Origin of the sequence: Nocardia sp. NBC_01499 (assembly GCF_045040275.1) — a bacterium.
Lineage (GTDB): Bacteria > Actinomycetota > Actinomycetes > Mycobacteriales > Mycobacteriaceae > Nocardia.
In genome coordinates this window covers 5,455,907-5,513,577 of sequence record NZ_CP109426.1, presented here as the reverse complement: position 1 = coordinate 5,513,577, position 57,671 = coordinate 5,455,907, and the positions used below count along the sequence as shown (strand labels likewise).

40 protein-coding genes and 1 tRNA gene (1 of these 41 cut by a window edge) are annotated in these 57,671 nt (G+C 67.4%); 19 read left to right on the top strand and 22 right to left on the bottom strand.

Annotation, left to right across the window (positions count from 1 at the left end):
- Nucleotides 1-238: 238 nt before the first annotated feature.
- Nucleotides 239-1,369 carry a dihydrofolate reductase family protein gene (locus OG203_RS25105; RefSeq protein ID WP_405159725.1) on the top strand — a complete coding sequence of 377 codons (1,131 nt, stop codon included), beginning with the start codon at nucleotides 239-241 and terminating at the stop codon, nucleotides 1,367-1,369.
- A 6-nt stretch (nucleotides 1,370-1,375) separates the two neighbouring features.
- Here OG203_RS25105 and OG203_RS25100 read toward each other — a convergent pair whose 3' ends face one another.
- The 8 genes from OG203_RS25100 to OG203_RS25065 form a co-directional block, all read right to left on the bottom strand.
- Nucleotides 1,376-1,795, bottom strand: coding sequence for a CBS domain-containing protein (locus OG203_RS25100; protein ID WP_405159724.1), 420 nt, complete (start codon nucleotides 1,793-1,795; stop codon nucleotides 1,376-1,378).
- 132 nt (nucleotides 1,796-1,927) lie between these two features.
- On the bottom strand, nucleotides 1,928-3,832 hold the full coding sequence (pknB, locus tag OG203_RS25095) for a Stk1 family PASTA domain-containing Ser/Thr kinase (RefSeq protein WP_405159723.1): 1,905 nt from the start codon (nucleotides 3,830-3,832) through the stop codon (nucleotides 1,928-1,930).
- A complete protein-coding gene (locus OG203_RS25090; protein ID WP_405159722.1) occupies nucleotides 3,829-5,406 on the bottom strand; it encodes a serine/threonine-protein kinase in 1,578 nt (525 codons plus the stop codon). Before OG203_RS25090 ends, pknB begins: the two co-directional genes overlap by 4 nt.
- A 31-nt stretch (nucleotides 5,407-5,437) precedes the next feature.
- A complete protein-coding gene (locus tag OG203_RS25085; RefSeq protein WP_405159721.1) occupies nucleotides 5,438-6,904 on the bottom strand; it encodes a peptidoglycan D,D-transpeptidase FtsI family protein in 1,467 nt (488 codons plus the stop codon).
- Nucleotides 6,901-8,391, bottom strand: a complete 1,491-nt coding sequence (locus OG203_RS25080; protein ID WP_405159720.1) for an FtsW/RodA/SpoVE family cell cycle protein — start codon at nucleotides 8,389-8,391, stop codon at nucleotides 6,901-6,903. The genes OG203_RS25085 and OG203_RS25080 overlap by 4 nt, the downstream gene beginning before the upstream one ends.
- Nucleotides 8,391-9,896 carry a PP2C family protein-serine/threonine phosphatase gene (locus tag OG203_RS25075; RefSeq protein ID WP_405159719.1) on the bottom strand — a complete coding sequence of 502 codons (1,506 nt, stop codon included), beginning with the start codon at nucleotides 9,894-9,896 and terminating at the stop codon, nucleotides 8,391-8,393. Before OG203_RS25075 ends, OG203_RS25080 begins: the two co-directional genes overlap by 1 nt.
- Nucleotides 9,893-10,360 (bottom strand): FHA domain-containing protein, encoded by a 468-nt coding sequence (locus tag OG203_RS25070; protein ID WP_014980860.1) that lies wholly within the window; start codon nucleotides 10,358-10,360, stop codon nucleotides 9,893-9,895. The genes OG203_RS25075 and OG203_RS25070 overlap by 4 nt, the downstream gene beginning before the upstream one ends.
- Before the next feature lie 204 nt (nucleotides 10,361-10,564).
- Nucleotides 10,565-11,974, bottom strand: a complete 1,410-nt coding sequence (locus OG203_RS25065; protein WP_405159718.1) for an FhaA domain-containing protein — start codon at nucleotides 11,972-11,974, stop codon at nucleotides 10,565-10,567.
- Between the two features lie 227 nt (nucleotides 11,975-12,201).
- Here OG203_RS25065 and OG203_RS25060 point away from each other — a divergent pair.
- The 3 genes from OG203_RS25060 to OG203_RS25050 all read left to right on the top strand — a co-directional run bounded on the left by OG203_RS25060 (nucleotide 12,202) and on the right by OG203_RS25050 (nucleotide 13,484).
- A tRNA-Leu gene (locus tag OG203_RS25060) sits at nucleotides 12,202-12,287 on the top strand.
- Nucleotides 12,288-12,398: 111 nt separating this feature from the next.
- Nucleotides 12,399-12,686, top strand: coding sequence for a hypothetical protein (locus OG203_RS25055; RefSeq protein WP_405159717.1), 288 nt, complete (start codon nucleotides 12,399-12,401; stop codon nucleotides 12,684-12,686).
- Nucleotides 12,687-13,076: 390 nt separating this feature from the next.
- Nucleotides 13,077-13,484 carry a hypothetical protein gene (locus OG203_RS25050; protein ID WP_405159716.1) on the top strand — a complete coding sequence of 136 codons (408 nt, stop codon included), beginning with the start codon at nucleotides 13,077-13,079 and terminating at the stop codon, nucleotides 13,482-13,484.
- 380 nt (nucleotides 13,485-13,864) lie between these two features.
- Here OG203_RS25050 and OG203_RS25045 read toward each other — a convergent pair whose 3' ends face one another.
- A complete protein-coding gene (locus tag OG203_RS25045) occupies nucleotides 13,865-14,743 on the bottom strand; it encodes an NAD(P)-dependent oxidoreductase (RefSeq protein ID WP_405159715.1) in 879 nt (292 codons plus the stop codon).
- A gap of 32 nt (nucleotides 14,744-14,775) precedes the next feature.
- A complete protein-coding gene (locus tag OG203_RS25040; RefSeq protein WP_405159714.1) occupies nucleotides 14,776-15,345 on the bottom strand; it encodes an NADPH-dependent FMN reductase in 570 nt (189 codons plus the stop codon).
- A 159-nt stretch (nucleotides 15,346-15,504) separates the two neighbouring features.
- Between OG203_RS25040 and OG203_RS25035 the strand changes: the two genes are divergently transcribed.
- On the top strand, nucleotides 15,505-15,957 hold the full coding sequence (locus OG203_RS25035; RefSeq protein ID WP_405159713.1) for a MarR family winged helix-turn-helix transcriptional regulator: 453 nt from the start codon (nucleotides 15,505-15,507) through the stop codon (nucleotides 15,955-15,957).
- Nucleotides 15,958-16,250: 293 nt separating this feature from the next.
- A complete protein-coding gene (locus OG203_RS25030) occupies nucleotides 16,251-17,261 on the top strand; it encodes an NAD(P)/FAD-dependent oxidoreductase (protein WP_405159712.1) in 1,011 nt (336 codons plus the stop codon).
- 412 nt (nucleotides 17,262-17,673) lie between these two features.
- On the opposite strand, the gene OG203_RS25025 is transcribed toward OG203_RS25030, so the two are convergent.
- A complete protein-coding gene (locus OG203_RS25025; protein WP_405159711.1) occupies nucleotides 17,674-17,892 on the bottom strand; it encodes a hypothetical protein in 219 nt (72 codons plus the stop codon).
- A 101-nt stretch (nucleotides 17,893-17,993) separates the two neighbouring features.
- Here OG203_RS25025 and OG203_RS25020 point away from each other — a divergent pair, with 101 nt between their 5' ends.
- From OG203_RS25020 to OG203_RS24980, 9 genes are all read left to right on the top strand, one after another.
- On the top strand, nucleotides 17,994-18,404 hold the full coding sequence (locus tag OG203_RS25020; protein ID WP_405159710.1) for a hypothetical protein: 411 nt from the start codon (nucleotides 17,994-17,996) through the stop codon (nucleotides 18,402-18,404).
- 688 nt (nucleotides 18,405-19,092) lie between these two features.
- Nucleotides 19,093-20,499 (top strand): PfaD family polyunsaturated fatty acid/polyketide biosynthesis protein, encoded by a 1,407-nt coding sequence (locus OG203_RS25015; protein ID WP_405159709.1) that lies wholly within the window; start codon nucleotides 19,093-19,095, stop codon nucleotides 20,497-20,499.
- Between the two features lie 10 nt (nucleotides 20,500-20,509).
- Nucleotides 20,510-26,404: an SDR family oxidoreductase gene (locus tag OG203_RS25010; RefSeq protein ID WP_405159708.1), complete on the top strand. Its 5,895-nt coding sequence runs from the start codon at nucleotides 20,510-20,512 to the stop codon at nucleotides 26,402-26,404.
- A 14-nt stretch (nucleotides 26,405-26,418) separates the two neighbouring features.
- The gene (locus OG203_RS25005; protein WP_405159707.1) at nucleotides 26,419-33,888 is read left to right on the top strand and encodes a beta-ketoacyl synthase N-terminal-like domain-containing protein; all 7,470 of its coding nucleotides are present in this window, start codon (nucleotides 26,419-26,421) and stop codon (nucleotides 33,886-33,888) included.
- A gap of 18 nt (nucleotides 33,889-33,906) precedes the next feature.
- The gene (locus OG203_RS25000; protein ID WP_405159706.1) at nucleotides 33,907-34,956 is read left to right on the top strand and encodes a 3-oxoacyl-ACP synthase III family protein; all 1,050 of its coding nucleotides are present in this window, start codon (nucleotides 33,907-33,909) and stop codon (nucleotides 34,954-34,956) included.
- A 3-nt stretch (nucleotides 34,957-34,959) separates the two neighbouring features.
- On the top strand, nucleotides 34,960-35,889 hold the full coding sequence (locus OG203_RS24995; protein WP_405159705.1) for a hypothetical protein: 930 nt from the start codon (nucleotides 34,960-34,962) through the stop codon (nucleotides 35,887-35,889).
- A gap of 145 nt (nucleotides 35,890-36,034) precedes the next feature.
- Nucleotides 36,035-36,616 (top strand): hypothetical protein, encoded by a 582-nt coding sequence (locus OG203_RS24990; RefSeq protein WP_405159704.1) that lies wholly within the window; start codon nucleotides 36,035-36,037, stop codon nucleotides 36,614-36,616.
- Between the two features lie 12 nt (nucleotides 36,617-36,628).
- Nucleotides 36,629-38,821, top strand: coding sequence for an MMPL family transporter (locus tag OG203_RS24985; protein ID WP_405159703.1), 2,193 nt, complete (start codon nucleotides 36,629-36,631; stop codon nucleotides 38,819-38,821).
- A 557-nt stretch (nucleotides 38,822-39,378) separates the two neighbouring features.
- Nucleotides 39,379-40,788, top strand: coding sequence for a lipase family protein (locus tag OG203_RS24980; protein WP_405159702.1), 1,410 nt, complete (start codon nucleotides 39,379-39,381; stop codon nucleotides 40,786-40,788).
- Nucleotides 40,789-40,913: 125 nt separating this feature from the next.
- On the opposite strand, the gene OG203_RS24975 is transcribed toward OG203_RS24980, so the two are convergent.
- Nucleotides 40,914-42,083, bottom strand: a complete 1,170-nt coding sequence (locus tag OG203_RS24975; protein ID WP_405159701.1) for an NADH:flavin oxidoreductase — start codon at nucleotides 42,081-42,083, stop codon at nucleotides 40,914-40,916.
- A gap of 94 nt (nucleotides 42,084-42,177) precedes the next feature.
- On the opposite strand from OG203_RS24975, the gene OG203_RS24970 reads away from it, so the two are divergent.
- Complete coding sequence (locus tag OG203_RS24970) at nucleotides 42,178-42,945, top strand: SDR family NAD(P)-dependent oxidoreductase (protein WP_405159700.1); 768 nt, start codon at nucleotides 42,178-42,180, stop codon at nucleotides 42,943-42,945.
- Nucleotides 42,946-42,949: 4 nt separating this feature from the next.
- On the opposite strand, the gene OG203_RS24965 is transcribed toward OG203_RS24970, so the two are convergent.
- A complete protein-coding gene (locus OG203_RS24965) occupies nucleotides 42,950-43,588 on the bottom strand; it encodes a class I SAM-dependent methyltransferase (protein WP_405159699.1) in 639 nt (212 codons plus the stop codon).
- A gap of 155 nt (nucleotides 43,589-43,743) precedes the next feature.
- Between OG203_RS24965 and OG203_RS24960 the strand changes: the two genes are divergently transcribed.
- A complete protein-coding gene (locus tag OG203_RS24960) occupies nucleotides 43,744-45,159 on the top strand; it encodes a hypothetical protein (RefSeq protein WP_405167995.1) in 1,416 nt (471 codons plus the stop codon).
- A 1,356-nt stretch (nucleotides 45,160-46,515) separates the two neighbouring features.
- Here the strand turns inward: OG203_RS24960 and OG203_RS24955 are convergent.
- A complete protein-coding gene (locus tag OG203_RS24955; protein ID WP_405159698.1) occupies nucleotides 46,516-47,520 on the bottom strand; it encodes a stage II sporulation protein M in 1,005 nt (334 codons plus the stop codon).
- Between the two features lie 43 nt (nucleotides 47,521-47,563).
- On the opposite strand from OG203_RS24955, the gene OG203_RS24950 reads away from it, so the two are divergent.
- The gene (locus OG203_RS24950) at nucleotides 47,564-48,364 is read left to right on the top strand and encodes an RDD family protein (protein WP_405159697.1); all 801 of its coding nucleotides are present in this window, start codon (nucleotides 47,564-47,566) and stop codon (nucleotides 48,362-48,364) included.
- Here OG203_RS24950 and add read toward each other — a convergent pair whose 3' ends face one another.
- From add to OG203_RS24920, 6 genes are all read right to left on the bottom strand, one after another.
- Nucleotides 48,365-49,381 carry an adenosine deaminase gene (add, locus tag OG203_RS24945; RefSeq protein WP_405159696.1) on the bottom strand — a complete coding sequence of 339 codons (1,017 nt, stop codon included), beginning with the start codon at nucleotides 49,379-49,381 and terminating at the stop codon, nucleotides 48,365-48,367.
- A 34-nt stretch (nucleotides 49,382-49,415) separates the two neighbouring features.
- Nucleotides 49,416-50,711 carry a DUF58 domain-containing protein gene (locus OG203_RS24940; RefSeq protein ID WP_405159695.1) on the bottom strand — a complete coding sequence of 432 codons (1,296 nt, stop codon included), beginning with the start codon at nucleotides 50,709-50,711 and terminating at the stop codon, nucleotides 49,416-49,418.
- Nucleotides 50,712-50,714: 3 nt separating this feature from the next.
- On the bottom strand, nucleotides 50,715-51,704 hold the full coding sequence (locus OG203_RS24935; protein WP_405159694.1) for an AAA family ATPase: 990 nt from the start codon (nucleotides 51,702-51,704) through the stop codon (nucleotides 50,715-50,717).
- 121 nt (nucleotides 51,705-51,825) lie between these two features.
- Entirely contained in the window at nucleotides 51,826-52,857 is a 1,032-nt protein-coding gene (locus tag OG203_RS24930) for a DUF4129 domain-containing protein (RefSeq protein ID WP_405159693.1), read from the bottom strand.
- Nucleotides 52,854-53,726: a hypothetical protein gene (locus OG203_RS24925; protein WP_405159692.1), complete on the bottom strand. Its 873-nt coding sequence runs from the start codon at nucleotides 53,724-53,726 to the stop codon at nucleotides 52,854-52,856. Before OG203_RS24925 ends, OG203_RS24930 begins: the two co-directional genes overlap by 4 nt.
- Before the next feature lie 271 nt (nucleotides 53,727-53,997).
- Nucleotides 53,998-54,573: a TetR/AcrR family transcriptional regulator gene (locus tag OG203_RS24920; RefSeq protein WP_405159691.1), complete on the bottom strand. Its 576-nt coding sequence runs from the start codon at nucleotides 54,571-54,573 to the stop codon at nucleotides 53,998-54,000.
- Between the two features lie 114 nt (nucleotides 54,574-54,687).
- Between OG203_RS24920 and OG203_RS24915 the strand changes: the two genes are divergently transcribed.
- On the top strand, nucleotides 54,688-56,205 hold the full coding sequence (locus tag OG203_RS24915; RefSeq protein ID WP_405167994.1) for an MFS transporter: 1,518 nt from the start codon (nucleotides 54,688-54,690) through the stop codon (nucleotides 56,203-56,205).
- Nucleotides 56,206-56,273: 68 nt separating this feature from the next.
- On the opposite strand, the gene OG203_RS24910 is transcribed toward OG203_RS24915, so the two are convergent.
- Nucleotides 56,274-56,984 carry an SDR family oxidoreductase gene (locus OG203_RS24910; protein WP_405159690.1) on the bottom strand — a complete coding sequence of 237 codons (711 nt, stop codon included), beginning with the start codon at nucleotides 56,982-56,984 and terminating at the stop codon, nucleotides 56,274-56,276.
- Between the two features lie 111 nt (nucleotides 56,985-57,095).
- Nucleotides 57,096-57,671, bottom strand: the 3' end of a protein-coding gene (locus OG203_RS24905) for an adenylate/guanylate cyclase domain-containing protein (RefSeq protein WP_405159689.1). 1,050 nt of this gene lie beyond the right edge of the window; the window shows 576 of its 1,626 coding nt (coding positions 1,051-1,626); its start codon lies off the right edge, out of view; its stop codon occupies nucleotides 57,096-57,098.

Sequence of the window (57,671 nt, the reverse complement as noted above, 5' to 3'; positions counted from 1 at the left end):
GTAGGCGAGCCGTAGGCAACAAAGATGTTCGCGGCGAAGCGATGCTGAGCACCGCTGCGGCCAAGCCGTGTGTGAGTACAAGGAGTCAGCCATCAACGCATAGCTCCCGATGAAGGACGCGGCGGTGTAGAACCGTAGCGGGCGAGGCACAGCGGCAGGCTCTGTGGGACATAGTGAAGTCGAGCCTGTGGGTGAGCGCAGCGAGCGGGATGCAGCGAAGTGGGCGACAGGAGGTGTGGTGGTGACTCGTCCGTATGTGTTGTTGTCCGTCGCGGTCAGTATCGATGGCTATATCGATGACGCGAGCCCCGAGCGACTGCGGTTGTCAGGCGCGGCGGATTTCGATCGGGTCGATCAGGTGCGCGCGGACTCCGATGCGATCCTGATCGGTGCCGAGACGCTGCGCCGCGACAATCCTCGGCTGCTTGTCGACAGTGCCGATCGCCGGGCGGCGCGGATCGCGGCGGGCAAACCGGAGTTCCCGCTGAAGATCACCGTCACGGCCAGCGGTGACCTTGATCCGGAGCTGCGGTTCTGGCACCACGGCGGCGCCAAGCTCGTCTACACCACCGACGCAGGCGCGAAGCGGATCGCCGACAGCCTGTCCGGTCTCGCCGAAGTCGCCTCGCTCGGCACCGAACTCGACTTCGGCGCCCTGCTGGACGACCTCGGCCGCCGCGGCATCGCCCGGCTCATGGTCGAGGGTGGCACCCGTATCCACACCACATTCCTGGCCGCCGACCTCGCCGACGAACTGCACATGGCCGTCGCGCCGCTCTTGGTCGGCGATGCCGCGGCTCCCCGATTCCTCGACGCCGCAAGCTATCCCGACGCACCGCACCGCCGAATGCACCTTGCCGACGTCGCGCAGGTCGGTGACGTGGCGGTCCTGCGCTACCTTCCGAAGCCAAAGGGTAAGGCGGACAAGGACATTCGGTTCATGCGACGGGCCATCGAACTCGCGCGATTGTGCCCGCCGAGCGAGACGGCGTTCTCCGTCGGCGCGGTGATCGTCGTCGACGGGGTGGAGATCGCCACCGGATACTCGCGGGAGACCGACGCGAAGGTGCATGCCGAGGAGTCCGCGCTGAACAAGCTCGACGCGGACGATCCCCGGCTGGCGCTGGCGACGATCTACAGCACCCTGGAACCGTGCTCGCAGCGCGGCACCGCGACGCGGCTGCCGTGCACCGACCGGATCCTGCGGGCGGGAATTCCCAGGGTGGTCCTCGCCTGGCGCGAACCCGCGACCTTCGTGACCAACTGCGTCGGTGTGGAGAAGCTACGGCAGCACGGTGTCGAGGTGGTCGAGCTTGCCGAGTTGGCGACGGCGGCGATGTCGATGAACCGCCACCTCGATCTGTCCTGACTCGGCCTAAGGCCGACCGTAGATCGCCGTCACGAACTCGCCGAGCTGATTGTCGTCGAGGTGCCTGGCCAGGTCGGCCTCGCTGATCATGCCGATCAGGCGCTTGTTGTCGATCACCGGCATCCGCTTGATCCGATGACTCTCCATCTCGTCGAGCACGTCCTCGACGTCGGCGTCCGCGGCGACCCAGCGCGGCGTCGACGCACAGAGTTCGGCGGCGCGCGTGGTGGCCGGGGATCGGCCCTGCGCAATGCATTTCACGACGATGTCGCGGTCGGTGATGATCCCGCACATCCGGTCGTTGTCGTCGGCGATGACCAGTGACCCGACGCCGAGTTCCGCCATCACCCTGGCGGCCTTCCCGACGGTCTCGTCCTTGGAGATCCACTGCGCACCGGGTTTCATGATGTCCCTGGCGGTGGTCATAGGGCTTCCTCCTCGCTACTCAGCGCTGCTGATTCGGATGGAGCAAGCCCAATTCTGCCCTTGAACACACCGACCGGTCGGTGTGTCGGGTTACGAAGTTGTCCCGGGTCTCGCGAGCGAGACGCCGTCGGATCACGGCGGCCCGAGGACTCCGACACCGACCACTACCGTCCCGTTCTTCGGGATCGAACCGCTCGCGGACGGCTGCTGACTGAGAATCCGGCCAACGCTGCTCGTGTCGAACGTGCCCTGTGGCGATTGGCTGATCTGGCTCTGCGTCCCGGTCCAACCCTCCGCGTGCAGCTTGTCCACCGCCTGCGCGACCGTGAGCCCAACCAGCGACGGCATCTTGATCTGGTCGCTGGACACCTGAACGGTGACCGTCGAGCCCTTGTCCGCAGGCATGCCGCCCGCGGGACTGGTCGAGAGCACCTCGCCCTTGGGCCGGGCGGACGGCACCTCCTGGATCGTGATCTTGAATCCGGCGCTGTCCACCAGGTTCGGCCGGGCGACCTCGATGTCCTGGCCGACGACGTTCGGCACCCTGACCGATTCGGGGCCGCTGCCGAGGGTGATGACGATGGCCTGGTCGACGTCGACCCGCGAGCCCGCTGACGGGTCCTGACCGATCACCTTGTCGGTGTCCTGCGTGCTCGACGGCTTGCGCTGCACGTTCGGATCCAGCGTCAGGCTGCCCTTGCGCAACGCCGCTTCGGCGTCTTGCTGGCTCATGCCGTCGAGCTTGGGCACCTGCACCTGGGCCGGGCCGGTGGAGACCTGGATGGTGACGTTGCTGCCCTTGTCCGCCCGCGCCCCGCCGAGCGGCGCGGTGGAGATGACATTGCCGGTGGCCACCTTGCTGTCCGGCTTCTGCTGGATGGAGACGGCGAAGCCCGCCGAGGTCAGCGTGTCCGCCGCCTGTTGCGCGGGTCTGCCCGAAAGGTCGGGCACGGCAACCTGATCCGGCTTGCTGCCAGGACCGATGAACACCCAGAACACGGCGAGCAGCACGGCGACACCGGCGGCCGCGGCGATGGCGATGTAGAGGGAGCGGCGCGCGCCGCCCGGCTCGGTGGGCCCCTGCTCGGCGGTGTCGTCGTGGCGCTCGACGGTGCGGTAGCTGCGCGGCGCCGGCTCGTTGGCGCCGAAGACGGTGGTGCGGTCCTCGTCGGTCATCACCATCGGCGCGATGGGTTTCTGCCCGCCGAGCACCCGGATCAGGTCGGCGCGCATCTCGGCCGCGCTCTGATAGCGGTTGGCCGGGTTCTTGCTCATCGCCTTGAGGATCACCGAGTCGAGCTCGCGCGGCACCCCGGGATGAACGTGCGACGGCAGCCGCGGATCTTCCCTGACGTGCTGGTATGCCACCGCGACCGGCGAGTCACCGGTGAAAGGTGGCTCCCCGGTGAGGATTTCGAACAGCACACAGCCGACGGAGTACACATCGGACCTGGCGTCGACCGTCTCGCCGCGCGCCTGTTCGGGCGAAAGGTATTGCGCGGTACCGATTACCGCGGCCGTCTGGGTCATCGGGTTGGCGCTGTCGGCGATCGCTCTCGCGATGCCGAAGTCCATCACCTTCACCGCGCCGGCCCGGTTGATCATGATGTTGGCTGGCTTCATGTCGCGGTGCACGATTCCGGCCTTGTGGCTGAAATCCAGTGCGGCACAGACGTCAGCGACCACTTCCATGGCCCGGCGCGGCGGCAGCGGACCCTGGCCGCGCACGATGTCGCGCAGCGTGTCGCCGTCGACGTACTCCATCACGATGTAGGGCAGCGGCCCGTCGTCGACCTTGGCCTCGCCGGTGTCGTACACCGCGACGATGGCCGGGTGATTCAGCGCGGCGGCGTTCTGGGCCTCGCGCTTGAACCGCAGGTAGAAGGTGGGATCGCGGGCCAGGTCGGCGCGCAGCACCTTGATCGCCACGTCCCGGCTGAGCCGTAGATCGCGCGCCTTGTGCACCTCGGACATGCCGCCGAACCCGATGATCTCGCCCAGCTCATAGCGGGAGGAGAGATTCTTCGGGGTCGTCATTGTTGTCCTTGCGAAGAAGTATTGGGCGGGTTCGGAGTGGCCGCGGGGGTCCGGGCACCGGGATTGCGCGAATCGGGATCCCGCAGATCGGGATTCCGGCCGCCGGGGTTGTTGTTCCCCGGAAATGGTATGTCGATGGTGGGAATTCGGGGCAGGGTGGTGGCCGGAGTCGTCGTCGGCCTGTTCCTGGTTGTACTCGGCGTCGTGGTGGTCGGCGACGGTGTTGTCGTCGTCGGCTCCGGCGTGGTGGTTGGCGGTTCGGTGGTGGTGGTCGGCTGCTCGGTGGTGGTGACCACCGGCGGCGGAACAGGTTTGGGCGTCGTCGTGCTTGTCACCGGCGGCGGGGGCGGTTTGGGGGCGGTGGTGGACGAGGTAGCCGGTGGCACCTTCGAATCGGGGTTCGTGTCGCCGCCGAACATCAGGTAGAGGACGGCGGCGAGCAGCAGCACCGCACCGGCGCCGAGCGCGGCCATCCACTTCTGCGAGGTGGTGAACCGCTTGCCGTCACCCGGCGGCACCTGATTGCCGCCGGTGCCGGGATTGAGCATGGTCGCGGGCGCCCCGGCACCGTTGGCGTAGCCGGCGTTGCCGAGTGCCGCACCGGCGGGCGTGGAGTAGTGCACCGTCGCGCCGTCGAAATCCGATGGCGCGGAAGGAATCGCGACGGTCGGTCCTGGCGGTAGCACCCGGGTGGCACCGGTCATCGACATCGAAGGGTTGGCCCCGGTCGGGGTCGGTGGCCTGCGACCGGCGCGCACGGCGGCCACCGCGTCGGCGAACTCGCCGCCGCGCGAGTAGCGGCCGTTCGGATCCTTGCCCATGGTGATATCGATCAGCTCGCGCACGTTCGGGGGCACATCACCCGGCATCGGCGGCGGCGTTTCACGGACGTGCTTCATCGCGACGGTGATCGCGCCGTCGCCGCTGAACGGCCTCGTCCCGGCCAGCGCCTCGTAGCCGACAACGCCGAGTGAGTACACGTCGCTGGCGGCGGTGGCGTCCTCGCCGACCGCCTGCTCCGGCGCGATGTACTGCGCGGTGCCCATCACCATGCCGGTCTTGGTCACTGGCGAGGCGTCGACGGCCTTGGCGATGCCGAAGTCGGTGATTTTCACCTGACCGGTCGGCGTCACCAGGATGTTGCCCGGCTTCACATCGCGGTGCACCACCCCGGCCCGATGCGCGACGTCGAGCGCCCGGCCGGTCTGCTCGAGCATGTCGAGACCCTGGCCGACGGACAACCTGCCGAGCCGGTTCAGCACCGTGTTCAGCGGCTCACCCTGCACCAGTTCCATGACCAGGTAGGCGGTTTCGCTGCCCTGCGGGTCGGTGGTCTCGCCGTAGTCATAGATCCCCGCGATCCCAGGGTGGTTCAGCTGGGCGGTGGTCCTTGCCTCGGTGCGGAACCGTTGCCGGAACGTCGGGTCGGCGGAGAACTCCGACTTGAGCACCTTCACCGCCACCCGGCGGTCGAGCCGGGTGTCAAGCGCCTCCCAGACCTGGCCCATGCCGCCGGTCGCGATCAGGCGCTGCAGGCGGTACCGGTCGGCGATCATCGCACCGTTGTTCAGCATCCCCGTACCTTCACTCGCACATCCATATCGTTCAGCCCCCTCGCAGACCGGCGTCCAAGACCGCGCGCGCGATCGGCGCGGCCACCTTGCCGCCTGTCGCGCCCAGCGCCCGGTCCCCGCCGTTCTCCACGATCACCGCGATGGCGATCTTCGGATTCTGTGCGGGTGCGAAGGCGATGTACCAGGCGTGCGGTGGGGTATTGCGTGGATCGCTGCCATGTTCGGCGGTACCGGTCTTGGACGCGATCTGATAGCGGGAGGGCTGGCCGCCGGTGGTGTTGTTCTCCGACGCGATCATCAGATTCGTCAGCGACGACGCTACCTGGGCGTTGAACGCTTGGCCGAGCGAGACCGGCTTGGTCTTGGACAATTCGCTCAGGTCGGGTCCTTGCAGCTGGTCGATCAGGTGCGGCTCCATTCGGACACCGCCGTTGGCGACGGTCGCCGCGATCACCGCGTTGTCCAGCGGGGTCAGCGCGACGTCACGCTGTCCGATGCTGCTCTGGGCCAGGGCCGCGTTGTCCGGGATGGTGCCGACCGTGCTCTCCGCGACCGGAATCGGGATGCTGCGGTCCTCGCCGATGCCGAAGGCGGCGGCCTGGTCCTTGAGTTTCGCGGCACCCACCTTGACACCGAGTTCGGCGAACGCGGTGTTGCAGGAGAGCCGGAACGCGTCGGTGAGCGAGGCGGTCTGGCCCGCGCCGCAGGGGGTGCCGTTGTAGTTCTCCAGCGTGGTGCTGGTGCCGGGCAGGGTGATGTTCGGTGCCGCGGTGAACTGATCGTCCGGTGTCGCGATGTTGTTCGCCAGCGCGGCCGCAGTGACCACCACCTTGAACGTGGAACCGGGCGGATAGGTCTGCGAGACAGCCCGATTCAGCATCGGCTGGCGCTCGTCCGCGCTGAGCGCCTCCCAGGCCTGGGTGCCGCGGGCGCCGTCGTGGCTGGACAGCTGGTTCGGGTCGTAGCTCGGCGTGGACACCATGGTGAGAATCCGGCCGGTGCTCGGCTCGATCGCCACCACCGAGCCGGTGAAGCCCTTGCTGGTCAGCTGGTCGTAGGCGACCTGCTGCATGGCCGGATCGAGGGTGGTGATCACGTTGCCGCCGCGCGGATCTCGACCCGACACCATATCGACGAGGCGCTGCCCGAACAGGTGGCTGTCGGAGCCGTTGAGCACCGAATCCTCGGCCCGCTCCAATCCCGTTGTGCGGTACTGCATCGAGTAGAAGCCGGTGGCGGGCGCGTAGGCCTCGGGGGAGCTCGGGTAGGTGCGCAGGTACTTGTAGCGGTCTTCGGTGGCCACCGAGTTGGCGAGCACGGTGCCACCCGCGGAGATCTGCCCGCGCTGGCGGGAGTACTCGTCGAGCAGCACCCGGGAGTTGCGCGGATCGGAGCGGTAGTCGTCGGCCTTGATCACCTGGACGTAGGTGGCGTTGAGCAGCAGCGCGACGATCATCAACATCACCGCGATGGCGACCCGGCGTAGCGGAGTGTTCACGTCGCGGGCCCCGCTTCCGGTCGGCCCGCTTCGGGCTTGCGCAACAGTTCGGTGGTCGCGTCCGCGATCGGGGCCGCTGGCACATTCTTACGGACCGGCGCGGGCGCGCGGGCCGCGTCCGAGACCTTGATCAGCAATGCCAGCAGCGCGTAGTTGGCCAGCAGCGACGAACCACCGTAGGACATGAACGGCGTGGTGAGACCGGTCAGCGGAATCAGCTTGGTGACACCGCCGACCACCACGAACAGCTGGATCGCGACGGTGAACGCGAGCCCGGCCGCGAGCAGCTTGCCGAAGCTGTCACGCACGGCGAGCGCGGTGCGCAGGCCGCGCACGATGAGCACGAGGAACAGCACGAGCACCGCGGTGAGCCCGATCAGGCCGAGCTCCTCGCCGATGGTGGTGATGATGAAGTCGGTCTTGGCGAAGGGCACCTGATTGGGCCGTCCGCTGCCGAGGCCGGTACCGGCCAGACCGCCGGTGGCGAGCCCGAACAGCGACTGGGAGATCTGGTAGCCGGTGTTGTTGTAGTCGTCGAACGGATGCAGCCAGGTCAGGGTGCGCACCTTGACGTGGCTGAAAGTCTGGTAGGCGAAGAAGAATCCGATGGTGAGCAGCACGCCGCCGATGATCAGCCAGCCGACTCGTTCGGTGGCGATGTAGAGCATCACCAGCACCGTGCTGAAGATCAGCAGCGAAGTGCCGAGGTCCTTTTCGAAGACGAGCACGCCGACGCAGACAATCCAGACCACCACGATCGGGCCGAGGTCGCGACCGCGCGGGAACTCCATGCCGAGCAGGTGGCGCCCGGCTGCGGTGAACAGATCGCGCTTGGCCACCAGCACCGACGCGAAGAAGATGATCAGCAGGATCTTCGCGAATTCCGCAGGCTGGATGCTGAATCCGGTGATCTTGATCCAGTTCTTGGAGCCGTTGATCTCGGAGAATCGCGCGGGCAGCACCGCGGGCAGTGCCAGCGCGAGCAGCCCGATCAGGCCGAGGGTGTAGCCGTAGCGGGCCAGCGTCCGGTAGTCACGCAACACGATCAACAATCCGACGAACACCGCCATGCCGAGGCCGGTCCACAGGATCTGCTGGTTGGCGTCGGGGGAGGGCACCGCCAACGAGTTGTAGGCCGCCTCCTGCTGATCGGCCAGATCGAGCCGGTGGATCAGCACCAGCCCGAGTCCGTTGAGCAGCGCGACAATCGGCAGCAGCAGCGGATCGGCGAACGGCGCGAACCGGCGTACCGCGAGGTGCGCTACCGCGAACAACGCCAGAAAGGCCAGCCCATACTTGGCGATGTCCCAGGTGACCGCCTGCTCCTGACTGGCCTCGACCAGAAACAGCGAGACAGTGGTGATCACCGTCGCACCCGCAAGCAACAACAGTTCGATATTGCGTCGGGTGCTCGGCGGTGGCGCGGGAGCGAAGCCGCCGGGAGGACTGGGGAAAGCCCCAGCGGTCGGCGGTGCCGGCGCGGACATCAGTCCGTCACCCGGCAGTTCTCCCCCGCGATCTGGGGGTTCGGCGACGCGGACGACGACGGAACCGGGGCCTCCGACTTCGCCGGTGTCTTGATCTCGGTGCCCCGCGCGTCACCGGTGCCCGGCGCTGGGTCGGGGGTCGGGGGTACGGCGGTGCTCGGCGTTGGCGGTGCGGGCGGGGCGGCGGGTGGCGCTGGGTCCGCGGACGGCAGCACGCCGGGCTGCGGCACCGACGACTTCGCCGGGCACGGCGGCAGCAGCTCGCCGTGCGAGATGGACCGCATCTGTTCCTTGGCCCGATCCAGCGAACCGGGCGGCAACCCCTTGCCGACCTGCTCGCGGCCGGTCTGCTTGAGATCGGTCACCTTCAGCTGCTTGCACGCCGACGGCATATCGGCGCCGGGATCGACCAGGGAAAGTTCCCCGGTCTTAGTGACGCAGCCGACGAGATTCACATCATGGATCGAGTAGCCGAGCACCGAACCTGGTAGGCCGCGCAGGATCACCACCGAGCCGTTGTCGGCGCCGACGTAGTAGTTGCTGCGGATCATCTTGTAGCCGACCAGCAGTCCGACACCGACGGCGATCACCAGCGCGAACGCCAGCACGATCCAGCGCAGCTTGCGCGCCTTGCCCTTCGGCTCCGGCTCGGGAGTCGTGGCGGCGCGGCGTGGCGCGGCGCGCGGCGGGCGCATGGCTGCCGCGCGTCCGGCCGCGGTATTCGGCGGCGGCGTGTCTTCGTCGACCCCGGACGCGGCACCGGCCACGATCGGGTGGCTCTGGCCGTAATCGAGGTCGATGACGTCGGCGACGACGACGGTGACGTTGTCCGGGCCGCCGCTGCGCAACGCGAGTTCGATGAGCCGGTCGGCGCATTCGTCGGTGCTGCCCTCGCGCATGGTGTTCGCGATGGTCTCATCGCTGACCACATCGGACAGGCCGTCCGAGCACAGCAGATAGCGGTCACCGGCGCGCGCCTCGCGCATGATCAGCGTCGGCTCGATCTCGTTGCCGGTGAGCGCGCGCATGATCAGCGAACGTTGCGGGTGCGTGTGCGCCTGCTCCGCCGTGATCCGGCCCTCGTCGACCAGTGACTGGACGAAGGTGTCGTCCCTGGTGATCTGGGCTAGTTCACCGCCGCGCAGCATGTAGGCGCGGGAATCGCCGATATGCACCAGGCCGAGCTTCTTGCCCGCGAACAGGACCGCGGTGAGCGTGGTGCCCATCCCGTCGAGTTCGGGCTCCTCCTCGACCTGATCGGCGATGGCGGCATTGCCCTCCCTGGTCGCCGAATCGAGCTTGCCGAGCAGATCGTCGCCAGGCTCGTCGTCGTCGAGATGGGCGAGGGCGGCGATCATCAACTGCGACGCCACCTCGCCAGCGGCATGGCCACCCATGCCGTCGGCGAGCGCTAGTAATCGCGCGCCCGCGTAGACGGAGTCTTCGTTGTTGCCTCGTACGAGACCGCGGTCGCTACGCGCTGCGTAGCGGAGAACGAGTGTCACGATCGCAGCTCGATCACTGTTTTGCCGACACGGACAGGAGTGCCGAGCGGAACCCGCACGGCAGTGGTGACTTTCGCGCGATCGAGGTAGGTGCCGTTCGTCGAGCCGAGGTCTTCGACGTACCAATCATCGCCACGCGGGGACAGTCGCGCATGTCTGGTCGAGGCGTAATCATCGGTGAGCACCAGCGTGGAGTCGTCCGCACGCCCGATCAGCACCGGTTGGGTGCCTAGCGAGATGCGGGTGCCGGCGAGTGAACCTTGAGTCACCACAAGAAATTTGGCGCCCTTCTGGCCCCGGCTGAAGGAGGGCAGCACCGCGGAACCGCGTGCGGCCCTGGGCTGTATCCGTATGCCGGATGCCGCGTAGATGTCGCTGCGCAAGGTGCGCAGCACCGCCCACACGAACAACCACAACAGCAGTAGGAACCCCGCACGGGTCAATTGCAGGATCAGTCCCTGCACGGCGTTCCACCTCCTGTTCGACCGTGTATGTCGGTGCCGTAGGTGCGGTTCGACCACCCCCACCAGCATGCTGGTCTTGCCGACCCCGGTTCCGAAGCCGTGCGTGTGTTGGCAGCATCATAGGGCCGTAGGTCGAATTCGATCACGATACGACCGACGAATCCTTGATGGCCAAGTCGTGACCTGCATCGCGAGCTTACGGGATCAGACGATACGGATCAGGATCTCGGAGTGCCCGGCGCGGATGACATCCCCGTCGGCGAGCTGCCAGTCTTGCACGGGTGAACCGTTGACCAGCGTGCCGTTGGTGGAACCCAGATCGGAAAGCATCGCGGTCTGCCCGTCCCAGCGGACCTCGATATGCCTGCGCGACACCCCGGTATCGGGCAGCCGGAAATGCGCGTCCTGGCCGCGACCGATGATGTTGCTGCCCTCACGCAACTGGTACGTGCGGCCGCTGCCGTCATCGAGCTGAAGAGTCGCCGAGTAGCCCGATCCGGCCTGCGGGGCAGCGGGATACGCGGGCGCGGCGCCATAGCCGGGCTGCGCGCCGTAGCCGGGCTGCTGCGAGTAGGCCTGGCCGTAACCGCCCTGGTCGTCCTGGCCATAGGCGCCTGGCTCGGCGTAGGTCTGCTCGCCGTAACCGGGCTCCTGGTAGCCCTGCTGGCCGTACCCCGGCTGGGCGTAGCCCTGGCCTTGCTGGCCGTAGGCCGGATCCGCGTACGCCTGATCGCCATAGCCTTGCTGGCCGTAGCCCTGCTGCTGGCCGTAGCCCGGTTCCTGGTAGCCGGGCTGGCCATAGGCGGCCGGTTCCTGATAGCCGGGCTGACCGTACGCCGCGGGCTCCTGATAGCCCGGCTGACCGTAGCCACGATCGGCATAGCCCTGCTGCTGACCGTAGCCCGGCTCCTGATACCCCGGCTGACCGTAGGCCTGGCCACCCTGCTGGTAGTCGTAGCCGTTCTGGTAGTCGCTGTAACCCTGCTGACCCTCCGGCGCCTGATAGTCGGCACCGTAGGGCGCCGCGCCACGACCGTAGTCCTCGCGGTACGCGCCGTTCTGCGCTCCGCCGCGACCGGCAGGCGGAGGGGCGTACCCGCGGTTGCGTGGATCGGACTCCGCGGGCTCACGGCTCGGGTCGTAGCCTGAGTTCTGCGTCATGGGGCCAGCTCCTGGTTGCGGGTTTGCAGGTCGTTGTGGCGTTGGCTCAGGGCTGTGAGCTGGTGTCGCTCCACGATCGACGTCCGGGTCCACCCGGCCGCTTGCTCTGAACTGTCCGGTGTGCAGCGTAGGTGATGCCTCGAATGCCACGTGTACTTCGCCGTAGGTCTGCCAGCCTTGCTCGCGGATGTAATCCTGCAGGTGTTTGGCGAACGCGCGGGTGGTGAGGTCATGATCGGCGTCCAACTGCTGGTGATCGGAAGAATTGATAGTGATCACATAACTGTTGGGAGCCAACAGGTGTCCGCCATCGAGCTCTTGGACATGATCGGCGGCCTCACGTTGCAGCGCCGCCTCCACCTCCTGGGGCACGACGCTGCCGCCGAACACCCTGGCGAACACGTCACCGACGGCGCCCTGAAGACGACGCTCGAACCGTGAAACGATGCCCATCTCGGCCTCCCTTCGGTGAGCGTCTCTTCTGCTGATTCGTAACAACGACACACGTGTATGGCGTGTCGCGTATCGAGCACGTTCATTGCATGATATCCACGATCGTCCACACCTGTAACTCTTGGACAGATCAGCGGGTTCCCGCGCTTGTCCAGCCCCCGCGTCACGGCCCCCCACGGGCGATTTCGTGTCGACGCGCGGTGCGTGATACTGTCTCCGAGTCGCTCGGGCGAGTGGCGGAATGGCAGACGCGCTGGCTTCAGGTGCCAGTGTCCTTCGGGACGTGGGGGTTCAAGTCCCCCTTCGCCCACCACGTAAGCGCAGGTCAGGGCTGAGATCGATGATCTTGGCCCTGTTTGCGTACACACCCCGGTACACAACGGATCTGAGGGGATTCGGCGTCGCGACTGATTGGTTCGCGACCATGCCCTCACGACGTGCCCGAATTGCCCCCCTCCCACAGGGACCGATACCCATCCCGCACACCAGCGCCGCGGGCCTCACCACATGGAAAGTGCGCTACCGCATTCCGCGCGGCGGCAAGATCGTCGAAACCTCACGCACTTTCGAGTCGTTGCCGCGCGCGGCATGGTTCGCTCGCTTGCTGGTCGATCCCGGTCCGGTCGAGGCCGAGGCGATCCTCGAGGCCATGCTCGCCGCGGAGGCGCGGGGCATCGACTTCACCACGAGTGCAAACATCGACTCACCGTAGATGGTCGGCTACCCACCGGACTGGCGATCCGGGTCGTTCTCGAAGGGAATTCGTCGGCTTGCCTCGCTCGAAAAGTAGGTCCCCGCTGTCCACTCCAGCCAGCGTTCGCACTGACTCGAGCGGCCGTCGGCGGTCCACTTGCCGAACAACGGATTCGAGTCGGTATCAGGGTGCGGAGATTCGGTCATACACGGTTGGACGCCATTTCTCTTGGGGTCACCAGAGTCCGAAGCGGTTCAGCCAAAGGTTTGAGCAGTTCACCGGCCTTCGCGGCACCTAACGCGAATCACGACAGGTGTCGGCGGTGACCCAGCACAGCGGTACCCGCGATCGCCAGGGAGCCGCTACAACTCGACTTCGACGCCGCTGTCACGCAATACAATTCGGTAGGTGATCAAAGCCTCACCAGGTACCCGTCGCCTCCTCATCGCCGCGGCGGTCTTCCTCTTCGGCGCTTCCCTCGGCTTCTCCGCGGGCCTGACCCTCAACGTCTACGGCGACCGAATTCCGCGCATCCAGCAGTACACCGCCGACGAGAAGCAGTTCCTCGACGGGCTCGACTCCTACGACGGCCGACTCTCCGTCATGGCGTGGAAATACCGGCGAGAAAGCGTGGACCTCGCCAAAGCCGTCGTCGCCGACCTGCGAACCGAAATCGCCGCCCACCCCAACAGCGACCGCGGTCCGCAACAAGTCTTCGTGGCCCGCCGCGTCACCAACGAATACGCCGTATCGGCGGAGGACGCCAAGACCTTCGTCGCCCTGGCCGCCACCTATTTCGCACCAGAATTGCTGTAGGCCGCGTCTAGGTTGCCGCGGCGCGCAACGCCTCGTCGATGGTGTCGAAGACTGAGGTCAACGGACAGTCACGGCACCCAGCCACCTGAACTGCAACACCCCAGAGAACTGTCGCAAAACTCCGCCGGAGTGTCTGCGACACAACATCACGCCACAGGTCTGAATCCCCAAGAGAACGCGCCCGGCGGTGCGGTTGGTTCCATGCGGCGGCAAGGTTGTCCGCGCCTGTCCTCGACCGAGCCAGACTCATAGAACGCGCGATATGCGGCTGCTTAGAGGATGTTCACGTCCGGCCGCCCGAGTTCGGCGCTGCCTATGGCTCCGCGTGCTCGAGTCGCCGAGTCTGACCGGGGCCGGCCTCACGGCGGTCGATTTGCCGATCAGGCAATACCGTTACCGAGGGACCGTTGCCGGGTGACTTCGGCGACGCTCGCCCAGTCGAGATCCGCGCCGATTTGCTCGACCGCGGTGGCGAACACGTCGTGCAGGATCGGCCCGGTTGGTAGTGCGACGCCGAGTTCATCGGCGGCGCCCAGTGCGAGGTTCAGGTCTTTGAGTCCGAGCGTGGTGGTGAACCCTGGCGGCGTGTAGGTGCTCGTCGCGATGGCGTCGCCGTAGCCGCTGTACACCGGGCCTGGAAAGACCGAATCGTTGATCATTTCGACGAACCGCCCCGCGTTCAGCTCGGCGTGCTGCAGCAGGGTGATCGATTCGGACAGTGCCTGCAACGCGTGCAGGATCAGGTAGTTGACCGCGATCTTCACCGTCGGTGCGGCGTCCACGGCGGCACCGAAGTCCCACACCTGTCGGCCGAGTGTGGCGAGCATCGGTGCCGCCGCGGCTCGGACGTCCGCGTCGCCCGATATCAGCACGGCGAGCTTACCGGCCACCACCGCCTCGGGTCGGCCGATGACCGGGGCGCTGAGGTAACCCCCGCCGTGCGCGGCGAACTCGCGAGCTGCGGCCGGACTGATGGTCGCGTGGTTGACGTGCACGAAACCCTCTGGCGCGGAACGTATCCGGTCCGCGGTGAAGACCTGCCGCACCGCCTCTTCGTTGCTCAGCATCGAGAAGACCGTCCCGGTGGCGATCGCGTCTTCGGGGTGGTCGGCGCGCGTCGCGCCGCGCGCCAGCAGGTCGTCCGCATTGGCCGCAGTCCGGCTCCACACGGTGACGTTGTAACCGGCGTCGAGCAGTCGGCCTGCGAGGGCAGCGCCCATCTTCCCGAGCCCGATGAAGCCCACCTGGCGAGTTGTCATGATTGTTTCTCCGTTCTCCGCAGGGACTGCGGTTATGAGTTGCCGTTGAGTGCGCGGGCCATCTCGGCCCCGATCTTGCGCAGCAGTTCCCGGTTCGGATGGAGCGTGGCGTCGAGGTCACGCAGCTGCCAGTCTTCGTCCACGTCCTGCTCGGTGATGACGGCTTCGACGTGTGTATCGAGCAGTCGCATGTGCAGTCCGTGCAGGACACCGATGAGCTGTTCGGCGCCCCTGTTGCCGCCGTGGGTGCCGTAGGTCAGCAGGCTCGCGGGTCGGTCGCGCCATTCCCAGTAGAGGTAGTCCAGCGCGTTCTTCAGCACCCCCGGGTAGCCCCAGTTGTATTGCGGGAAGACGAAAAAGAAGCCGTGGTAGCTCTGCACGAGTCGGCTCCAGGCCCGGGTGTGTTCGTGCTCGTACTGCTGTAGCGCGGCCTGGCGAGGCTCGTCCAGGAACGGCAGGCCGACCTCGGCGAGATCGAGCAGGTCATAGTCGAGATCGCCCTCCTCCCGCAGAGTGTCGCGTGCCCAGGCGGCTATGCCTGCGCAGATACGGGCGGGGCGGGTGCTGCCGATGACGACGGCGATGCGTTTCTGATCCGTCATGGGACTGCTTCTCTCCCTATTCCGGTCGGGGTCGAGCCCGGCGGCACTGTGTGCGGCCGACCCCGCTCAGGCCTACTTCATTGTTCGTCCCAAATACTGTTTGTGTCACGAACCAAAATAGTTGGTATCGCGAACCGAATCAAGCTAACGTTGCCTACTGTGACCACTGACGCACCCGATCCGGCGCCGGACCTGGTCGACGGGCTGATCCAGCTGTCGTTCATCCTGCAGGCGGTCCTGGGCCGCCTCGCCGGCCAACAAGGGTTATCGGTCACCCAGTTGCGAATGCTCGCAATACTCGACGATCGCGAGATCGGCATGCAGCAGCTGGCCGGCATCCTGGAACTGGAGAAGTCCAGCGTCACCGGCTTGGTCGATCGAGCTGAGCGGCGCGGCCTGGTGCGACGGATCGCCGTCCCCGGAAACCGGCGCGCCGTCCATGTCACCGTCACCGCCGCCGGCCGAGCCGTCGTGCATCTGGTGCGCGACGCGGTCCGAGCCGAGATCGGGGATCTGGCAAGCACTTTGAGCGAGCGGCAGCAGGGCTCGTTCCGCCGATCGATCGAAACACTGATCCTGCATTACGTCACCCAGCACGCCATCCCGGTGTGAACGTCCTCGATGCCCAGCGGCGCAGCCGCCGAACATTCAACCGGACCGCGCGATCCGCCACGGCGGGGCCCGCTCGGCGGACGTGCCGAACTGGCCTACCCGGTCTCGAGTGCGGTGGCCGAGTTCAGCCCCCGAAGCGCAGCCGACCTGGCCTCACCGAAGGCTCCTTTACCTGAGCCGGCGAGCAGCCCTCAACGGTCGACCGGCACGACGCGTCTGATGACCCCTTCAAGCATTTGCCATGCTGGCAAGTTATCTTGCCGGGCGTGCCGGAGGGTGGGCAGTCTCGCGGCATGAATGTATTCGACGTTGTCGTTATCGGTGGGGGTGCTGCGGGACTGGCGGCAGCCGTGACGCTGGGCCGTGCCCGGCGGAAGGTGCTGGTCGTCGACGCGGGCTCGCCCCGTAACGCGTCTGCCGGACAGGTTCACAGCTACCTCGGGCGTGAGGGTGTCGACCCACGCGAACTGCTGGCCATTGGACGTTCGGAGGTCGAGCAGTACGGCGGCATCCTCGCCAGCGGAACCGCGGTGGGTGTGGAACGGGTCAGTGAATTCACCCTGCGAGTCACCCTTGCCGACGACACGGCCCTCGACGCCCGGAGAGTACTCGTCGCCACCGGCGTCGTCGACGAACTGCCCGACATCCCGCACTTGTCCGACCGCTGGGGCCGCGACGTTCTGCACTGCGCGTACTGCCACGGATGGGAGGTGCGGGATAAGACCATCGGCCTCATCGCCGGCGGCGCAGCCTCACTCCACCAGGCGCAGTTGTGGCGCCAGTGGAGCGACAAAATCATCTTGTTCACCAACGAGGCCGTGGAGCTGACCGCGCTCCAGCGGGCCGAACTCGCGGCGCGCCAGATCACCGTGGTGCCCGGTCACGTCACCGGCATCGAGGTCACCAATGATGAGCTCAGCGGCATCCGGGTCGGTGACAGGGTCACCGCCGTCCAGGCTGCGGTGGTCTTCCCGGTGTCGGTGGCGAAGGTGGACGATCTGCTCGCCGAGCTGGGACTTCGGGCCGAGGAGAAGGAGATGGACGGCCAGGTCATCGGTGCGACCTTGAACGCCGACCCCCAGGTGGGCGCGACCGCCGTTGCTGGAGTGTGGGCGGCAGGGAACGTGCGAGGCCACCGCGCACAGGTGATCGACGCGGCCGCGCAGGGCGGGCTGACGGGGGCGATGATGAACATCGACCTGGTCAACGAAGACGTACGCCGCGCCGTCGCGGCCACGTCCTTCTCCGCGGAAATGGAGCGCGAGGTGGACGTAAGTGCGAATCCTGATACCGCTTATCGGTGAATTCGACGTCACCCCGGTCGGCATCTCCGGTCACTGGGCGTGTCAGAAAGGCTCGGTGTGGAGGTCGTGGGCCGCTCTCGAGTCCTGGCGGATCGCCGCAAACAGCTGCGCCTTGGATTGGTTCGGCGGCACGGGTCCACTCCTAGCGGGCCGTTGCAACTGATAGCAGGGTGGTCTTGCCACTGGAACCCGCCAGGTGGTGTCAAAATTCGCGGATACCAACACCTTCCGGCGCAGGAGTGGTGTCGAAATCCACCGATAAACGGTGTCGTGATTCACGGACAAAACCACAGCGGGGTTAGCGCCATGCGGCATAGTGCGCGTTGGGAAGAAGCTGTCGGCCGATCGGTTTGGACGGATGACCAACGCGCGCTCCGCAGCTAGTTTGTTCAGTCAGATCGAACTCGGCCACTTAAGACGTGGTGATCCACACGTCCAGCAAGCGACCTGAGCTGTCCGACTCCGGCGAGAACTCGGCGATGTCGGCGATCGTCGCTCGCTCGTCGACTTGTTCTGCGAGAATCCGGCGCTCCACCATTGGCGGATCTTCGCCAGGGATGCTGTTGATGCCCACCAGAACCGTTCCAGCCGCCGATGCGGTGAATGTCAGGTTCGCAGTCAGGCTGTGCAAAACGCCTGCTGCTGACAGCCATCCAGAATGCAGCTGAGTACGAATGTTGTGTCGGAGGGTGGCCAGGCCAGGCCGCCCATCTCGAGTGATAGGACTTTGCTATGTCGATTGCACGTGCGGGGGTTGCAACGGCGATGTTAGTCGGCGGCCTGCTGGGAGGGACGGTCGGAATCGGGGCCGGGGCAGCGCTGGCCGCGACTGGATCGCTCACTGTGCCCGACGGTGAGAAGTCCTCGGGTGACCATACGATCACGAAGACGGGAACGGCGTCGTGCGCCGGCAGCGGCAAGGCAACAGGGACGGTTGAGGTAATCCCCGACGCGCCCAACCTCAGCAGGGGATCCGCGAAGATCCCGTGCAATGGCAAGGACCAGACCTGGACGGTGAAGATGGACCTGGATACGAGCAACCAGGGCAATAGGCAGACCCCAGATCCAGAAGACTGCCAATACGCGATCGAGTTGTCGGTGGCTGGCGAGAAGGTCGCAGAGGCCACATCGGATTGTTCGTAAGCCCAAGACCCGGTCACTCAACTCGGGAAGGCCCATGCTCACGGTGAGCGTAGGCCTTTCTCGTTTCGTTCAGTGTTTTGTGGGGGCGCAGCCCCCACGCCCCGCTCGGCGGGGCTTCGCCCCCCGAACCCCCCAGGCCGAATGGCTACCACGTGTTGGTTGCGTAGTCCGATGACTACCGCGTGTGGGGTGTGTCAGGCCGATGGGTTGCCGCGTTTGTTTACGTGAGTCTGAGGATTGCCGCTTGTGGGGCGCGGTCGATGGCCGCCTCGCCGATGCTGTCTTGTTTGAGCCCTTCTTGTTTCGCTCCAGTTTTGTGTGGGCGCAGCCGTTATGCCCTGATTCGGCCGGGGTTGGGTTCCTGAACTTCTTCCGTTTCGAAGCAACCTGACCCATCCGTGGGGGGTTTGGTAACGAACGTGCAATGGGTCTTCTTGCGCTGTCGGGTTGTCGACGGGCGATGTTGCTGGGGCTCGTCACACGTCTGCGTTCGGCTATAGGAGGGGTGTCCGTGATCACAGGGGGCTTGGCGGTTGCGGGTGTGGCGTTTCGGGCGCGGGAGATTGTGGAGTTGGTTCGGCAGCCGCATCTTGGGCTGACTGTTGTCCGAGGGGAGGTGGGGCGGGCGCCGGGGGTGGTTGTGGGGAGTGCGAGTTCGTTGGAGGGGACGGGGCTCGAGGTGTTGGGGGTGTTGCCTCCGTTGTTTGCCGAGCAGCTCGGGGATCCGACGTTCGCGGCGACCCATGGGGTTCGGTTTCCCTATGTCGCGGGGGAGATGGCTAACGGGATCGCTGGTACGGGGATGGTTTCGGCGTTGGCGCGGGGGCGGATGCTTGGGTTCTTCGGGGCGGCGGGGCTCGAACTGGGCGAGGTGGAAGTCGCGGTGGCGGGGCTGGTTCGGGAGCTGGCGGGGCTGGGGAACTGGGGGGTCAATCTGATTCACAATCCGGCGGAGCCGGGGTCTGCGGATCGTTTGGTTGATCTGCTGCAGCGGTTCGGGGTGGCGAAGGTTTCCGCTTCGGCGTTCATGGAACTCACTCCGGCGGTGGTGCGGTGTGTTGTTTCCGGGCTGGCCATGGCCGCGGACGGGGGGATCAGGCGGGGGGTTCATCTGTTCGCCAAGGTTTCTCGGGTTGAGGTGGCGAGCAAGTTCATGCAGCCCGCGCCGATCGAGATGTTGCGGCTGCTGGTGGGGCGGGGACAGATCACCGAGGCGCAGGCTCGGATGGCGGCGGGGATTCCGCTTGCCACCGATGTGACGGTGGAGGCCGATAGTGGCGGGCACACCGACAACCGTCCGATGACGGTGGTGCTCCCCGCGGTTCTCGCGCTGCGGGACGAGCTGACACGGCGATACGGCTATCGCGAGCGCATCCGGGTTGGTGCGGCGGGCGGGCTCGGCGATCCGTCGGGGGTCGCGGCGGCCTTCGCCTGCGGTGCGGACTACGTCATGACCGGGACGGTCAATCAGCGTGCGGTGGAAGCCGGATTGTCCGACGCCGGTAAGGAACTGCTTGCCGAGGCGGATCTGGCCGACGTCGTCATGGCACCGGCCGCCGACATGTTCGAGTACGGGGTCAAGGTGCAGGTGCTGCGCCGCGGCACGATGTTCGGGGCTCGGGCGGCCATCCTCTACGACGCCTACTGCGCACACGATGGGCTCGACAGCATCGCGGGATCGCTGCGAACCAGGATCGAGCGCGACATTCTCCGGGAGAGCTTCGATGAGGCATGGGCACAGGCCCGCGCATTCTGGCTGCACCGCGATCCCGAACAGGTCACGCGCGCGGAGACGGACCCGAAACACCTTATGGCACTGGTATTCCGGTCCTATCTCGGTCGCTCCAGCCGCTGGGCGATCACCGGAGACCCGGCACGGCGGGCCGACTATCAGATCTGGTGCGGGCCCGCGATCGGCGCATTCAATCGGTGGATCGCCGACAGCCCGCTCGCCGAGCCCGGGCAATGCACGGTCGTGCAGATCGGCCGGAACCTGCTGACCGGTGCCGCGGTGGTCTCGCGCGCGCAGCAATTGCGCAGTTTCGGTGTGCCCGTGCCGCGCAGCGATGTGTACGTCCCCCGGCTGCTGTCCTGAAGGGAATTCCATGACCACCGTCGAAACGGTTCCCGTCGCGATTGTCGGGATGGCGGCGCTGATGCCCGGCTCCCGCGATCTCGGCGAGTTCTGGCGCAACATCGTGGCGGGTCGCGATCTGGTGACCGAGGTGCCCGCCACGCACTGGTTGATCGATGACTACTACGACCCGGATCCGGCCGCGCGCGACAAGACGTATTGCAAGCGCGGTGCCTTCATGCCGGAGATGGCGTTCGATCCCATCGCGCACGGCATGCCGCCCAACACGCTGGAGGCCACCGATCCGAGCCAGCTGCTCGCCCTTCTGGTCGCCGAACAGCTCATCGCCGATGTGGAACGGAACCTGGCCGGTCCGATGGATCGGGAACGCACCGGCATCGTGCTCGGCGCCAGCGGCACGGATCTCATGGGCACGATGGACTCGCGGCTACAGAAGCCGGTGTGGCTCACGGCGTTACGTGAGGCGGGCGTGCCGGAGGGACAGGCGCAGGACATCTGTACCCGCATCGCGTCGCATTTCATCGAATGGCAGGAAGCCAGTTTTCCGGGGATGCTGGCCAACGTCATCGCAGGCCGGGTGGCCAATCGGTTCGACCTGCACGGTCCGAACTGCACGGTGGACGCCGCCTGCGCGAGTTCGCTGGCCGCGATCTCCGCCTCGGTGAACGCCCTGTCGCTCGGGCAGGCCGATCTCATGTTCACCGGCGGCGTCGACGCCTTGAACACGCCGAGCATGTATGTGTGTTTCAGCAAAACGCCCGCGCTGTCGCCGACCGGTGACTGCCGCCCGTTCTCGGCCGATGCCGACGGCACCCTGCTCGGCGAGGGCGTCGGCATGGTCGCGCTCAAGCGGCTGGCCGATGCGGAGGCGGCCGGTGATCGGATCTATGCGGTGATTCGCGGCATCGGTAGCTCCTCGGACGGACGCGGAAAGGCGATCTACGCGCCGGCGCCGGACGGGCAGATGCGTGCCCTGCGACGGGCCTACACGGCGGCTGGATATCAGCCGGGCACAGTGGAATTGGTCGAGGCACACGGAACCGGGACCAAGGCGGGCGACATCGCCGAATTCGCCGCACTCCGGGAGGTGTTCGCCGCAGCCGAACCCGATGCGCGTAACTGGTGTGCCCTCGGCTCGATCAAATCCCAGATCGGCCACACCAAGGCGGCCTCGGGCGCGGCCTCGATCATCAAAACGGCCCTTGCCTTGCAGCACAGCGTGTTTCCGCCGTCGATCAAGGTGGATCGGCCGAACCCGGCGCTTGACATCGAGACCAGCCCGTTCTACCTCAGCACAGCGGCGCGGCCGTGGGTGCGGTCCGCGGATCAACCGCGCCGCGCATCGCTGTCGAGTTTCGGCTTCGGCGGCAGCAACTTTCACGCAACACTGGAGGAGTATCGACCGTCCGGAAGCGGGCGATCCGCGCCGATCCGGGCCGTGAGTGCCGCGGAGCTGGTCCTGTGCAGCGCGGACACGACGGACGAACTCGCCGCCCGGACCGAGGAGCTGCTGTCCGCCGACACACGGTTGCCGGAGATCGCCCACACGAGCAGGCGGCAATTCGATCCGGCCAAGCCGATTCGCCTCGCCGTTGTCGCCGCCGAGGTGTCGGATCTGCGCCGCCACCTCCGGCAGACCCTCGCGGCCGTGACCCGCACCCCGCAGCGGTCGTTCGCGACGGGCGGGGTCAGCTACGAGTTCGGCGCCGCGGATCCGGGGCCGATCGCATTCGTCTTCCCTGGACAGGGTGCGCAGTACTCGGGCATGGGCGCCGATCTTGCGATGGCCTTCCCAGCCGCCCGCGCGGTATGGGATCGGGTCGCGGGGTTGGACTTCGGTGATACGCCGTTGCACGAGATCGTCTTTCCACGGCCGAGCATCGACGCCGAGACGTTGTCGCGGCACGAGGCGACCCTCACCGACACCCGTTGGGCACAACCCGCGCTGGCCGCGCACAGTCTGTCCTTGCTGGCCGTGCTCGGGCAGTTCGGTGTGTCGGCGCAACACGTGGCCGGGCACAGCGTCGGAGAGTTGGTCGCGCTGCATGCCGCGGGCGTGCTCGACGAGACGGACCTGCTCCGGCTCGCTCGACGCCGTGGTGAGCTCATCGCCGCCACCGAGTCCGGTGGTGCCATGCTAGCGGTCAGCGCCGACCGTGATCGGGTCGCCGACGCGATCACGCGGGCGGGTCTTGTCGATGCCTGGCCTGCCAATCTGAATCATCGACGGCAGACCGTTGTCTCCGGCACCGAATCGGCCATCGCGACGCTGGAGCAGGCGTTCGCGGTGGCCGGAGTGACCTGCCGCAGGCTGGCGGTATCGACCGGCTTCCACAGCCCGCTGGTGTCATCCGCGGTGGCACCGCTGCGAGAGTTTCTGGACACGCTGACCATCGCGGCACCGCAGGCGCGCGTTTACGCCAACGCCGATGCGCAGCGCTATCCCAGCGAGCCCGCGGCCATCGCGGAGCGTGTTGCGCGGCATGTCGCCGCACCGGTCCGTTTCGCCGACGAGGTCGAGGCGATGTATCGGGACGGTGTCCGGACCTTTGTCGAGGTCGGCGCCGGCGCGGCGGTGACCGGGATGGTCGGCGAAATCCTGCGTGGCCGACCGCATGTGGCGGTCAGCGTGGACCGCAAGGGCCAAGACGGCGTCTCGGCGTTGCTCGGTGCGCTCGGTCGCCTCGCTGTGCACGGCGTGCCGCTGGACTTCGATACCGCTTGGATCACCGACACCGAGGATTCCTGCCCGGTGCGTGCGGGCGCCATGTCGGTGCCGGTGAACGGCGCCGCCTACGGCCATCGTTACCCGCCGCAAGACGTCACGACCTTGCCGCCGCCCAATCCGGAGCCCGCCGCTGTGCGCCCCGAAGAACCCAAGCCGGACCCTGTCCTCGAGCAGAGAGCGATCATGCCCCCGGATCAGCAGCAGCCCAACGAAACCCATGCTCTCCCGGCACCCAATCGTCAGTGGTTCGATGTCGTCGCGGAGGCTCAGCAGCACACCGCCGAGGCGCATGCGGCGTTCCAGCAGGCGTTGTTGACCAGTCATCAGGCCTTTCTCCAGATGGCGGAGAACTCGCTGATCAGATTGGCCGCGCTCGGCGGATCCGGCGAAGGCCCGCCGAGCCTGACCGATCCGCTCTGGCAACCGGCGCCGCTGCTGTCGGTACCTGATCTGGCGGTGTACGAGACAACTTCGTTGCCACATAACGACATTCGATTGGCAACAGCGCCCGGCAACACGCATGTGCCGGTACCCGCGGCCGCCAACGCGCCCTTGCCAACACCCGGCACCGATGTCGCGGCCAAGCCCGCACCTGCACCTGCTGCACCCGCGGCCCCGGCCGCTGTGCTGCCGAGCGTGGATGTGCTGTTGGAGATACTGGCCGAAAAGACCGGTTACCCGGTCGAATTGCTCGACGGTGACATGGATCTGGAAGGCGAGCTCGGCGTCGACTCCATCAAGAAGGTGGAGATCCTCGCGGCAGTGCGCAAGCGGGCGGACTGGCTGCCTGCCGCGGATTCGCCGGAGATGGCGGAGCTGTTCAAGCTGCGCACCCTCAACTCGATCGTCGCGCAGCTGTCGCCGGACGGCGGGCCGACCGCCGATCGAGCCGGCTCGCCGCTCGAGACCGGCGGTGCCACAACGACAGTCGCGGCCACAACGACAGTCACTGCCGCCGCCAGCCGGTTCGCGGTCCGCGGCGTTGTCGCCCCCGCCTGCGGCCTGATGCTCGCTGGCCTCGGCGATACCCCGATCGCCGTCGTAGACGGTGGCAGCGGCCTCGCCGACGCGGTGGCAGCGGAGCTGAGCACGCGCGGGATGGCCGCGACCGCAGGCACTTCCGGGCCGACGTCTACGGGCGCGGTGATCCTGCTGTCCGGACTGGCCATCGACGCCGGACCGGATGCGGCCAGGCACGCGCTGCGCGAGGCGTTCCAGTGGGCCCGTGCGGTAGCGCCGACGATGGAACGAGACGGTGGGGTGTTCGTCACCGTGCAGGACACCGGCGGCAGCCATGGGCTTGCCGGAACCGACGGTGCCCGCGCGTGGTTCGGCGGGCTGGCGGCCTTGGCGCGCACCGCGGCACTCGAATGGCCCGCCGCCTCGGTCAAGGCGATCGACATCGCCCGAGCCGATCGCGACTCGGCGACCATCGCCGCCGCGATCGTCACGGAACTGTGCACCGGCGGCCCGACCGTCGATGTCGGCCTGGCCGCGGACGGCATTCGGACGACCGTGACGTTGATCGAAACGCCCGCACCGGCTTTCGGTGAGCTGCCGGTGGATGCCGATTCGGTGGTGGTAGTCACCGGCGGCGCGCGCGGGGTGACCGCCGCCGCCCTGCGCGAGCTGGCCGCGATGGCGCGGCCGCGGCTGGCAATCCTCGGACGTACCCCACTGGCCGACGAGCCCGCCGGACTCACCGACGCGATCGACGAACCGAGCCTGGTGCGTGCCCTCGCAGACCAAGCAGGCAACGAACAGCTCACGCCCGCTCGGCTCGCCGCGGCGGCGAAGGCCGTGCTCGCGGGACGCGAAGTCCGCGGGAACCTGGCGCGATTGCAGGAGATCGGCGCGACCGTCCGCTACCTCTGCGTCGACGTCACCGACTCGAAGGGCGTGCAGAAGGCGCTCGCCGAGGTGCGGCGCGACTGGGGTCCGATCACCGGGATCGTGCATGCCGCCGGAGTGCTGGCGGACAAGCGGATCGGCGAGAAGACCGATGAGCAGTTCGAGTCCGTCGTTGCCACCAAGGTCGACGGGTTGCGGGTGCTGCTCGACGCCACCTCCGATGATCCGGTCGACCTGCTGTGCGTGTTCTCCTCGGTGGCGGCTCGTTTCGGTAATCCGGGTCAGTGCGACTACGCCATGGCCAACGAGGTGCTAGAGCACGTCGCCGTCGCTTACGGCCCGGCCCGGCCCGGTTGCACCGTCCGGTCGATCGCCTGGGGCCCGTGGGACGGCGGCATGGTGACTCCGGCGCTGGCCTCGGCCTTCGCCCAGCGATCTATTCCGCTGCTCCCCACGAATGTCGGCGCGGCTGCCTTCACCACCGAATTGCGTTGCGGCAAGACCGATATCCGGACGGTATGCACCGCGGGTAGCGGCCGGCTGGCGGCGGAGTCGCCGATTCGCGCGAAGATCGTCTTCGATCCGGTCCGGCATGCGCTGCTTGGCGACCACATCATCGGCGGCACACCGGTGGTCCCGATCGCATTGGTGCTGGAATGGTTCACCGCCATCACATCGGCAGGTCGATCGAGCGCTGTCACCACCGTGCTGCGTGACCTGCAGGTGCTGCGCACCGCGACGCTCGACGAGCACTCGGTGTTGCTCGTCGAAGGATCGGTATCCGCCGCTGGCCTGGTAGTTGACCTGATCGGTGGGCGAGGACAACGGCACTACCGTGCACACGCGAGCACCGGCGACCAGCGACGGCCGGTCCCAACGCCCTGGCCGTCGCCCGGCGACCGCACCCGCCTGGACCAGGCGGAAATCTACGACGGCAGTGTGCTTTTCCACGGCCCACTGCTGCACGCGTTGCACAGCGTCGAGGTCGGGCCCGATGGAGCGACAGCGCAGGTCGCCGGCGCGCGGGAGTTGGGCTGGCCCGCCGAGGACGCCTGGTGCACCGATCCCGCCGCGCTCGACGCGGCACTGCAACTCGCGCTCGTGTGGGCACACCGAGTTCTTGGCATCGCCATGCTGCCGATGGCGATCACGGAGTTTCGTCTCGATCGAAGCGGAACGGCCGACGGCGTGCTGGAGTGCCGACTGCGCCGGGTCGAAGCGACCGACGGCCAGGCGAGCTGTGACGCGATCCTGCTCGATCCGGATGGCCAGGTGCGCGCCGAACTGCTTGGCATCTCCTTGGTCCGCCGACCAGACCTCGGGTAAAGGGCGACCACACCGTGACTTTCGAGCCCATCGCCATCGTCGGCCGAGGCTGTGCCTTGCCCGACGCCCTTGATGCCACGACACTCTGGGAAAACGTCCGCGACGGCCACGTCGCGCTGTCCCCGGCGTGCCCGCGCGACTGGCGCCTGCCGCCGGACTGGCTCGAGCACGGCCTGGTCGGCCCGATACCCGCGATCGGCGGCTTCGTCCGCGGCTTCGACGAGGTCTTCGATCCGACGGGTTTCCGGCTGCCCGCCGACGAGATCCGGCGGTGGGATCCCGCCGTGCGCTGGCTGCTGCACGCGGGTCGGGCCGCGCTCGATGAGGCAGGCGGCACAGAGCTGCTGCCGCGCACCGGCCTGGTGCTCGGCAGCCTCGGCTATCCCTCGCGCACCCAGTCGGCGCTGGTGGAGCAGATGTGGCAGTCTCGGCTTCCGGTGCGGGCCAGGGTGATTCCCGAGTTCGGCACCCTCGACCCGCGCATGCGGTTCTGGCCGGGGCTGCCCGCGCACTCGGCGAGCGCGGCCCTCGGTCTCGGCGGCCCGGCGCTGGTCTTGGACGCGGCGTGCGCGTCCTCGTTGTATGCCATCAAACTCGCCTGCGATCGGCTGCACGATCGGCGCGCCGACCTGATGCTCGCCGGCGGGGTGAGCGGCGCCGACGGCCTGCTGGTCCAGCTCGGGTTCGCCGGGCTCGGCGCGCTCAGCCCCACCGGGACTTCCCGGCCGTTCCATCGGGACGCGGACGGCCTGGTCCCGGCCGAGGGTGCGGCACTCGTCGCACTCATGCGATACGAGGACGCGGTGCGTGACCGGCACCCGATCCTCGGTGTGATTCGGGGGATCGGTCTGTCCAATGATGGTGCCGTTGGCGGGTTTCTTGCCCCGGCACAGGCCGGTCAGGAGAGCGCGATGCGCGCCGCCTATCGCGGCGCGGAGCTCGACCCGGCGACGGTCACCCTGCTCGAGTGCCACGCGACGGGTACGGCCCTGGGTGACGCGGTCGAATTGGCCAGTGCCGCTTCGGTGTTCCACGGTTGCGCGGACCTGCCGTTCGGCTCGATGAAGGGCAATCTTGGCCACGCGCTGACCGCGGCAGGAGCCGCTGGTCTGCTGAAGGTGCTCGGGGCTCTGCAATCCGATACCCGGCCGATGTCGCTGGGCGGCAACGACATCACGAACATACCGGCGGGGGCACCTTTGCGGCTGCTGCACGGCAATGAACCGTGGGAGGGCCCGCGCCGGGCAGCGATCAGTGCCTTCGGCTTCGGCGGCAACAATGCGCACCTGATCGTCGACGGTCCGCAGGAGCCCGCCGCCGTACCGCGGTCGTACCCGGTCCCCTTGGCGAATGCGGAGCAGGTCGCCGTCGTGGCCATCGGCGCACGGGTTGGTGCGGGTGAATCGGCAGCGGATCTGAGCGAGGCCCTGCTCACCGGACTCGGCACCCGCCGCCGAGAGACGATCGAGCTCGCCGTCGAGGGCTTGCGGTTCCCGCCCAACGATCTTCGCAAGGGCCCGGCTCAGGCCCTGCTGCTGGAAGCGGCACGCGAGGCGGCGGCGGGCAGCAAGCTGCCGCGCAACACCATGGTCCTGGTCGGCATGGGTTGTGATCCCCGCTGCGCACGACCCCAAGCGGGCGTCCGCCACGCAGCCTGGGCGGCCCACTACGGAGAGGGCGCGGAGACAGCGGCCGATTTCGGTGGGGACTTCTCCTCCGCGTACATCACCGCGTGGATGGCGAATATCTACGCCAACCGGGTCGGCGTCCAATTCGATTTCACCGGACCGGCTTTCGCCATCGCCGCCGAGGAGTCGTCCGGGCCGATCGGCCTCCAGGAAGCTGCTCGCGCGCTGCTCACGAATGAAGTGGACGCCGCTATGGTCGGCGCGGTGGAGCTGACCGGCGAGCCGGTGCACGCCGCGGCCCTCACGGCCCTCGATCCCGAAGCCGAACCGGGCGACGCCGCCGTGGTCCTTGTGTTGAAACGGCTGACCGACGCGCGCCGCGACGGGGATGATGTGCTGGCCATCCTGGATACCGGCACGGGTCCGGCCGATCTGTCCGTCGGGCCTGGCACCGAGTTCGACGTCCGCGACCTGTTCGGCAGCGCGCACGCGGCGAGTGGATTGGTCACCGTCGCGACAGCCGTTCTCGCGCTTCGGCACCGGGCCCGATTCAGGACCGGTCGCACCGCGAACCCCGCCCTGGCCGCCAACACCGCGGTGGCGATTGTTCCGTTGCCTGACGGATCGCCGATGCGTCTTCGATTGCGTGCCGCCGACCGAGCAGGGTTTGTTGCGAGGCGGGCCGGTTTGCAGGTGTTCTCCGGCGCGGATGCCGAGCAGGCGGTCGCGGCGCTCGAGGCAGGACAGCCGTCGAATCGCGGCCCGGCTCGCCTCGCGGTCGTGGCCGAATCGGTGGCCTCGGCTGCTCTGCGGTCTCGCGCGGCTCGACAGTGGTTGCTGGATGGCGGATTACGTCCACCAGGGATGGCCTTCCGATGCGCGCCGCTGACCGGCGAGACCGCCTTCGTCTTCCCGAACGGCTCGGCCGCCACCGCCGGGATGGGTCGGAGTCTGGTGCTCGCGCTGCCGAGCCTGGTCGATGCGGTGAGCCGGCGATTTGATGGTCTCTCGGCGGCCGCGGACTGGGTTTACGCCGAGACCGCGCCGCCGCCGAGCGCGATCGATCGGATACAGGCGGTCACCGGGTACGCGGCGATCCACGCGGCCCTCACCCGTGACGTGCTCGATCTTGCTCCGTCCGTCGCCATCGGATACTCCTCCGGCGAGTCGACCGCATTGCTTGCGCTCGGCGCGTGGACCGATCCGCAGCCGTTGCTCCGGCGGATTCGCCGAAGCGAGTTGTTCAGCCGGGACCTGGCCGGTGAACTGCGCGCGGTACGCCGCGCCTGGGCCGAAGCAGGTGTCTCGGGCGAACATTGGCGCACCTATCTGGTCGGGGCCGGTGCCGAACGAATCCGCCAGGCGACCGACGACCAGCCCGCAGTCCACCTCATGACGATCAACTCCCCGGATACCTGCGTGATCGGGGGAGAGGAACGCGCGGTCGCGGCCGTCCTGGCCGGCCTCACCGACGTGCTGGCCATCCCTGTCGACTACGACATGGCCGCCCACGCACCGGAACTCGCCGCGGTCAGGGACGAGTGGTACCGCGTGCATCTGCACCCGGTCGCCGAGGTCGAGGGGATTCGTTTCTATAGCGGCGCGACCGGGGAGTCGTACCGGCTCAGCTCCGAGCGTGTGGCACAGGCGATCACCGATCAGGGGCTCGGCACTGTCGACTACGTCCAGCTCATCGAGCGGGCCTATGCGGACGGTGTCCGGATCTTCCTCGAGCATGGACCAGGGAGCATGTGCACCGGGTGGATCGCGCGGATTCTCGGCGCGCGCGAGCATGTTGCCGTCGCATTGGACGCGCGGCCCGACGACGCTGTGGCCGGTCTGTACACCGCCCTGGTCGAACTCGCCGCAGCCGGTGTCGCCATGAATCTGCCTGCGCTGGAACGCATGCTGGGCAGCGCGCCGGAATCGGCCACGTCCCCCGCCGTCCGCGGTGTGCGGATCGCTGCGCGTACCGGCCCGGTCTACCTTGCCGACACCCCATCGGCAGTCGATATGGCGGTCGCCCCGATCCTGACCTATCCCGACGAAGACGCCGAGATCCGAACCGGTCCATCCCGGATCGGCACTCTGGCAAGTGCGCAGTACCGGTTGATCGCCGTCGCGCACGCCCGCCATGTCGCCCTCGCCGCCGAGGCACATCAGCGATACCTCGCACATTCCGCGCGAATACTCTGTACGAGTACTCCGACCAGCACCGCGCCGCTCGAACCGCCGCGGCGGCTGACCACGACTCCCGTCGAATCCCCTGCACGGCAGGCAGGTTCGCAGTCGGCCCGACCAGGCCCGACCTTCGATCGTGCCGACCTGGAACGCCTGGCCACCGGCCCCATCTCGGAATTCTTCGGATCGACCTTCGCGGCGCAGGACGACGACGCACGGCAGACCCGGATGCCGGGGCCGCCGATGCTGCTGGCCGACCGGGTCACCGGTATCGATGCCGAGCCTGCCACGCTGGGCACCGGCACGATCTGGACCGAGACCGATATCCGTTCCGATAGTTGGTATCTCGACCACGCCGGGCGCATGCCACCCGGATTGCTGGTCGAGGCGGGCCAGGCAGACCTGCTGCTGATCAGCTGGTTGGGGGCGGACTTGGCGAACCGCGGCCGGCGGGTGTATCGGCTGCTCGGGTGCGAGGTGACCTTCCACGCCGGGATGCCAACGGCCGGAACGCTGCTCGACTACGAGATCCGGATCATCGATCACACGGCCGACGGAGCACGGCGGCTGTTCTTCTTCGAATTCGACTGCCGGGCCGACGGCGAGCGGCAACTCAGCGTCCGGCATGGGCAGGCGGGATTCTTCACCGACGAAGAACTCGCCGCGTCCGGCGGCGTGCTGTGGGATCCGTCCGACCGAATCCCGGAAGGAACGGCCGACCCGGTGGCGATTCGAGGCGACCGGTCGTCGTTCACCCGCGAACAACTGAACGCCTTCGCGGCCGGCCGTCCGGTCGACTGCTTCGGCCCCGACTGGCGGATGGCGAATACTCATGTGCGAACGCCTCGAATCGCCGAGGGGCGCATGCTGTTGCTCGACGAGGTCACGGATTTCGACCCGGCCGGGGGGCCGTGGGGCCGCGGGTATCTGCGCGCCGTCCGTGCGGTACATCCCGAGGACTGGTTCTTCGAGGGCCATTTCCACAACGACCCGTGCATGCCGGGGACGGTGATGGTCGACGGATGCGGGCAGGCGATGTCGTTCTACCTCGCGGCGGCCGGATTCACCGTGCAGCACGACGCGTGGGTATTCGAGCCGGTGCCGGAGCAGCCGTACACCATCCGCTGCCGCGGGCAGGTCACCCCGCACAGCCGCGGCATGATCTACGAGATCTTCGTGTCGAGCCTGGTCGGCGGCCCGTTCCCCACCATGCTCGCCGATGTCCTGGTCACCGTGGACGGAGTCAAGGCGCTGTACGCGAAGGACTTTGCCGTGCGTTTGGCGCCGAGCTGGCCGCTGACCCATTGGGAGACATCGGGTCCGGCCATTATCCAGCGAACGGGTGACCTGGTGTCGTTGCCCGCGCTCGGCGGTCTGCGGGGTCGACCGAACGACGAGCGGGTGACCGATATCGACGGACTCCCCCTCGACTATCGGTCCCTGCTCGCCTGCGCGTGGGGTATGCCGAGCGAGGCGCTTGGCCCGGCCTACCGCCGCTTCGACGACGGGATACTCCGGAGTGCGCGCCTACCTGCTCCGCCCTACCACTTCATGACGCGAGTCGCGGCGGTTACCGGCCGCTACGCCGGATTCGAGACCGGTAGCAATGCGGTAGTCGAATACGACGTGCCAACGGACGTCTGGTATTTCACCGAGAACCCGGCTGGAGTCATGCCGTTATCGGTATTGATGGAAGTCGTCCTGCAGCCCTGCGGCTGGTTGGGTGCCTACGCCGGCAGCTTGTTGCGCTCCGACACCGAGGTGTTCATTCGAAATCTGGACGGCGACATCACCGTCCACACTCAGGTGAGACCCGCGGCCGAACGGATCAGCACCCGCGTCGAACTGCTGTCGATCGCCGAACTGCACGGAATGATCATCGAGACCTTCCGCATCGAATCCCGGGTCGACGGTGCGCCTTTGGTGACCGGCACCACCGTGTTCGGTTACTTCAGTGCCGCCGCACTCGCCGATCAGGTAGGTATCCCGCCCGCCGAGGCGGACCGGGTCCAGCTCGAGCTGCCGTGCGACTACCGCGCCGCGCCGCGCCGCGCCGGCATGCCGGGCCCGATGCTGCTGATGATCGACGCGATCACCGGTTACTGGCCCGAGGGCGGCCCCGCCGGTATCGGCCGGGTGCGCGCGGAGAAAGCCGTCGACAGTCACGACTGGTTCTTCAAAGCGCATTTCTTCCAAGATCCGGTGATGCCGGGTTCGCTCGGCGTCGAGGGCGTTGCCCAGGTCGTGCAGTGGTTCATGCTGGAACGTGGGCTCGGCGCCCGGTTGGCCAATCCCCGATTCGAGGCCGTGGCAGTCGATCGCCCGCTGTGCTGGAAATACCGAGGGCAGGTTGTGCCCACCGATACCAAGGTGACCGTCGAGGTCGACATCCTGGCGATCGAGGACAACTGCCCGACCTCGTGCACCGTCCTCGCCGAGGCGTGGCTCTGGGTGGACGGCCGGCGGATCTACCAGGTGCCGAGGTTCGCGACGAGGCTGACGTCGGGCCTGCCGCCCGCCGAGGTCTTCGAGCGTCTCGACCTGACGACCGATACGTGGCTGAACGATCACCGACCGACCTTCACCGTGCCGACCTTGCCGATGATGTCCACGGTCGAGCGATTGTGTGCTGCCGTCGAGCGGCACACCGGGACTCCGGCGGCGGGAATCGTCGAAGCCACCCTCTCCCGGTGGATTCCCGTCACGCCGACGGCACTGCTGCGCACTCGGGTACGCGAAAGTCCGAGTGGCCCGGTGGTGACCTTGGCAGCGTGGCGTGCCGCGTCGCGACCCGAGCTCTCTCGTTTCGAGGACGTCACCTCAGCCGAGATCCGTACCGAGGCAGGTCGACGGCCAGCGCCGTTCGCCGCCCTGCCGGACGCGATCGCGACCGCACTGCCGTACGGGACGGGGTCACTGTTCCACGGTCCGGCGTTCCAGTATTTGACGGAGCTGCGCGTTGGTCGTTGCGGCGCAACGGGAATGGTGGACAGTGCCCGCGGCAGTGTGCCGTCCGGCGTGCTGCCGCAGGGGCTGCTTGACGCCATGATTCACGTCATCCCGAATGATGCGCTCGAACGGTGGAGTGACGATATCCCCGCCGGTTACATCGGGTTTCCGCACGGCGTCCGCGATCTCGGGATCTATGAGCCGATTCCGGACCGCGGCTTGCTCCGAGTGGAGGCGCGGTTCGCCGGGTTGGACGGTAACGATCCGTTGTTCGATCTTCAGCTGCTGTGCGCCGACCGCGTGTTGCTTGCGCTGCGGCTGGTCGAAAGGCTGTTTCCCCTCGGCGGTCTCGGCTCGCTGTCGGTCGAGCGACGACTCGCCTTCATCCGTGACCGCGATCCGGCGGATGGCGCGGGACTGTCCCACACCCGAGACGACGGGACGACTGTCCTGCCATCGATGACCGTGTCGTCCTGGGGTTCGCTCCCCGGGACGATGGAGCAGATCTATCAGATGCCTGCCGAGGTGCCGGGCTTCGATCTTGCGGTGGTCATCGCGATGAAGGAACACATCGCGCGGAAGGCGGGCTTGCACCCCAGCTCGATCGCGTGTGATCCGCGCACCCGGACATGTGTGGCAGCCGGTAGGCGCTACTCGCTGAATGTCGTCCGGGACGCCGAGGGCGTCCGAGTGTCGGACCACGCACACCCGTCGACCCAGCATTGACCTTGGAAAGGAGAGGCCGTGCAACGCACGCGTTTCGAGTCGATCGGCCGGTATACACCCGAGACCATCCTTTCCACCGAGGAGTTGTTCAGCAGACTGCGGGTACAGGACCTACCCCCGCTACGTGAATTCAGCGGAGTCCGGAATCGCCGGATCTATGACTCCCATCCGGATCGGTATGAATCCTCGTTTCAGCTTGCATCGCGCGCCGCCCAGGATTGTTTGCGGAAATCCGACTACACGGCGGACCAACTCGACGTGGTCATCTCGGCCTCCATATCCCGCAGCGTCGGCGCCGGGATCTACTGTCTGGAACCGTCGTTGGCGCTGCTGGTGGGGAATGCGATCGGTTCGACCCGGGCCAGGCATTTCGACGTCGCCAACGCTTGCGCAGGCATGATCACCGGCATTCTGGTGCTGGACCGGATGATCAGGGCCGGTGTGGTGCGCAATGGTCTGGTAGTCAGCGGTGAGCAGATCACGCCCGTCGTCGAGACCGCATTGCGCGAGATCAGGTCGATGTCGTCGGATCAGTTCGCGGCACTGTCCGTCGGCGACGCGGGGGCCGCGGTAGTGGTCGACGGCCGTGGTGACGACGCGGACGAGATTCACTACGTCGAACTCATGACCGTCTCCGACGGTGCCGAATACTGCCTCGGTATGCCAAGCGATCGGACCAACGGCCTTGCGCTCTACACCGACAGCCACGCCATGCAGGATGAAGTCGGATTCTTCCGAGCCGTGAACCGTTTCGCCACCTTCCTCGAGGAAACCAATCGTGATTTCGAGGCGGAGAGATTCGACTTTTTCATCTACCACCAGTTCAGTGACCAGGCGATCGCGCACGGGCAGAAAGTGGCCGAGCAATACTTCGGAACTCCGATGCCGCCGACCCTCGATATCCTGTGCGAATACGGAAACACGGCATCGACATCGCATTTCGTTGCACTGTACGAACATCTCGCACGACGGAATATCCCCAAAGGATCGAAGATTCTGCTGCTCCCGCAGGCCTCCGGCCTGGTAACCGGCTACCTGTCCGCGACTGTCTCGCGTCTGGAGGCATAACCGATGGCCACCACCATTCGCGCCGCCGCGGTGAGCGTCGATCCGGACACCGGCAGCTACTTCGAATTGGCCGCCCGCGCCGCCCGGACCTGCCTCGAGCGCGCCGATGTCTATGTCGACGAGGTCGGCATGCTGGTCAATACCGGCCTTGTCCGGGACAACAACCTGGCCGAGCCTGCGGGCGCCGCCCTCATCCAGCAGCGAATCGGCTTGGGCCTGGACTACTACCCCGGTCAGACGCCCGCGTTCTCGTTCGACCTGGCGCACGGCGCGGCAGGTCTGCTGTATGGGATCAGCGTCGTCGAATGCTGCTTGGCCACCGGTGAAGTGGAGTATGCGTTGCTGCTGGCCGGGGAGGCGCACCCGTCGACCGAGCGCGGCGTCGCCGGCTTTCCGTACAGCACCGGTGCGGCCGCGCTCCTGCTCGGAACCTCGCCTGTCGCAGGCGGATTCGGCCGCTTGCACACCTGCGATCCCACTGGCCCAATCGAGCCTGCCACCTGGTTCGATCTCTCCGCGGCCGGAACGAACGGTCGTTCCAGCATCGAGGTGCGACCCGGCGGCGACCCGCTGGACCCGGCGGTCGAGGTCGTGCGCGCCGGTATGGCCGAGGAGGGACTCGACCGCGCCGATTTCACCGCGGGCCGCGCGGTGCTGCTCGCCCCGGCTCCCGACCCTGGATTCCCCGCCCGGGCGGCGAATGCCCTTGGGCTGCCGCCGGAGTCCGTGGTCGGTGTCGCACCCGAGATCGGCGATCCCTATTCGGCCGCTCCGGTTCACGCATACCTGAACGCCCAGCGCAGCGGCCGACTCGACACCGCCGACACGGTGCTGTTCCTGGCCGCCTTCGACGCCTCGGCCGCCTGCCTTACCTACCGCCCGCGGGCACGGTCAACAGAACCGACGAAATCGACCCATCTTCTTACGGGATAGCTACGAACTAAGAGGGATCGATATTACCGACCGGAATCGTTCGACCCGGACTGTCGAACCGTGAATCCGACATTTCGGTCTTTCCACTCGGTAGTGTCCGGTCGGAGATCGGGTTCTTTCATTCAACGATTTGGGAAGGATTGCGATGCAAAGTAAACATGGAGTGCGGTTCGCGTTGCTGGCGACCGGACTCTTGAGCGCATCGGCGCTCGGGTACAGCGTGGTCGAGGCGCCGCAGTCGGTGGCGAAGGCCGACGATGGCAGCGCGTACACCTGTAACTTGCCGAAGACGGACATCGACGTCACCTACGACACCTCGGGCTCGTACACCTTGGAGGTGCCCGAGATGAAGCTCACCGGCGACGCTAAGTGCAAGCCGATGGCCAAAGCGACCATTCCCGTCGAGGACAACCGACCGGTGACTTCTGGCGACCAGAAGTCGTGCAAGATCGACATCGGCAAAGAGGCCGACCCCATCTACATCGCCACCGATAACTTCACCATGGGTAATGGCACGATCACCGCTGACCTCACCGGTGGTGCGTCGAAGGTCGCGGCCAGCGCCAACACCACCAAAAAGAGCGCGCAGGGCGAGACCAAGGCTGTGCTTGATGCGAAGCTCAGCGGTTTGAAGGGCACCTGCGCCGCGACGGACCTCACCGGTGGCGGAAAGGTGACGGTGAAGCTCACCGGAGGCACCGTCAAGTTCACCCCGAAGTCGTCGTAAGGCATTTCTAGAATGTCGAATACGGGTAGCCGGGGCGTTCTGCCCCGGCTGGCCGTCACCATGGCGCGCCATCGGCGACGAGTGTTCGCGGGGTGGCTCGTCGCGGTGGCGGTCGGCTTGATCGGACTCCCACATCTGCTCGGTTCGTTGCTGGCCCCGCCGACCGAGGTCGCCGGGTCGGAAGCGCAACAGGTGAGCCACATCCTGGCCGACGGGCTGCCGACGCTCGGGGACGAGCCGGTGATCGCCGCGCTGCATTCGGAGCGGCTGCTGGCCTCGGATCCGCTGTTCCGCAACGCGATCACCGCCGGTATGCGGGTGCTTGGCCACGAAGACGACGTCTCCGGCGTGGTTCTCCTGCCGGTCGCCGGTGATCCAACCCGAAAGATCACGCTGCCAGAGACATTCGAGACGTGGCGGCCGAGTTTCCACGACGAGCACTCGGCCTACATCTATGTGGGAATGCGCGGCGATGATCGTCATCGCCAGCAGCGGGCGCCGGAACTGCAGAATCTCGTAGCCGACGCGGTACAGGGCGCGTCCAACGATGAGGTGCACGGATATCTGGTCGGCGTCTCCGTCTTCGGACAGCTCGTCCAGGGCGTCGAGATCACGGACCTGATGCACATCGAATTGGTGGCGTTGCCGCTGGCGATCCTGGTGTTGTGGTTGGGGCTGCGCCGACCGGTGGCGGCGCTGGTGCCGATTGTCGTCGCTGGCGCGTCGGTCATCAGCACCCTCGGCATATTCGCCTTGCTGACAAGGGTTTTCACCATCGACGGGATGTTGTTGGTCGGTGTGAGCGCCCTCGGGCTCGGCATCGGTATCGACTACGCGCTGTTCGTGATGAACCGGTACCGCGAGGAACTGGCCGCCGGCGCCGAGCCGCCGCGGGCTATCGCGACGGCGATCGCCACCACCGGACATACCGTCCTGTATTCGGCGGTGATCCTGTTGTTGGCGTGTACGGCCTTGTTCCTGGTTCGCTGGCATGTCTTCCTGCAGATGGCGATCGGGACCATCGCGGTGGTCGCCGTCGTGTCGGTAGCGGTGGTCACGCTGTTGCCCGCGGTGCTCGTCTCGGTCACGCCGATTCTCGACCGCCAATGGCCGCGCTGCCGGGCCGACGCCGTGCCGCAGAACAGGCTGTCGCGCTGGGCCGAACACCTGATGCGGCACCCGTGGCCCTATGCGGTGGCCGTGACCGCGGTGCTGATCTGTGCCGCGATTCCGACGGGCTCGATGCGGACCGGCATCGACCTCGAACGTAGCGCGCTGGCAGGTACCGCGTACCTCACCGGCTTCCAGCTCGGTGAGCAGGATGTACCCGGTGCGACCGGGTCGGTCATCCTCGCGCTGCGGCAGCCCGAGCAGGACCCGCTGCCCGATACGCGAGCGCTCACCGAGGCCTTGCGCGCGGATCCCGATGTCGGAGCGGTCGCCACGATCGACGACGGGGTGAGCCTCACCGCGCTACTCGTCCTGTCGAAACACTCCATCGATTCGCCGGACCTCCCGAATCTGGTGTGGCGCATCCGGACTCAGATAGTTCCCGCGACCGCGCCGCCCGGCGTCTCGGTACTCGTCGGCGGGCCCGGCGGACATGTCGCCGACATCGTCGCCGAGACCTCGACCAAGCTGTGGTGGGTGATCGGGTGCGTGTTGGTGATGCTGTTGGTATTGCTGGCCGCCGTGTTGCGCAGTCTGGTACTTCCGGTGAAGGCGATCGTCATGGCCCTGTTGTCGACGGGCGCCGCGTACGGACTCATGGTGTTGCTCTTCCAGCGCGACGGCCACCCCATCTGGCCGCAGGTGCCGTTGATCGCCTTCGTGCTGTTGTTCGGGCTCTCCACCGACTACGAGCTGTTTCTGGTGCGCCGGATTCACGAGGAGTATCTGCGGACCGGGGACAATCGCCGATCCGTTGTGGTCGGTCTGCAGAGCACGGCGCGGCCGATCTCGTTGGCGGCGATCATTCTGGCCGTCGGCTACGGCAGTCTGCTGGTGTCGAACCTCAACGGACTGCGGCAGCTCGGATTCGCCATCGCGGCGGGTCTGATCATCGATGCGACGCTGATCCGCCTCGTGCTGGTTCCCGCGTTGATGCAGATCATGGGGCGGTGGAACTGGTGGTTCCCCGGTGCCAGACAGCCGACCGCCAGTACGCCGCCGACTGTGGTTGACCCGATCCCGGTGCGCCGATAGCGGACCGCGGCCGAAGTCCTGTCGCGAGTCGGATTACCGGCCGTGTTTCACATTCGCGCGGACCAGGTCTGGTGATGCTACTGACGAGTCGGGTTGACGGAGTTACCTTCTCGGCTATGGGATGTGCGTCGCCTATGTCCACACCCTGTGCACAACGGTGATATCCACAAGGTGTGGACAACGCGAAATCCGCCCAATGGGCGTTATTTTCGGGTATTCCGGTTCGTGTACACAGCTGTTCTCAATTGGTGAAACGTTGTCGATTCGGGTCTGTTCGGCGCGTTATCACATCGGACATTTCGGACCACGCTCGGGGGTGTAAAGGTCTCGGGCGGAAGTTAATTGGGGTCGAGTCGGAAGTGGGTTGGCTGAGGTAGGGACGATTTAAATGGGTTCTCTCTCGCGTTTCGCGTTGGATTATTCAAATGTTCATCTACGATTGCGGCGGCTCACACCGGAGTGGTCACTTCGCTAATGCCTGCATTCGTCAGGGATTTGGTGCCGCTGCTCACGGTTACGGCTTGTCATGCACCTCTCCCTCAGCTGAAGGATCAGGTATGAACATGTTCAAAACACGGCACCGCCGATATGGGCGGGCAACGATGTTGGCCGCGGGTGCCGCGGCCGTGATTCAAGTGGCCGCAGTCGGCTTCGCCGCAGCTTGCCCGTGCGCTTCGGATGACTATGTCCCGATTCAGCCCGCCCTGACTCCGCCGGCGATGCCTGCCGAAGATCAGGTGTTTCTCAACCCGCCGCGCGAGGTGGTCGCGGCCAAGCAGCCGGGCGAGATCATTGCCGCCCGCGAAGTCCATCCCGCGTTCCAGTCGGTCATTCAGCCGGACGTCGACGCATGGCAGCTGTCGTACCGTTCGAACAACAGCCGGGATGAGCCGATCGCCGCGGTGACCACGGTCATGAAGCCGCGCGGTAAGGCCCCGACGAACTTGGTATCGGTGCAGATCCCGGAGGACGCCGTCGCGGCGCACTGCGCGCCGTCGTACGTCAGCCAGTTCTCGGCGTTGCCGCCCAACTACGCAGGCACAATGGGCCCCAACTTCATGCTCCCGATGGCCCTCTACGCGGTCACCAAGGGCTGGGGCGTCTCCATCCCCGACCACGAAGGCCTGCTCTCCGCCTTCGCCGCAGGCCCGCTCGGCGGCCGGATCACCCTCGACGGTGTCCGCGCCGCGGAGAACTTCAAGCCGATGGAGCTCAAGCAGGGGCGTGACACGAAGGTCGGCCTGTGGGGCGACTCGGGCGGCTCGATGCCGACCATGCACGCCGCCGAACAGCGCGCGAGCTATGCGCCGGACGTGAACCTGGTCGGTACCGTCTCCGGCTCTACCGCGTCGGACCTGCGCGACCTGGTCGACTACCAGAACAACGGGCCCGCCGCGGGCACGGTGTTCGCTGGCATCATCGGCCTGACCCGCGAATACCCGGAACTGCAGCAGTACGTCGACCAGCACATCAACCCGCTCGGTCAGGGATTGCGGTCCGTGCACAGCAATGTGTGCCAGGGCTGGTCGGTGATGAGCTTTCCCAATCTGAACATCAAGGGACTGTTCGATACCCCGGACATGACTCGTGAGCCGATCCCGTCCAAGTACTTGGACATGACCAAGTTGGGAAATGCGACTCCCGACCGGCCGACGTATATCTTCCAGTCGATGGGCGACTGGATTATGCCCGCCTATGCGACCGACCGACTGGTGGATAAATACTGCCAGAACAACGCGCAGATCACCTACCGGCGCATCCAGATCGGCGAGGCCTACTCGCAGGCCTTCCTGTCCGTGCCGGGAACGTATCAGTGGCTGCAGGAAAGGTTCGACGGCGTCCCGATCGGCGGCGGCTGCAATAGGCAAGACGTCGCCGCAATCGCGAAGGACGATTCACCCGAGATGAACGAATGGGTGTCGATCGTTGGTCCGGAGCTGACCGCGGCCGCGGCCAAGCCCGCCTAATTGATCGATAGGTGAGCGTGGAGTAATCGGCGCCAGGCTGACGAAGCCCGGCCAGGCGCCGTAATCCGCATCGCGGTGTGCCCCCACCGAAAGAAGGCCCGGTCCACCAGGACCGGGCCTTCTCGCTATCCGGGCGAAGTCAATACGCAATGCGTGCCCCGATAGATCGTCGGCATACAGCGATTGCAGTGGGTACACAGGGACTCGGTTGCCGCGTCATCCCGCATGCGATTGACCAATTCCGGATCGTGCAGCAGCGCGCGAGCCATCGCGACGAACTCGAAGCCGTGCGACATCGCGGTGTCGACCGCCGCCCGCGACGCGATGCCGCCGAGCAGCACCAGCGGGAGACCGAGTTCGGCGCGAAAGCGCAGCGCGTCATCGAGCAGGTAGGTGTCGCGATACGGGTAGGTGCGCAGGAATCGGCGGCCCGCCAAGCGAATACCCCAACGCTGCGGCGTCGGGAACTGATCGGCGAACTCGCGCAGCGGCACGTCGCCGCGGAACAGATACATCGGATTGCGCAGCGAGCTGCCGACGGTGAGCTCGAGCGCGTCGAGGTTGCCGTCCTGCGCGAGCCACCGTGCGACGGACAGGCTTTCGCCGCCGCCGAAGCCGCCGCGCACCCCGTCGTCCATGTTGAACTTCGCCAGCACCGCGATCTCGCCGCCCACCTCCTGACGCACCGCGTCCGCGGTCTGCCTGGCCAGCCTCGCGCGATTGACCAGGGTTTCGCCGTACTCGTCCGAGCGCTTGTTTAATGCGGGGCTGAGGAACGAGCTGATCAGGTAGTTGTGCCCGAAATGCAGTTCGACGGCATCGAATCCGGATTCCACCGCCAACCGGGCGGCGCGCGCGTGGGCGGTGATGATCCGCAGGATGTCCGCCGAGGTCGCCGCGTTGGTGCGTCGCAGGCTGATCGGACTGAACTGCCTGCTCGGCGCGAGCGCGGGTGCGCGATTGGAGGCGGCGTTCGCGACGGGACCCGCGTGGCCGAGTTGTGCGGACACCGCACCGCCCGCGCTGTGCACCGCGTCGGTGAGTCGCCGCAAGCCGGGCACCGCCTCCTGGCGCATCCAGATCTGGTGCCGGTCGGTCCGGCCCTCGGGTGCGACCGCGCAGTAGGCCACGGTGGTCAGCCCGGCGCCGCCCGCCGCGACCCCGCGGTGGAAGTCGATGAGCTCGTCGGTGACCAGGGCGTCCGGCGTTCGCCCCTCGAACGTCGCTGCCTTGATGATGCGGTTGCGCAGCTGAACCGGCCCGAGCATGGCCGGTTGGAACGCGTCGTTCGGCATCCGCTCACACTAGAACGTGTTTCATTTCGGCGTCGGCGAAATGGGTTGGCCGAAGTGGCTTGACGCGCAACGAGAACCTGTTCTAATTCTTGGCATGCGCAGATATGACGGCCGCCGCGTGGTGGTGACGGGAGCAGGCTCCGGCATCGGACAGGGCATCGCCCTGCGGCTGCTTGACGAGGGGGCCCAGCTGGTCGCCGCCGATATCGACGAGCCAGGCCTGGCCGCTACGGCCGACAAGGCAGGCGATGCCGCCGAGCGACTGCGCACGGTCGCGGTGAACGTGGCGGATCCGGCCTCGGTCCGCGCGGCGGCCGACACCGCGCTGGAGTTCCTCGGCGGGCTCGACGTGCTGGTCAACGGCGCGGGCATCCTGCGCCCGGCGCGCACCCACGAGATGCCCCTGGAAGCCTGGAACCAGGTGATCTCGGTGAATCTCACCGGCACCTTCCTGATGACGCAGGCCGCGCTGCCCGCGCTGCTCGAATCCGGGCACGGCGTCGTCGTGAACATCTCCTCGACCGCCGCGTTCAGCGCCGCACCCTACCTCGCGGCCTATGCGGCATCGAAGGGCGGCGTCAACGCCTTCACGCACGCGATCGCGCTGGAGTATGCCAAGCAGGGGCTGCGCGCGGTGAACATCGTGCCGGCGGGCATCATCAGCGGGATCACCACGAAATCGATCCGGGACCAGCCGGAAGGCTTCGATCCGAAGCTGTTCGCCAGGATGACCGGCTGGCTCAACGGCGGCGCGCTCGGCGGCCCGGAGGACATCGCCGGTGTGGTCGCGATGGTCGCCTCCGACGACGGCCGCTATATGACCGGCACGGAGATCAGGATCGACGGCGGCGCATTGATGTAGTGAGTTACGCGGGCCTTGCGATCAGCAGATGATGCGGGATCGGCGGATGCGGCAGCTGCTCGTGCGTCACCGTGCAGCCCGACTTCGCCAGCGCCGCAATGACATCCGCGACCGGGCGCAGCGTGAAGCCATAGCCCGTGAACGGCAGCTTCGCCATGGTGTCCGGGTCGCCGATGCCGATCACCACCCGGCCGCCGGGCCGGACGACGCGGGCCAGCTCGGCGCAGACGGCGTCCAGATCCGTAATGAAATAGATGGTGTTGACGGTGATCGCCGCGTCGAGAGTGTCGTCGGCGAGGGGCAATGCGGTGAGCGAGCCCTCGGCGAGTTTCAGTCGGCCCGAGGCGGTTTCGCGCGGGTAACCCGAGCGGGCACGGGCGAGCATGTCCGCGGAGAGCTCGACGCCGTGCACGATGCCGTCGGCACCGACACGCTCGAGCAGCAGGGAAAGCCCTGCGCCACCGCCGAATCCGAGGTCGGCGGCGGTCTCGCCGTCGCTGATCGCGGCGGCCGTCACCGCGGCGGCGATGGCGCGCTTGTTGCCGCGGTTGAGCATGAACGCAACGCCCTTGCCGAGCACACCGTGCGGATTACCGAGCTGACCGGCCAGGGTGGACAACACGCGGGCGCGCACACCGTTCATGGCGCCATCGTATGCGGACCCACGCCGCCGCGGGCGTGCGATCTGATCACCGACTTCCGGCCGCCGGAATTTGGATCATCAACGTTTCGAATACTGTGCCGATGGCGTTCGGTTCGGTTCGATCGAATGCTGTGTCACCGACCCGAAAGACCGCGATGCGCACACCGCTGATCCTGCTTGCCGCCTGTTCGATGGCGTTGCTGACCGCGGGCCCCGCCGCGGCGACCGGAGAGTGGGGTCCGCTGGCGCCACCCAATCCCTCGCTCGGGCCGCTCGGCACCTCGACCATGCACGGCGATGCCGGTTCGTCGGACGCCACGCCCCTCGCCGGGCCTGTGGTCGGCGCGGCGTCGGTCTCGGCCTATCCGCTGGCCTCGGCGTGCCCGACGCTGCTGGAGGGATCGGATCAGCTGGTTGTCGCGCTGTGCACGGCGATCGTCGGTCAGGCGCCGACTGTGCAGCTGATCGATCCCGCGGCCCCTGGCCCGGTCGGGCACGCGCTGGCCGCACGGCCGCTGACCAAGGGCAGTCTGCTCGGCGGCGTCTACGCGTACCTGGACAACAACGACCGGCTCGTCGTTGTTGACGGCGACAACCGATTGCTCCGGGTCGGACACGACCGTGACGCGGCGGGCCGGTGGCGGTTGGCGAGCGAGCAGGTGGCGGATCTGTCGGGGGTGATTCCGGTGGGGGACAACGTGACCGGGTTGGTGCCGGACTGGGCGGGCAACATCTGGTTCGCCACCGGCAACGGTGTTGTCGGACTGGTCGCGCCATCCGGAGCGGCGGTCACCGTGACATTGCCCGCCGGAGAGCAAGTGGCCAACAGCATTTCGGCGGCGCCGAGCGGACGGATCGCGGTCGCGACCACGCACGCGCTCTATGAACTGCGGGCCGACCCATCGGGCCGACCCGAGGTGCTCTGGCGCGCGGCTTACGAACGCGGCCCGGCCCGCAAACCCGGACAACTCAGTTGGGGCACCGGGTCGACACCCACCTACTTCGGCCCCGACACCGGTGCCGACTACCTGACCATCGTCGACAACGCCGACGGACAGGTCAACGCGCTGGTATTCCGTTCCGGAACCGGGCAATTGGTGTGCTCGCAGCCGGTGCTCACGAAGGGCGGTGCGGGGAGCGAGAATTCACCGATCGGCATCGGCCGCTCGCTGTTCGTCGCGAGCACCTACGGCTATCCGTATCCGGCGGTGCCCGAGGGCGCGGGGCCCGCGGTGCCGCCGACCGCGGCGTTCACCGGCGGGATGACCCGGGTCGACGTGGACGACAACGGTTGTCACACCGTGTGGGAGAACACGGTGCGCAGCGCGGCGGTGCCGCACTTGTCCACAGCCGACGGTGCGGTGTACACAGTCACCCGGCTCGGGCCGGACAACACGACACCTCTCGATGGATACGCGTTCACCGTGGTCGATCCCGATACCGGAGCGGTGACCGCAAGCCGCCCGTTGCCCGGCACCATCGTCGATGATCCGCTGCAGACCTCGCCGTTGATCACGCACGGACGCCAGGTGCTGCAGGGCACGGTCACCGGGATTCTGCGCATCGGCTGAGTACGGTTTCGAGACTCGGTGGCGGCGCCGACATCTCGTCCCGGCCCGCGTGGATGCCGGTGCCGCCCAGCCGGGTTCACGGTTTATGCACATGCCGAGCAGCGGTGATTCCCCTGTGGATGAATCTGTGTGCTGCTCGAGGAGCGTTGCCCGGTGTCCACCGGTGTGCTGGCCTCTTCTGGGCGCGATATTGCGCCGCACGGGCTTTGGTGGCGGCGGCTTGTGGCTGTGGATGATGCTGTGTGTTGTTTCGGGATGGCCGAATGCCGTTCACCTTCGCGTTGCCTGGCTGACCTCGAGCGTTGCGGCGCAATCGACTCCGAAGCGCCTGGCTGGTGGCTGTGCATGACGGTGCACATGGGTGGGGACAACGGCGCGCGAAAGGTGTTGAGGCAGCATCACCTTTGTGGATGACGCGTAGGTGCCCGGGTGTGGACATCGATCGGGTCGGTCGGTGGCTGTGCGGACGTCGGTTGGCTGTGCGGATCCTGTCCACAGCGGTGGAGCATCGACGACTACCAGGCTGTGCACGAGTGCCGTCGCGGGTTACGGCTGACTGAACGTTGTGCATAGGTGAGCGGTGTCGGTGTCTGTCCGGCTGGTGCTCCCCAGACGCCGACAGCGGGCTCGACGTGCCTCTTTCGGCGTGTTGTACCGGTGTGTCCGATGTGGGGAATGCTTGCTGCAGTGTCGATTTCGCCGTATTCGCCGGGTCCGCGCGGCCAGTGAGGCGAAGATCACAGTCCGGCTCGAGGTTGCGGCCGTGCTGCTGACCCGGCGCTGTCGAGGCGGCCGCGGCGCCGCCTTTCCGTGTCTGGTTATTCCCGATCTTGGCAAGACGCATGCATGTCCACGACTGGTTCAACCTGGTATGCATCGTGTTAATTACCCTGCAAACAAACCCATGGTCTCTTTCCGTTCATCTAGCGTCCAGCTACCTTGATTCTTTGCGATGAATGCGCAGGTCGTAGGCCATATGTACTGGACATCGAGTGGTCTATGCCGATGGCGCAGCTAACCGTTCGAACAATGTTTGTACCGCCACGAAGTGGATGCGGGCGGACCTGCGGATTCGCGCGATCACTGACTTACCGGCTGTTCGAATCGACGCAAAAGAGGCAGCTGCAAGTTAGCTGGAACTGTGAAAAACCCTGCCTTCACCAAGGTTTGCTGGCGTGCTGCTTTATACGCTTGACACGAGCGACGAGGGTTGCATCGGAATAACGATTGTGTAGAGTCGACGGTAACGCTGGCCGCAGCTGAGCTCGACTCGCTGCGGCCAGCGGAACTCAATTGGGGGACATCGAAACCGATCAGTGACGCGGCGTAGCTGTCGAGTGTCCGAACCCGCTTCGCTCAGTGTGTGCTCGGGGTTGTCTGCGGACCCTCGCCTGAGCCAATCAGTGCGCCCTCCGCCTTAGCGAGCACCGCCCGGCGACCCACTCCGAACACGTACACCAGGAACAACGCCTCGGCCGCGAACCCGATCGCGATGCGCACCGGTGCGGGCAGCCCGCTCGGTGTCACGAACCCCTCGATGCAGCCGCACACCAGCAACACCGCGACCAAACCGAGCGCCACCGTCGCGGTCGCCCTGCCCTGCCGCGCCACCGCCTCCACTCGGCTCAGCCGACCCGGATCTATCAGCGTCCAGCCGAGTTTCAGCCCCGCACCACCCGCGACGAACACCGCGGTCAGCTCGAGCGTGCCGTGCGGCAGGATGAACCCGAAGAACGAATCGAGCCGCCCCGCCTCGGCCATCAGCCCGGCGGAAACGCCGAGATTGAGCGCGTTCATGAACAGCAGATACACCGCAGGCAGGATCAGCACCCCGGTGAACAGCGCGATCGCCGTCACCCAGGCATTGTTCGTCCACACCTGCGCGGCGAACGCGCCATTGGGATGTTCGGAGTAGTAGGACTCGAAAGCGCCGCCACGTCCGGTCAGCGCGCCGGTGTCCGGCGGAATACCGAGAACGTCACGCGCCGAATCGAATCGGGCCACCCAGACGGCCAGCCCGGCGGTCACCAGCAGGAACACCGCCGCCACGCTGACCCACCACGGCCACGCCCGATATAGCGCGGCGGGGAAGCGGTGCGTGAAGAACCGGCCGATCTCCTGCCAGGTGTCGCCCCGGCCGCCGATCACCCGGCCGCGCGCCCTGGCCAGCAGCGCGCTCAACCCGGCGATTAGCTCCGGGTCCGGGCTGTGCGATTGCAGCCTGGCCAACTGCTGCGACGTGCGCCGGTACAGCAGGACGAGCTCGTCCGCCTCGGCACCGCTCAGCCTGCTCCGCTTGGCCAGGTAGTCGAGCCGTTCCCAAGCCCTCCGGTGCGCATAGCTGTAAGCATCAACATCCACTGGCTTGCCTCCCACTACCGCCGGTCGGAAGAATGCTATCGACATGGCTGAATTCACCACCGGGGAAGCGGTCGCCCTCGAGCTGCCGATCGCCCGGATCCCGACCAGGGCTACCGCGTTCCTCATCGACGTGGTCGCGCAGACCGTGCTGGCCAGCATGCTGTTCATGGCGATGGTCAGCGTGCTGCTGCCCGGCGGGGTCGACACGGCGTGGCTGAACGTCGCCGTGCTCGTCACCATCGTCGGCGTGCTGGTCGGCTACCCGGTGACCTGCGAAACCGCCTGGCGTGGACGCACATTGGGCAAGATGCTGCTCGGGCTGCGGGTGGTGCGCGCGGACGGCGGCCCGATCGACTTCCGGCACGCGCTCACCCGCGGGCTGGCCGGTGCGATCGTCGACTTCTGGATGCTCGGCGCGTTCGGCGCGGTCGCGGTGGTGACGTCCATGTGCTCGCCGAACGCGCGCCGGGTCGGTGACGTGCTCGCCGGCACCGTTGTCGTGCACGCGCAGCGGCCGCTGCCGGTCCCGCTGCTCGCGGTCGCGCCGCCCTGGCTCGCCGGGTGGGCCGGGCCGCTGCCGCTGGCCATGCTGCCCGACGATCTGGCGCTCGCGGTGCGTCAGTATCTGAGCCGGTTCCGCACCCTCACCCCCATCGTGCAGCACGAGTTGGGTACCGCGCTGGTCGGCGCGGTGTGCGCGCGGCTGCAGGCGCCCGTGCCGACCGGGTATCCGCCGTTGCAGATCCTCGGCGCGGTGATCGCCGAGCGGCAGCGTCGGGCGCTGCCGCCGCCGATGTTCCCGGTCTTCCGACCGGGACCGGTGCCGATTCGGGTCGGTCCGTAGTTACCGGTTGGCCGCGACGTAGTCGTCGATCTCGCCGAGGAACCGGTCGAGCCGGGCCTGGCTGATCCAGGAGCCGCGGAACGAGTTCTTGGCCAGGGCCACCAGCTGATCGATGTCGAGGTCGGCCTGCTCGGCGAGTGCCACGTAGTTGTCCGCAGCGTAGGCACCGAAGTAGGCGGGGTCGTCGCTGTTGACCGTGACGGTGAGCCCGCGGTTCAGCAGCCCGACGATCTCGTCGGACTTCATCCGGCTGGTGACGAACGAATTCGAGACCGGACAGCAGGTCAGCGCGATCCCCTTGCCCTTGGCCAGCTCGACAAGCCGATCGTCCTCGACGATATTGGTGCCGTGGTCGAGCCGGTCGACGGCGATGTCCTCCAGTGCCTGGCGGATGTGCTCGATCGAGTCCGGTTGGTCGATATCGCAGTGCATGGTCAGCAGGAAGCCCTCGCGGCGAGCGCGGGCGAAGACCGCGGCGAACTTGCTCGGCGGATTGCCGCGCTCGTCCGAGTCGAGGCCGACGCCGATGATCCAGTCACGGTAGGGCAGCGCCTCGAGCAGCGTCGCCATCGCGTATTCCGCCGAGTAGTCGCGCAGGAAACAGAGGATCAGCTCGGCCGAGATGCCGAATTCCCGTCGCGCCCGCACGATCGCCGACCGGTACCCATCGAGCACGGTGGCGAACGGGACACCGCGCCCGGTGTGCGCCTGCGGGTCGAAGAACATCTCGACATGCCGGATGCCCTGGGCGTGCGCCCTGGTCAGGTAGTCGAACGCCAGATCATGAAAGTCCGCCGGTTCGAGCAGCACCCGCATGGCGGGATAGTAGACCCGCAGAAACGAGGTCAGATCATGGAACTGATAGGTCTGCCTGACCTCGTCCACGGTCTGCTCCGCCAGCTCGATCCCATTGCGCTTGGCCAGCCGGAACTTCAGCTCCGGCTCCAGCGTCCCCTCCAGATGCAGGTGCAACTCGGCCTTGGGCAGTCCACGGACAAACGCGGCGAGATCAGACATGAGCACCATGATGCGCTGTCACCCACGGGGCGAGCTACATCGTGCCGGACTGCTTGAGTTCCAGGTACTCGTCGGCGAGGGCCTCGGCCAACCGGTCGGGGGAGGCGGCAACCACCTCGATTCCCTTGCGGCGCAGCGATTCCTGGACCAGGGCGCGTTCGGCGAGGATGGATTCGGCGGCGGCCGCGGGGTAGAGGTCGGCGCGGGTGTCGCGGCGGGTGGCGGCCGCGGCGACGTCGGGGTCGGTGACCGAGACGAGCAGCACACGGTGGCGTTGCGCGAGCGTCGGCAGCACCGGGAGCAGGTTCTCCTCCACGGCGGCGCCGTCGAGGCTGGTGAACCAGACGACCAGGCTGCGGCGGCGGGTGCGCTGGATGGCGGCGCGCACCAGGCCCGCGCTGTCGGTGTCGACGAGCGCGGGGGTGATGCCGGCCATCGCGTGCATCAGCTTGAGCTGCAAGCCTTTTCCACTGATGCCGCGCACCTCGGCGCGCGGGGACCGGTCGTAGGCGAGCAGGTCGACCGAGTCGCCAGCGGCGGCGGCGAGCCCGCCGAGTAGCAGCGCGGCCTCGATGCTCGCGTCGAGTCGGGTGCCATCGCCGACCCGGCCCGCGCTGATCCGGCCGGTATCGAGCAGCATCAGCATGTGCCGGTGGCGTTCCGGGCGCCAGGTGCGCACCAGCACGTCGGTGGCGCGGGCGGTGGCACGCCAATCGATGCCGCGCACGTCGTCGCCAGCGACGTATTCGCGGAACGAGTCGAACTCGGTGCCCTGCCCGCGCAGGTTGGCCACGTTGCGGCCCTCGAGTTGTTGCAGCCGTTTGACTTTCGAGCGCAGCAGTTTCTCGCTGCGGAACGGCGGCAGCGCACGCACCCGGGCCGGGACGTGGCGGCGAGTCTGCCTGCCCGCCAAGCCGAGTGGGCCGATCAGTCGCACGGTCACCTGGCCTGCCACCCGGTCGCCGCGATAGGTCGGGGCGAGCGTGGTGCGGAAGCGAACCAGCGTGGCCGGTGCCAGATCCAGTGGGTGCGTGCGGTTTTCGGCGCGGGCGGTGTCCGGCCAGTCGTCCCACACCACGCCGCGCATCGGACGCGTGCCGTTGTTCACCGCGACCAGTTCCACCTCGGTGGAACGGCCGAGCCGGACCGTGGTCAGCGGCGCCCTGGACAGGGTGAGATCGCGGGCCCGGCCGACCGAGCCGAGATCGAAGAGCAGGGCCGCGGCCAGCGCGCCCGTCGCGATCACCACGCCGAGCAACGATGGAACGACGAAGGTGACGAGCAGCGCGAGCACGCCCGCCGCTGCGGCCAGCCGACCGGTGACGACCATGGGCTACACCGGAACCGGGACCGAAAGCAGCAGCGACGACATGACACTCTCGGTGGTCACACCGTCAAGCTCCGCCTCCGGCCGCAGCTGCAGCCGATGCCGAAGTACGGCTACGGCAAGGGATTTGACGTCATCGGGGGTCACGAAGGCGCGCCCGTTCAGCCATGCGAACGCGCGCGAGGCCGCCATCAGCGCGGTGGCACCGCGGGTGGACGCGCCGTGCTGTACGGCGGGGGACATGCGGGTGGCCCGGCATACGTCGACCACGTAGGCGAGTACTTCGGGACTGATTGTCACGGTGGCGATCGCGGCACGTCCGGCGAGGATATGCGCGGGGCCCGCGACCGGACGCAATCCGGCCGCGGCCAGGTCGCGCGGATCGAAGCCGGCGGCGTGGCGCTGCAGCACGCGGAATTCGTCGTCGCGGCTTGGTAATTGGATGTCGACCTTGAACAGGAACCGGTCCAGCTGCGCCTCCGGCAGCGGATAGGTGCCCTCCTGCTCGATCGGGTTCTGCGTGGCGATCACGACGAACGGATCGGGCAGCGGCCGAGGCTGACCGTCCACCGAAACCTGGCGCTCCTCCATGGATTCCAGCAGTGCCGATTGGGTTTTCGGTGGCGTGCGGTTGATTTCGTCGGCCAGCAGCAGGTTGGTGAACACCGGGCCGTGCCGGAAGGTGAACTCGGCCGAGTGCGGGTCGTAGATCTGCGAGCCGGTGACGTCGCCCGGCATCAGGTCGGGGGTGAACTGCACCCTGGCGTGGTCCAGATCCAGTGCCGTCGCCAGCGCACGCACCAGCAGCGTCTTCGCCACGCCGGGTACGCCTTCGAGCAGCACGTGGCCGCGGCACAGCAGCGCGAGCACCAGGAACATGATCGCGTTGTCGTTGCCGACCACCGCCTTGCCGATTTCGCCGCGCAACGCCGCGAACGCCGCCCCCGCCTCCTCGGCGGTGGGGGTGTGGTTGGTGTCCGTAGTGGGGATGGTCATCCGACCTCCAGTGTCATGCGGGGGTTCCCGCGCCCCGTCGATGGGCTGAGTGCTGCGCCATGGTGGCCGATCCGAGCTGGTGTCACGCGGACGGTTGCCGACCGGCCGGGTGCCGCGCGGCTCATCCGACCTCCGCTTCGATCCACTCGAGCTGGGTGGCGACGAGTTCCAACGTGTCCGCGTCGGGCACCGCGCCGAACAGCGCGTGGCCGAGCAGATTCGGATCCGCGCCGGTGCGGGCCGTAATGGCGGCGACGAGCCGGTCCGGTGGGGCATCCGCGGTCATGCCGAGGGTCGGGCGGATGCGGCGCAGTGTCGCCGCCCGCAGCTTGCCCGCGACGTGCTCGTGGTCCTTCGAGCGTCGATACAGCGCGGCCTGCCCGGCGAGCAGCTCGTTCGCCGCGACCTCGACCGGCCGCGGTTCGCGCACCAGCGCGCCACGGCGCCGGGCTCGCCAGCACACCACCAGGGCGGCGGCGACCAGGAATTGCAGCCCGCCGAAGAAGACCGGCGCGGGCAGCCGATCCCAGATCGGATCGTCGCCGGTGCCGAAGCCGCCGGAGTCGTGCGGCCTGGTGCGCGGGACATCCGGTGGTTGCTTCGGTGTCGGCGCGTTCGGCGCACCGCACGACTGCAGTGCGCCGTAGAGCAGGAGTAGTAGGACCGCCGCGCCAGCCAACGCGGCCCAGAACTTGGGGTTGCGCAACAGTTCCGGCAACGGCGGCAGCGTCCGGCGGGTGCGCGGCGCTTTCTCGGTGGCGGTGATTTCCGTCGGTTCCAGCACGGGCGGTGGTGCCGCCGCGGAGAACCGGTCGGCGTATTCGAGCCTGCGGTACTCGTCCTCGGTCGCGCGCCGGCCGCCGTAGACGACCTCGTCGAAACTGTGTGCGGCCGGGTCGAATTCGGCGGCGACGTCGAGCGGTAGCGCGGTCGTCACATCGTCGGCGGTCTCCCGTGCGGTGCGGGAGCGCCGCACCTCGAGCACGCCGCGCTGTTCCAGCCCGCGCAGCACGGCGCGGAAGCGTTCGCGCAGCGCGCTGTCGAAATCGCGCTGCCGCGCGGCGTTTTCGGCGGCCGCGCGATGGTCGGCCGCGGCGCCGAGCCGTGGCGGGTTCGGCGGGTTGTCTTGCCGTGCGTCGTCGTGCTCGCTCATCGCACCTCGTGACCTGGCACGTGAATGTCCAAACCCTCACGGCGACAGCGCCGGTCGACGTAGGAAACCACCCGGGTGGCCGCCTCGACCACTTCGCCGAACGCGACGACCAGCAGCGCGCCGCTGGTGAGCAGCACGATCACCCCCCACCGGTGGGTGCCGGAGAAATCCGAAAGATAGAACGGAATCCCGAGCAGCGGAACGGATAACAGCACGAGCAGGCAGCGCTGCACGAACCACAGGCCGACCGTCTGCCACTCCGCCCCGGCGACAAGCAGTTTCGAGCGCTCGATGGCCGCTCGATGCGGCGCCTGCTCGCGGAACATGACCGGCACCGCGACGAAACGCTTGGCCCGCAACCACCCAAGCCAGAGCACACCGAACGGAAAGCTGATGATCAGCAGGCTGGACAGCGCGAGCACACCGATCGCGACGAGGGTGTAGAGCAGCTGGAACACCAGCAGCGGCCCGGCCACCCGGCCCACCTGGCGCAGCGCCGTGCGCCCGCCGATCGGGGCGTCCGCCACGCTCGCCAGCCCGATCGCGACGGTGGTTGCGCGCAGCACGAACCGCAGCAACCACACGCAGGCCATCGTCGACAGGACCGCCGCCCACGCGGTGGCCGCGTCCGAACCGTCGGTGAGCTGCGAGACGCCCGCGGTGATCGCGACGACCACCAGCTCCGCGGCCACGAGGGTTGGCACGCTCGTCCAGACCAGCGCGAGCAGATTCGCCTGGATCAGCGCGAACGGCACGTCCAGCAGTTCGCGGAAGGTCATCGGACGGATCGGCACCGTCGTTCCAGGGGACCCTGGTACCGGATCGTCTCCCGCCCCGACGGCACCGGCCGGGTCGGCGGCTGGTAGCACGGGGCGAGTCTAACGGGCTGTGTCCAATTTGCGGTGCTCGCAGGCCCTTCGTGGTTACGCGGGCTGCCGCCTTCGGGCCTGACGCTCACACCGCTGTGTCCAATTCGCGGTGCTCGCAGGCCCTTCGTGGTTACGCGGGCTGCCGCCTTCGGGCCTGACGCTCACACCGCTGTGTCCAACTCGCGGTGCGCGCGGGCTGCTGCCGTCGGGCCTGACACGCGCCGCCGTGTCCACTCTGCGGACCGCCCGGGTGACGCGCTCGTCGCGCTGTCTAGGTTGCGGCAGGCTTGACGCTCGCGCCTCGGTGATCCAGCAGACGGTCCACGACCTGCCGGTAGCGTGCCGGATCGATCTGCGGCAGGCCGAGCAGGGCGCGCAGGTACACGCCGTCGCCGACCAGCCGGACGATGTCGGCCTGGACCGGGTCGGCCATCTCGTCATCAAGGCCGTCCGACCAGGCGCTCATCATCTCCGTCAGCGCTTCCTGCACCTCGTCGACCTCCGTGTCGTCCGCGGCGTCGATGGTGCGCATGGTGGCAAGCATGGAGCGGTAGATCTCGAGTTCCACCGCGTCGGTGGCGTTGTCCGGATTCGGGGTCTGCAGATACCACGAGGCGACCGACTGGCCACGGTCGATGTGGCCGCTCAGCTGCTCGCTCGCGCGTTCGGCCAGCCGCCGGACCAGCCCGGCGAGCAGCGCGTCCTTGCTCTTGAAGTGATAGAGCAGTCCACCCTTGGAGACGCCGGCCTTCGTCGCGACGCTCTCCAGCGTCACGTGCGACATGCCTTTTTCCAGGAGCAGGGATTCGAGGGCGTCCAGGATTCGGTCGCGGGTGTTAGCCGTCACCAGCCGAACTATACCGGCTGGACGGTAATGTCTGATACTGTACCGTCCGGACGGTAAGAAACCCGACGGAAGTCGAGAAAGCCAATGACCACCCACACCGCGAAGAACCCCCGGATGACCGGGCCGACCACCGACACCCCGCCCCGCGCCACCGCACGCGACTGGGCGGGACTCGCCGTGCTCGCCCTCGCCCTGCTGCTGCTCGCCGTCGACGCGACGGTGCTCGACCTCGCCGTGCCCGCGATCAGCGCCGATCTTGCGCCGACCACGCCGCAGCTGCTGTGGATCATCGACGTGTACTCGTTCGTGCTCGCCGGTCTGCTGGTGATGATGGGCAACCTCGGCGACCGGATCGGCCGCCGCAGGCTGCTGCTGATCGGCGCGGCCGGGTTCGGTGTCGCGTCGGTGATCGCGGCCTGGGCCGTCTCGCCGGAGATGCTGATCGGCGCGCGCGTGCTGCAGGGTGTCGCCGGTGCGACCCTCATGCCTGCGACCCTCGGCCTGATCCGGTCGATGTTCCTCGATCCGCGCCAGCGCACCGTCGCCATCGCGGTGTGGAGTGCGATGGCCGGCGGCGGCGCGGCGGCCGGTCCGCTGCTCGGCGGCTGGCTGCTCGAGCACTACTGGTGGGGCTCGGTGTTCCTGGTGAACCTGCCGGTCATGCTGGTGCTGATTGCCTTGGGCCCGTTCCTCGTTCCGGAATCGCGTGACCCGAACCCCGGCCGATTCGATCTGCCGAGCGCTGGGCTATCGATGCTCGCGCTGGTGCCGATCGTGTACGCGATCAAGGAGTCGGCGGCACACGGGCTCAGCCTGACGCTGGCCGTGATCGGCCTGGTCGGCGTTGTCGCCGGCGTGGTGTTCGTGCGCAGGCAGCGCACCCTGGAAAACCCGATGCTCGACCTGAAGTTGTTCGCGCTGCCCAGGTTCCGCACCGCGGTGATCACCAACCTGCTCTCGGTGTTCGCGCTGGCTGGTGTGCTGTTCTTCGGCTCGCAATACCTGCAGCTGGTACTCGGTCACTCGCCGATGGAAGCAGGCTTGCTGTTGCTGCCCGGCCTGGCCGTCAGCGTGGTCGCGTCACTCGCCGCGGCGTGGCTGGTGCAGCGGATCCGGCCCGGCGCGGTGCTCGGTGGCGCGCTGACCGTCGCCGCGTTCGGTTCCGCGCTGTTCCTGTGGCTCGGCCCCGACGCCGCGGGCAGCACGATGCCGTTCATCCTCGGCTTCCTGTTCATCGGCGCGGGTGTCGGTGTCGCGCTGACGGTTTCGTCGGACCTGGTCGTCAGCTCGGCTCCGGTCGAGCGGGCGGGCGCGGCCGCGGCGGTCTCGGAGACCGCCTACGAAACCGGCATCGCGCTCGGCGTCGCCATCCTCGGCAGCGTGGTCATGGCCATCTTCCGCAACGGCCTCGACCTGACCAACGTGCCGAGCGACCAGGTCGGCGTCGCGTCGGAATCCCTGGGCGCGGCAACGGGTTTCGCGCGACAACTGCCGGAATCGGTATCCGGCGCCTTCCTCACCTCGGTGCACGAGGCGTTCGTCTCCGGCGTCCACTTCGCCGCGATCGGCACGGCGTCGATCCTGCTGCTCGCCGCGGTGGTGGCGTTCCGGTTGCGCGCCGCGCGTCCGTAACATCCTGTCGCTCAGTCGATTCGCACCCGCTCCGCTTTGTCGGAGTGGGTGCGAACGTTGAACTGATGTCAGGCGGGGCGGGCGTGGATGCCGATGCCGCCGGAGACGATGAGATTGTCCCCGGTGATGTAGCTCGCGGCGGCGGAGGCGAGGAACGCGACGGCCTCGGCGATGTCGGTGGGCGCGCCGACCCGGCCGAGCGGGATTCCGTCCGCCCAGGAATCGATCACGTCCTGAGTGATGCCCATCTTGCGGTACGCAGGGGTGTTGATCGCGCCGGGGCTGACCGCGTTGACGCGGATTCCCCTCGGTGCGAGTTCGAGGGCAAGGGCACGCATGAGCGGCAGGAGGGCGCCCTTGGCCGCAGTCATCGCGGAGCCGAGCCCCTCCGCGGCACCGACGGTGATGACGACCGAGGCGCCCTTGTTCAGCAGGGGCAGCGCCTTTTGCATGGTGAAGAAGTTTCCCTTGACGTTGATGTCGAACAGGGCGTCGAAGGTCGCTTCATCCGTCGTCTCCAGCGGGCCGGGGCGGGAGATGCCCGCGTTGAGGAACAGGAGATCGAGCGAGCCGAAGGTCTCTCTGGCGCGGTTCGCCATGCGGTCGATATCGGGGAGCGATCCCGCATCGGCCCGCACGACGACGACGTCCTCGGGTAGGCCCGAGTCGGTGACATTGTCGACACCCGTGACCAGCACCCGGTAGCCGCGTGCACGCAGCGTCTCGGCGGTGGCCTTGCCGATGCCGCTGGTTCCGCCAGTGATCAAAGCTGTTGGCATGCGTGTCTCCCGGTGTAGTGCGAAGCGAAGTGATGGGACTTTATCCCGTCACTGTACGCAGTGACAAGACCAAGTACCGTGAGCTGCTGTCTCGACTATGTGAGCAGGGACCTAGGGGGAAAGTCCGTCGCTGCGCGGGCTTTCACGCTGTTCGTCCGTGCGGTTTTCGCCGCGATCGGCCTGTGGGCCAGCGGTTCGGGGGCGGGCGAGTTGGGTTGGGCTGAGACGGCCGCGCAGGGTGACGGATTCGCCGAGCTGCCAGTGGGTGGCCTCGGCGTCGGCCGCGGCGGCGATGGTGTTGGCGGAGGCGAGCAGTAGGTCGTCCTGTTTGGCGAGTTCGCAGAGGCGGGCGGCCTCGTTGACCGCGTCGCCGATGACGGTGAACTCGTAGCGCTGCCTGGCGCCGACATTGCCGGCGACCACCCGGCCCGCGGCGACGCCGATCGCGGCGATGAAGTCGTTGGCGGTCGCGTCGAGCCGCCGCCGGATCGCGCGGGCGCAGGCAAGCGCCGCGCCCGCCGCGTCGGAAAGGGCGGCGGGCGTACCGAATACGGCCAGCGCGGCGTCGCCCTCGAACTTGTTGAGCAGCCCGCCGTGCTCCTCCACCTCGTCGACGACGATGTCGAAGAACCGGTTGAGAATGGCGACCATCTCGGCGGCGGGCACCGTCGCGGCCATCGTCGTCGA

Coding starts and splice junctions, on each gene's coding strand:
- OG203_RS25045 (WP_405159715.1), bottom strand. CDS start 14,743: ATGACAACTCGCCAGGTGGGCTTCATCGGGCTCGGGAAGATGGGCGCT.
- OG203_RS24910 (WP_405159690.1), bottom strand. CDS start 56,984: ATGCCAACAGCTTTGATCACTGGCGGAACCAGCGGCATCGGCAAGGCC.
- OG203_RS24940 (WP_405159695.1), bottom strand. CDS start 50,711: ATGGTCGTCACCGGTCGGCTGGCCGCAGCGGCGGGCGTGCTCGCGCTG.
- OG203_RS25090 (WP_405159722.1), bottom strand. CDS start 5,406: ATGCTGAACAACGGTGCGATGATCGCCGACCGGTACCGCCTGCAGCGC.
- OG203_RS25065 (WP_405159718.1), bottom strand. CDS start 11,974: ATGGGCATCGTTTCACGGTTCGAGCGTCGTCTTCAGGGCGCCGTCGGT.
- OG203_RS24980 (WP_405159702.1), top strand. CDS start 39,379: ATGAACATGTTCAAAACACGGCACCGCCGATATGGGCGGGCAACGATG.
- OG203_RS24935 (WP_405159694.1), bottom strand. CDS start 51,704: ATGACCATCCCCACTACGGACACCAACCACACCCCCACCGCCGAGGAG.
- OG203_RS25010 (WP_405159708.1), top strand. CDS start 20,510: ATGACCACCGTCGAAACGGTTCCCGTCGCGATTGTCGGGATGGCGGCG.
- OG203_RS24930 (WP_405159693.1), bottom strand. CDS start 52,857: ATGAGCGAGCACGACGACGCACGGCAAGACAACCCGCCGAACCCGCCA.
- OG203_RS24965 (WP_405159699.1), bottom strand. CDS start 43,588: ATGAACGGTGTGCGCGCCCGCGTGTTGTCCACCCTGGCCGGTCAGCTC.
- OG203_RS24975 (WP_405159701.1), bottom strand. CDS start 42,083: ATGCCGAACGACGCGTTCCAACCGGCCATGCTCGGGCCGGTTCAGCTG.
- OG203_RS24950 (WP_405159697.1), top strand. CDS start 47,564: ATGGCTGAATTCACCACCGGGGAAGCGGTCGCCCTCGAGCTGCCGATC.
- OG203_RS25100 (WP_405159724.1), bottom strand. CDS start 1,795: ATGACCACCGCCAGGGACATCATGAAACCCGGTGCGCAGTGGATCTCC.
- OG203_RS24985 (WP_405159703.1), top strand. CDS start 36,629: ATGTCGAATACGGGTAGCCGGGGCGTTCTGCCCCGGCTGGCCGTCACC.
- add (WP_405159696.1), bottom strand. CDS start 49,381: ATGTCTGATCTCGCCGCGTTTGTCCGTGGACTGCCCAAGGCCGAGTTG.
- OG203_RS25055 (WP_405159717.1), top strand. CDS start 12,399: ATGCCCTCACGACGTGCCCGAATTGCCCCCCTCCCACAGGGACCGATA.
- OG203_RS25040 (WP_405159714.1), bottom strand. CDS start 15,345: ATGACGGATCAGAAACGCATCGCCGTCGTCATCGGCAGCACCCGCCCC.
- OG203_RS24970 (WP_405159700.1), top strand. CDS start 42,178: ATGCGCAGATATGACGGCCGCCGCGTGGTGGTGACGGGAGCAGGCTCC.
- pknB (WP_405159723.1), bottom strand. CDS start 3,832: ATGACGACCCCGAAGAATCTCTCCTCCCGCTATGAGCTGGGCGAGATC.
- OG203_RS25030 (WP_405159712.1), top strand. CDS start 16,251: ATGAATGTATTCGACGTTGTCGTTATCGGTGGGGGTGCTGCGGGACTG.
- OG203_RS24995 (WP_405159705.1), top strand. CDS start 34,960: ATGGCCACCACCATTCGCGCCGCCGCGGTGAGCGTCGATCCGGACACC.
- OG203_RS25080 (WP_405159720.1), bottom strand. CDS start 8,391: ATGTCCGCGCCGGCACCGCCGACCGCTGGGGCTTTCCCCAGTCCTCCC.
- OG203_RS25020 (WP_405159710.1), top strand. CDS start 17,994: ATGTCGATTGCACGTGCGGGGGTTGCAACGGCGATGTTAGTCGGCGGC.
- OG203_RS24990 (WP_405159704.1), top strand. CDS start 36,035: ATGCAAAGTAAACATGGAGTGCGGTTCGCGTTGCTGGCGACCGGACTC.
- OG203_RS24960 (WP_405167995.1), top strand. CDS start 43,744: ATGCGCACACCGCTGATCCTGCTTGCCGCCTGTTCGATGGCGTTGCTG.
- OG203_RS24915 (WP_405167994.1), top strand. CDS start 54,688: ATGACCGGGCCGACCACCGACACCCCGCCCCGCGCCACCGCACGCGAC.